At 72.9% G+C, this 55,565-nt stretch carries 50 protein-coding genes and 1 tRNA gene (1 of these 51 running past the window's edge); 30 read left to right on the forward strand and 21 right to left on the reverse strand.

What is annotated here, in order from left to right; translation table 11 throughout:
* Both ABFY07_RS28565 and ABFY07_RS28570 read left to right on the forward strand, forming a co-directional pair.
* On the forward strand, nt 1-945 hold a 945-nt coding region (locus tag ABFY07_RS28565), incomplete at its 5' end, for a class E sortase (RefSeq protein WP_346177264.1).
* A gap of 67 nt (nt 946-1,012) precedes the next feature.
* A complete protein-coding gene (locus ABFY07_RS28570) occupies nt 1,013-1,753 on the forward strand; it encodes a class E sortase (RefSeq protein ID WP_428837021.1) in 741 nt (246 codons plus the stop codon).
* Nucleotides 1,754-1,838: 85 nt separating this feature from the next.
* Here ABFY07_RS28570 and pknB read toward each other — a convergent pair whose 3' ends face one another.
* The 6 genes from pknB to ABFY07_RS28600 all read right to left on the reverse strand — a co-directional run bounded on the left by pknB (nt 1,839) and on the right by ABFY07_RS28600 (nt 10,014).
* Nucleotides 1,839-3,866: a Stk1 family PASTA domain-containing Ser/Thr kinase gene (gene pknB, locus ABFY07_RS28575; protein WP_346177265.1), complete on the reverse strand. Its 2,028-nt coding sequence runs from the start codon at nt 3,864-3,866 to the stop codon at nt 1,839-1,841.
* Nucleotides 3,867-4,034: 168 nt separating this feature from the next.
* Nucleotides 4,035-5,504 carry a penicillin-binding transpeptidase domain-containing protein gene (locus ABFY07_RS28580; RefSeq protein ID WP_346177266.1) on the reverse strand — a complete coding sequence of 490 codons (1,470 nt, stop codon included), beginning with the start codon at nt 5,502-5,504 and terminating at the stop codon, nt 4,035-4,037.
* Nucleotides 5,501-6,925: an FtsW/RodA/SpoVE family cell cycle protein gene (locus ABFY07_RS28585; RefSeq protein WP_346177267.1), complete on the reverse strand. Its 1,425-nt coding sequence runs from the start codon at nt 6,923-6,925 to the stop codon at nt 5,501-5,503. Before ABFY07_RS28585 ends, ABFY07_RS28580 begins: the two co-directional genes overlap by 4 nt.
* A gap of 22 nt (nt 6,926-6,947) precedes the next feature.
* Nucleotides 6,948-8,573, reverse strand: a complete 1,626-nt coding sequence (locus ABFY07_RS28590) for a PP2C family protein-serine/threonine phosphatase (RefSeq protein WP_346177268.1) — start codon at nt 8,571-8,573, stop codon at nt 6,948-6,950.
* Nucleotides 8,574-8,648: 75 nt separating this feature from the next.
* Nucleotides 8,649-9,173 carry an FHA domain-containing protein FhaB/FipA gene (locus ABFY07_RS28595; RefSeq protein WP_346177269.1) on the reverse strand — a complete coding sequence of 175 codons (525 nt, stop codon included), beginning with the start codon at nt 9,171-9,173 and terminating at the stop codon, nt 8,649-8,651.
* A 10-nt stretch (nt 9,174-9,183) separates the two neighbouring features.
* Nucleotides 9,184-10,014 (reverse strand): FhaA domain-containing protein, encoded by an 831-nt coding sequence (locus tag ABFY07_RS28600; protein WP_065962066.1) that lies wholly within the window; start codon nt 10,012-10,014, stop codon nt 9,184-9,186.
* A 319-nt stretch (nt 10,015-10,333) separates the two neighbouring features.
* Between ABFY07_RS28600 and ABFY07_RS28605 the strand changes: the two genes are divergently transcribed.
* A tRNA-Leu gene (locus ABFY07_RS28605) sits at nt 10,334-10,420 on the forward strand.
* A 296-nt stretch (nt 10,421-10,716) separates the two neighbouring features.
* Here the strand turns inward: ABFY07_RS28605 and ABFY07_RS28610 are convergent.
* A complete protein-coding gene (locus ABFY07_RS28610; protein WP_065962129.1) occupies nt 10,717-11,370 on the reverse strand; it encodes an FMN-dependent NADH-azoreductase in 654 nt (217 codons plus the stop codon).
* A 145-nt stretch (nt 11,371-11,515) separates the two neighbouring features.
* On the opposite strand from ABFY07_RS28610, the gene ABFY07_RS28615 reads away from it, so the two are divergent.
* The 4 genes from ABFY07_RS28615 to ABFY07_RS28630 all read left to right on the forward strand — a co-directional run bounded on the left by ABFY07_RS28615 (nt 11,516) and on the right by ABFY07_RS28630 (nt 14,969).
* A complete protein-coding gene (locus tag ABFY07_RS28615) occupies nt 11,516-11,920 on the forward strand; it encodes a winged helix-turn-helix transcriptional regulator (RefSeq protein WP_346177270.1) in 405 nt (134 codons plus the stop codon).
* A 202-nt stretch (nt 11,921-12,122) separates the two neighbouring features.
* Entirely contained in the window at nt 12,123-13,562 is a 1,440-nt protein-coding gene (locus ABFY07_RS28620) for a DUF2252 domain-containing protein (RefSeq protein WP_346177271.1), read from the forward strand.
* Nucleotides 13,563-13,603: 41 nt separating this feature from the next.
* A complete protein-coding gene (locus ABFY07_RS28625; RefSeq protein WP_428837022.1) occupies nt 13,604-14,572 on the forward strand; it encodes a hypothetical protein in 969 nt (322 codons plus the stop codon).
* A 43-nt stretch (nt 14,573-14,615) separates the two neighbouring features.
* The gene (locus ABFY07_RS28630; RefSeq protein WP_346177272.1) at nt 14,616-14,969 is read left to right on the forward strand and encodes a rhodanese-like domain-containing protein; all 354 of its coding nucleotides are present in this window, start codon (nt 14,616-14,618) and stop codon (nt 14,967-14,969) included.
* A gap of 85 nt (nt 14,970-15,054) precedes the next feature.
* Here ABFY07_RS28630 and ABFY07_RS28635 read toward each other — a convergent pair whose 3' ends face one another.
* From ABFY07_RS28635 to paaA, 6 genes are all read right to left on the reverse strand, one after another.
* Nucleotides 15,055-16,230: an acyl-CoA dehydrogenase family protein gene (locus ABFY07_RS28635; protein WP_346177273.1), complete on the reverse strand. Its 1,176-nt coding sequence runs from the start codon at nt 16,228-16,230 to the stop codon at nt 15,055-15,057.
* A gap of 88 nt (nt 16,231-16,318) precedes the next feature.
* A complete protein-coding gene (locus ABFY07_RS28640; protein WP_346177274.1) occupies nt 16,319-17,425 on the reverse strand; it encodes a 2Fe-2S iron-sulfur cluster-binding protein in 1,107 nt (368 codons plus the stop codon).
* The gene (paaD, locus tag ABFY07_RS28645) at nt 17,425-17,928 is read right to left on the reverse strand and encodes a 1,2-phenylacetyl-CoA epoxidase subunit PaaD (RefSeq protein ID WP_346177275.1); all 504 of its coding nucleotides are present in this window, start codon (nt 17,926-17,928) and stop codon (nt 17,425-17,427) included. The genes ABFY07_RS28640 and paaD overlap by 1 nt, the downstream gene beginning before the upstream one ends.
* Nucleotides 17,922-18,623: a 1,2-phenylacetyl-CoA epoxidase subunit PaaC gene (paaC, locus tag ABFY07_RS28650; protein ID WP_346177276.1), complete on the reverse strand. Its 702-nt coding sequence runs from the start codon at nt 18,621-18,623 to the stop codon at nt 17,922-17,924. The genes paaD and paaC overlap by 7 nt, the downstream gene beginning before the upstream one ends.
* Nucleotides 18,620-18,916: a 1,2-phenylacetyl-CoA epoxidase subunit PaaB gene (gene paaB, locus ABFY07_RS28655; protein WP_065962085.1), complete on the reverse strand. Its 297-nt coding sequence runs from the start codon at nt 18,914-18,916 to the stop codon at nt 18,620-18,622. Before paaB ends, paaC begins: the two co-directional genes overlap by 4 nt.
* Nucleotides 18,913-19,863: a 1,2-phenylacetyl-CoA epoxidase subunit PaaA gene (paaA, locus tag ABFY07_RS28660; protein WP_346177277.1), complete on the reverse strand. Its 951-nt coding sequence runs from the start codon at nt 19,861-19,863 to the stop codon at nt 18,913-18,915. The genes paaB and paaA overlap by 4 nt, the downstream gene beginning before the upstream one ends.
* 227 nt (nt 19,864-20,090) lie before the next feature.
* Between paaA and ABFY07_RS28665 the strand changes: the two genes are divergently transcribed.
* The 3 genes from ABFY07_RS28665 to ABFY07_RS28675 are packed head-to-tail and all read left to right on the forward strand — an operon-like array spanning nt 20,091 to nt 22,858.
* Nucleotides 20,091-20,771, forward strand: a complete 681-nt coding sequence (locus tag ABFY07_RS28665; RefSeq protein WP_065962088.1) for a DUF5819 family protein — start codon at nt 20,091-20,093, stop codon at nt 20,769-20,771.
* On the forward strand, nt 20,768-22,075 hold the full coding sequence (locus tag ABFY07_RS28670) for an HTTM domain-containing protein (RefSeq protein ID WP_346177278.1): 1,308 nt from the start codon (nt 20,768-20,770) through the stop codon (nt 22,073-22,075). The genes ABFY07_RS28665 and ABFY07_RS28670 overlap by 4 nt, the downstream gene beginning before the upstream one ends.
* A gap of 9 nt (nt 22,076-22,084) precedes the next feature.
* Nucleotides 22,085-22,858, forward strand: coding sequence for a TrmH family RNA methyltransferase (locus ABFY07_RS28675; RefSeq protein WP_346177279.1), 774 nt, complete (start codon nt 22,085-22,087; stop codon nt 22,856-22,858).
* Between the two features lie 24 nt (nt 22,859-22,882).
* Here the strand turns inward: ABFY07_RS28675 and paaN are convergent, their stop codons facing one another.
* Nucleotides 22,883-24,604, reverse strand: a complete 1,722-nt coding sequence (gene paaN / locus ABFY07_RS28680) for a phenylacetic acid degradation protein PaaN (RefSeq protein WP_346177280.1) — start codon at nt 24,602-24,604, stop codon at nt 22,883-22,885.
* A 134-nt stretch (nt 24,605-24,738) separates the two neighbouring features.
* On the opposite strand from paaN, the gene ABFY07_RS28685 reads away from it, so the two are divergent.
* Nucleotides 24,739-26,274, forward strand: a complete 1,536-nt coding sequence (locus ABFY07_RS28685; RefSeq protein ID WP_346177281.1) for a 3-hydroxyacyl-CoA dehydrogenase — start codon at nt 24,739-24,741, stop codon at nt 26,272-26,274.
* A gap of 2 nt (nt 26,275-26,276) precedes the next feature.
* A complete protein-coding gene (locus ABFY07_RS28690) occupies nt 26,277-26,864 on the forward strand; it encodes a TetR/AcrR family transcriptional regulator (protein ID WP_065962098.1) in 588 nt (195 codons plus the stop codon).
* Nucleotides 26,865-27,026: 162 nt separating this feature from the next.
* Here the strand turns inward: ABFY07_RS28690 and ABFY07_RS28695 are convergent, their stop codons facing one another.
* Nucleotides 27,027-27,515: an Lrp/AsnC family transcriptional regulator gene (locus tag ABFY07_RS28695; RefSeq protein ID WP_065962099.1), complete on the reverse strand. Its 489-nt coding sequence runs from the start codon at nt 27,513-27,515 to the stop codon at nt 27,027-27,029.
* Nucleotides 27,516-27,681: 166 nt separating this feature from the next.
* Here ABFY07_RS28695 and pdhA (ABFY07_RS28700) point away from each other — a divergent pair, with 166 nt between their 5' ends.
* The 9 genes from pdhA (ABFY07_RS28700) (at nt 27,682) to ABFY07_RS28740 (ending at nt 37,278) form a co-directional block, all read left to right on the forward strand.
* On the forward strand, nt 27,682-28,812 hold the full coding sequence (gene pdhA / locus ABFY07_RS28700; protein ID WP_065962101.1) for a pyruvate dehydrogenase (acetyl-transferring) E1 component subunit alpha: 1,131 nt from the start codon (nt 27,682-27,684) through the stop codon (nt 28,810-28,812).
* A complete protein-coding gene (locus ABFY07_RS28705) occupies nt 28,809-29,840 on the forward strand; it encodes an alpha-ketoacid dehydrogenase subunit beta (protein WP_346177282.1) in 1,032 nt (343 codons plus the stop codon). Before pdhA (ABFY07_RS28700) ends, ABFY07_RS28705 begins: the two co-directional genes overlap by 4 nt.
* The gene (locus ABFY07_RS28710; RefSeq protein WP_346177340.1) at nt 29,840-31,375 is read left to right on the forward strand and encodes a dihydrolipoamide acetyltransferase family protein; all 1,536 of its coding nucleotides are present in this window, start codon (nt 29,840-29,842) and stop codon (nt 31,373-31,375) included. The genes ABFY07_RS28705 and ABFY07_RS28710 overlap by 1 nt, the downstream gene beginning before the upstream one ends.
* A 124-nt stretch (nt 31,376-31,499) precedes the next feature.
* Nucleotides 31,500-32,330: an NTP transferase domain-containing protein gene (locus ABFY07_RS28715; RefSeq protein WP_346177283.1), complete on the forward strand. Its 831-nt coding sequence runs from the start codon at nt 31,500-31,502 to the stop codon at nt 32,328-32,330.
* Nucleotides 32,327-33,742 (forward strand): molybdopterin molybdotransferase MoeA, encoded by a 1,416-nt coding sequence (locus ABFY07_RS28720; RefSeq protein WP_346177284.1) that lies wholly within the window; start codon nt 32,327-32,329, stop codon nt 33,740-33,742. The genes ABFY07_RS28715 and ABFY07_RS28720 overlap by 4 nt, the downstream gene beginning before the upstream one ends.
* 10 nt (nt 33,743-33,752) lie before the next feature.
* Nucleotides 33,753-34,730 (forward strand): NAD(P)H-quinone oxidoreductase, encoded by a 978-nt coding sequence (locus ABFY07_RS28725; protein WP_346177285.1) that lies wholly within the window; start codon nt 33,753-33,755, stop codon nt 34,728-34,730.
* A gap of 145 nt (nt 34,731-34,875) precedes the next feature.
* Entirely contained in the window at nt 34,876-35,415 is a 540-nt protein-coding gene (locus tag ABFY07_RS28730; protein ID WP_346177286.1) for a hypothetical protein, read from the forward strand.
* Between the two features lie 178 nt (nt 35,416-35,593).
* Entirely contained in the window at nt 35,594-36,154 is a 561-nt protein-coding gene (locus ABFY07_RS28735) for a bacterial proteasome activator family protein (RefSeq protein ID WP_174589020.1), read from the forward strand.
* Nucleotides 36,155-36,393: 239 nt separating this feature from the next.
* Nucleotides 36,394-37,278 carry an NAD-dependent epimerase/dehydratase family protein gene (locus ABFY07_RS28740; RefSeq protein WP_346177287.1) on the forward strand — a complete coding sequence of 295 codons (885 nt, stop codon included), beginning with the start codon at nt 36,394-36,396 and terminating at the stop codon, nt 37,276-37,278.
* Between the two features lie 85 nt (nt 37,279-37,363).
* On the opposite strand, the gene ABFY07_RS28745 is transcribed toward ABFY07_RS28740, so the two are convergent.
* On the reverse strand, nt 37,364-39,031 hold the full coding sequence (locus ABFY07_RS28745) for a protein kinase domain-containing protein (RefSeq protein ID WP_346177288.1): 1,668 nt from the start codon (nt 39,029-39,031) through the stop codon (nt 37,364-37,366).
* Between the two features lie 310 nt (nt 39,032-39,341).
* Between ABFY07_RS28745 and ABFY07_RS28750 the strand changes: the two genes are divergently transcribed.
* Complete coding sequence (locus ABFY07_RS28750) at nt 39,342-40,922, forward strand: protein kinase domain-containing protein (protein ID WP_346177289.1); 1,581 nt, start codon at nt 39,342-39,344, stop codon at nt 40,920-40,922.
* Between the two features lie 105 nt (nt 40,923-41,027).
* Here the strand turns inward: ABFY07_RS28750 and ABFY07_RS28755 are convergent, their stop codons facing one another.
* Nucleotides 41,028-42,065, reverse strand: a complete 1,038-nt coding sequence (locus ABFY07_RS28755) for a phosphotransferase (RefSeq protein ID WP_065962141.1) — start codon at nt 42,063-42,065, stop codon at nt 41,028-41,030.
* A 90-nt stretch (nt 42,066-42,155) separates the two neighbouring features.
* The gene (locus tag ABFY07_RS28760) at nt 42,156-42,899 is read right to left on the reverse strand and encodes a response regulator transcription factor (protein ID WP_346177290.1); all 744 of its coding nucleotides are present in this window, start codon (nt 42,897-42,899) and stop codon (nt 42,156-42,158) included.
* Nucleotides 42,900-43,242: 343 nt separating this feature from the next.
* On the opposite strand from ABFY07_RS28760, the gene pdhA (ABFY07_RS28765) reads away from it, so the two are divergent.
* The 5 genes from pdhA (ABFY07_RS28765) to ABFY07_RS28785 all read left to right on the forward strand — a co-directional run bounded on the left by pdhA (ABFY07_RS28765) (nt 43,243) and on the right by ABFY07_RS28785 (nt 48,991).
* The gene (gene pdhA, locus ABFY07_RS28765; protein ID WP_346177291.1) at nt 43,243-44,397 is read left to right on the forward strand and encodes a pyruvate dehydrogenase (acetyl-transferring) E1 component subunit alpha; all 1,155 of its coding nucleotides are present in this window, start codon (nt 43,243-43,245) and stop codon (nt 44,395-44,397) included.
* A 1-nt stretch (nt 44,398) separates the two neighbouring features.
* A complete protein-coding gene (locus ABFY07_RS28770; RefSeq protein WP_346177292.1) occupies nt 44,399-45,379 on the forward strand; it encodes an alpha-ketoacid dehydrogenase subunit beta in 981 nt (326 codons plus the stop codon).
* A gap of 23 nt (nt 45,380-45,402) precedes the next feature.
* The gene (locus ABFY07_RS28775; RefSeq protein WP_346177293.1) at nt 45,403-46,866 is read left to right on the forward strand and encodes a dihydrolipoamide acetyltransferase family protein; all 1,464 of its coding nucleotides are present in this window, start codon (nt 45,403-45,405) and stop codon (nt 46,864-46,866) included.
* A 161-nt stretch (nt 46,867-47,027) separates the two neighbouring features.
* Nucleotides 47,028-47,699, forward strand: coding sequence for a GntR family transcriptional regulator (locus tag ABFY07_RS28780; protein WP_346177294.1), 672 nt, complete (start codon nt 47,028-47,030; stop codon nt 47,697-47,699).
* The gene (locus ABFY07_RS28785) at nt 47,696-48,991 is read left to right on the forward strand and encodes an MFS transporter (RefSeq protein ID WP_346177295.1); all 1,296 of its coding nucleotides are present in this window, start codon (nt 47,696-47,698) and stop codon (nt 48,989-48,991) included. Before ABFY07_RS28780 ends, ABFY07_RS28785 begins: the two co-directional genes overlap by 4 nt.
* A gap of 142 nt (nt 48,992-49,133) precedes the next feature.
* Here ABFY07_RS28785 and ABFY07_RS28790 read toward each other — a convergent pair whose 3' ends face one another.
* Complete coding sequence (locus ABFY07_RS28790) at nt 49,134-49,958, reverse strand: maleylpyruvate isomerase family mycothiol-dependent enzyme (protein WP_346177296.1); 825 nt, start codon at nt 49,956-49,958, stop codon at nt 49,134-49,136.
* Between the two features lie 217 nt (nt 49,959-50,175).
* Nucleotides 50,176-51,189 (reverse strand): C40 family peptidase, encoded by a 1,014-nt coding sequence (locus tag ABFY07_RS28795; RefSeq protein WP_346177297.1) that lies wholly within the window; start codon nt 51,187-51,189, stop codon nt 50,176-50,178.
* 490 nt (nt 51,190-51,679) lie between these two features.
* Between ABFY07_RS28795 and ABFY07_RS28800 the strand changes: the two genes are divergently transcribed.
* Nucleotides 51,680-52,873 (forward strand): hypothetical protein, encoded by a 1,194-nt coding sequence (locus tag ABFY07_RS28800; protein WP_346177298.1) that lies wholly within the window; start codon nt 51,680-51,682, stop codon nt 52,871-52,873.
* Between the two features lie 113 nt (nt 52,874-52,986).
* Nucleotides 52,987-54,900 (forward strand): NHL domain-containing thioredoxin family protein, encoded by a 1,914-nt coding sequence (locus ABFY07_RS28805; RefSeq protein ID WP_346177299.1) that lies wholly within the window; start codon nt 52,987-52,989, stop codon nt 54,898-54,900.
* Nucleotides 54,901-54,939: 39 nt separating this feature from the next.
* Here ABFY07_RS28805 and ABFY07_RS28810 read toward each other — a convergent pair whose 3' ends face one another.
* Complete coding sequence (locus tag ABFY07_RS28810) at nt 54,940-55,161, reverse strand: DUF6458 family protein (RefSeq protein ID WP_065962161.1); 222 nt, start codon at nt 55,159-55,161, stop codon at nt 54,940-54,942.
* A gap of 219 nt (nt 55,162-55,380) precedes the next feature.
* Between ABFY07_RS28810 and ABFY07_RS28815 the strand changes: the two genes are divergently transcribed.
* On the forward strand, nt 55,381-55,565 hold the beginning of the coding sequence (locus ABFY07_RS28815; protein ID WP_346177300.1) for an RNA polymerase sigma-70 factor. It continues 760 nt past the right edge of the window; only the first 185 of its 945 coding nucleotides appear in the window; the start codon lies at nt 55,381-55,383; its stop codon lies beyond the right edge, outside the window.

A 55,565-nucleotide genomic window follows, 5' to 3' on the forward strand; every position in this document is an offset into this window, starting at 1 on the left:
GGTACGGACGGGAGAAGGCCGGGGGGGGGGGGGGGGGGGGGGGGGGGGGGGGGCGGCGCGGCCGACCCGCAGGGGCCGCCGACGGGGGGCCGGGCCGCCCGCAGACGCGCCGCGCAGGCGGCGGCCAGACGCGGCGGCAGACGGGCCGCCCGCGGCGGGGCGGACGGCGGTGCGGAAGACGCCACCGCGGCCGGCAGCGGAGCGCGGACGGCCACGGCCGCGCCCCGCACCCGTATGGAGGCCAAGCGCGCCGCCCGGGCGCGCAAGGACAGCCCGGCCGTGATCGTGAGCCGCGTCGTCGGCGAGCTGTTCATCACCGTCGGCGTGCTGATGCTGCTCTTCGTGACCTACCAGCTGTGGTGGACGAACATCCGGGCCCATCAGCAGGCGAACGGCGCCGCCAACAGCCTCCAGAAGAAGTGGGACCGGGACGGCGGGAAGCGCGATCCGGGCACCTTCTCGCCCGGCGAGGGGTTCGCGATCCTTTACATCCCCAAGCTGGACGTCAAGGCCCCGATCGCCGAGGGGGTCAGCAAGCAGGACGTCCTCGACCACGGCATGGTCGGCCACTACGGCAAGGGCAAGCTGAAGACCGCCATGCCCTGGGACAAGAAGGGCAACTTCGCGCTGGCCGGGCACCGGAACACCCATGGTGAGCCGTTCCGGTACATCAATCATCTCGAGCCCGGCGACAAGATCGTCGTGGAGACGCAGAACGCGTTCTTCACGTACGAGATGACCAGCATCCTGCCGCAGACCTCGCCCTCGAACACCGGCGTGATCGGCCCGGTGCCGCCCGGCTCCGGCTTCACGAAGCCGGGCCGCTACATCACCCTGACGACCTGCACCCCAGAGTTCACCAGCAAGTACCGCATGATCGTCTGGGGGAAGATGGTCGACGAGCGTCCGCGGAACGAGGGCAAGCCGGACGCGTTGGTCCAGTGAGCGAGCACGGCCGGGAAGACCGGGCAGACGGAACGACCGGGAAGACCGGGAAAAGAGGGACGACGCGGTGGCACGGACCGACCAAGACGAGCGGCGGGGCGAGCTGACCGACGCGGCCTCGGGGCGGCGCCGCCCCCGCCGGGGGCGGATAGCAGCCGCCGTCGGCATCCTGGGCGAGCTGCTGATCACCGCGGGCGTGATCATGGCCCTCTTCGTCGTCTACTCGCTGTGGTGGACGAACGTGCTGGCCGATCGCGAGGCCAAGAAGCAGGGCGACCGGGTGCGCAGGCAGTGGGCACAGCAGGAGGGGCCCGGCCGGCTCGACACCAAGGACGGCATCGGCTTCCTGCACGTGCCGGCGATGGACAACGGCGAGGTGCTGGTGAAGAAGGGCACCTCGACGGCGACGCTCAACGACGGCGTCGCGGGCTACTACACCAAGCCGGTGAAGTCGGCGATGCCGTGGGACAAGAAGGGCAACGTCACGCTGGCGGCGCACCGGGACGGGCACGGCGCCAAGTTCCACAACATCGACAAGCTGGGCAAGGGCGACGCGATCGTCTTCGAGACCCGGGACACCTGGTACGTCTACAAGGTCTTCGCGGAGCTGCCCGAGACCTCGAAGTTCAACGTGGGGGTGCTCAGCCCGGTCCCGAAGGGGTCGGGGAAGAAGAAGGCGGGCCGCTACATCACGCTTTCGACGTGCACTCCGGTCTACACCTCGCTCCACCGCTACATCGTGTGGGGCGAGCTGGTGCGTACGGAGAAGGTCGACGCGGACCGCACCCCGCCCAAGGAGCTGCGCTGACAGGACAGCTCCGGACACGGGGAAGCCCCGGCCGCCCGATTCCCGGGCGCCGGGGCTTCTCACTGTGTGCTGTGCGGAGCGCGCCTTACGTGGCGGGTCCGCCGGAGGGACCGCCGAACGGGATGCCGCCGCCCCCGTCGCCGCCGCCGTCGCCACCGCCGCCGTTGTTGCCGTGGCCGCTGTCGAAGGTGGTCAGGTTGACGGCCTGGCCCTTGGCCACCTGGCTGCCCTCCTGCGGGTCGGAGAACAGCACGGTGGAGTTCTCGTCCTGGGAGCCGGTGATGGCGCCGACGGTGAGACCGGCTGCCTCGATGGCCTTCCTGGCGTCCTTGAGCTTCTTGCCGCGCAGCTGGGGCACCGCGACGTTGTCCTGCTGGGCGGGGGCCTTGGCGACGGTCAGGGTGACGGTCGAGCCGGGCAGGACCTGCTCGTTGCCCTTGGGGGTCTGGTCGATGACGGTGCCCGCCTCGACGTCGGCGTTCTCCACCTCCGTGCTCTGCACCTTCAGGCCCTTGCCCTGCAGCGTGGCCGTGGCGTCCGCGAGCTTCTGGGTGGTGACGTCCGGAACGGTGACCTTGGACTGCGCCCGGGCGACGGTCAGGGTGATCTCGGTGCCCCGCGGAACCTTCTTGCCGCCCTTGGGGTCCTGGTCGATGACCTTGCCCTCGGTCTGGTCGGACTCCTGGGTCGTCTGGTTGACCGTGAAGCCCTTGGCCTCGAGCTGCTCCTTGGCGCTCTCGTACTGGACGTTGATGACGTCGGGGACCTCGACCTTCTCGGCGGGCTTGGGGCCCTTGGACATGGTCAGCTCGACCGTGCCGCCGCGCTCGATGGCCTCCGAACCCTGCACGCTCTGCTTGCAGACCTGGTCCTTCTTGGCCTCCTCGCAGAAGATGGGGCTGCCGGTCACCTCGACCTTGAAGTTGCCGTTTCTGGCGTAGTCCTTGGCCTCGCTGAGCTTCAGGCCGATCATGCGCGGCACATCGACCCGATCGCCTCCCTTGTCGCCTCCGAAGATCGACTTGCCGATGAAGATCGCCCCGACCAGCACCAGGATGCCGGCCAGGACCAGCAGGATCGTCGAGAGCCTGCTCTTCTTCTCAGGCCCGCGCCTGCGGTCGGGGCGCTCGTCGTAGCCGAAGCCGCCGTCGTCCTCGCGCACCGGGGGCAGCATCGAGGTCGGCGCGCCGACGTCCTGCGACCGCAGCATGGTCGTGGGCTGGTCCTCGCCGCCGTAGCCGACGGCGCCGAGCGCGGCGGTCGCGGCGACCGGCTGGCCCTCGAGGGCGGCCTCGATGTCGGCGCGCATCTCGTCGGCGGACTGGTAGCGGTAGTCCGGGTCCTTGACCAGGGCGCGCAGCACGATCGCGTCCATCTCCGGGGTGATCTCCGGATCGAACGCGCTCGGCGGCTGGGGTTCCTCCCTGACGTGCTGGTAGGCGACGGCCACCGGGGAGTCGCCGATGAACGGCGGGCGCACGGTCAGCAGCTCGTAGAGCAGACAGCCGGTGGAGTAGAGGTCGCTGCGCGCGTCGACGGTCTCGCCCTTGGCCTGCTCCGGGGAGAGGTACTGGGCGGTGCCGATCACGGCGGCGGTCTGGGTCATGGTCATGCCGGCGTCGCCCATGGCCCGGGCGATGCCGAAGTCCATCACCTTGACCTGGCCGGTCCGGGTGAGCATCACGTTGGCCGGCTTGATGTCCCGGTGGACGATGCCGTTGCGGTGCGAGTACTCGAGGGCCTGGAGGATTCCGACGGTCATCTCCAGGGACCGCTCGGGGAGCAGCTTTCTGCCGGAGTGCAGCAGCTCCCGCAGGGTGGATCCGTCGACGTACTCCATCACGATGTACGGGATCGAGACGCCGTCGACGTAGTCCTCGCCGGTGTCGTAGACCGCGACGATCGCGGGATGGTTGAGCGAGGCGGCCGACTGGGCCTCTCGGCGGAACCGGGCCTGGAAGGACGGGTCGCGGGCCAGGTCCACCCGGAGCGTCTTCACGGCGACAGTGCGGCCGAGGCGGGTGTCGTGCGCGAGGTAGACCTCGGCCATGCCACCGCGGCCGAGCACAGAGCCCAGCTCATACCGGCCGCCGAGGCGACGCGGCTCTTCCATAGCTACTCCAGCCCTCTTCCGTCATTCCCGCCCGCACCTGTGGGGGCCCGGCGGTGTGCTGCTCGGGCATACCGTACCCGGGACGCCGCGCCGGACCCGGCCTCGGCCGCCACTTGATACAGGACCGGTACGGCGACGTGCGGGATCGGCGTCAGGACGTGACCGGGGTCACTTCTGGCTGTCGAGCACCGCCTTCATCACGTCCTTGGCGATCGGGGCGGCGAGCCTGCCGCCGGCGATGTCGTCGCGGACGGTGTCGGAACCCTCCACGACGACCGCGACCGCGACCGGCGAGGAGCCGTCCTTGCCCTTGGCGTAGGAGATGAACCACGCGTAGGGCTTGTTGCTGTTGTCCACGCCGTTCTGTGCGGTGCCGGTCTTACCGCCGACCGTGACGCCCGGAATCCGGGCGGCGGTACCGGTGCCCTTCTGGACCACCGTCTCCATGATGTCCTGGAGCTTGCGGGCGTTGTCCGAGGAGAGCGGCTGGCTCATCTCCTCGGGCGAGGTCTGCTCGATGACGTTCAGGTTCGGGGCGCGCAGCTTGTCGACCATGTACGGCTTCATGAGCTTGCCGTCGTTGGCGACCGCGGCGGCGACCATGGCCATCTGGAGCGGGGTGGCGCGGGTGTCGAACTGGCCGATGGCAGACATGGCGTTGGACGACCGCGCCATGTCCTTGGGGTAGACGCTGGCATCCGCGCGGACGGGGGTGAACACCTCGTCGTTGAAGCCGAACTTCTCGGCCTCCTCGCGCATCTTGTCCTCGCGGAGGTCATCACCGATCTTGCCGAAGACGGTGTTGCAGGAGTACTGCAGGGCCTTGCGGAGGCTGGCGTTCTCGCAGGGGATGTTCCCCTCGTTCGGCAGGTCCTGGACGGTGCCCGGCATGATCCACGGCAGCGGCGACTTGGTGGGCTCGTCGACGCTCTTGTACAGGCCGTTCTCCAGCGCCGCGGCCGCGGTGACGACCTTGAAGGTGGAGCCCGGCGGGTAGGTCTGCCGCAGCGCCCGGTTGAGCATCGGGTCGTCGGGGTTGCGCTTCTTGTCGAGCGCCTTCCAGGCGGCCGCGTCCTTGCCGGTCGCCCCCGCGATGGTGGACGGGTCGTAGCTGGGGGTGCTGACGAGCGCGAGGATCTTGCCGGTGCGCGGGTCGATCGCCGCGACGGCGCCCTTCTTGTCGCCCAGGCCCTTGAACGCGGCTTCCTGCGCCTTGGCGTTCAGGGTGGTGATGACGTCGCCGCCCTTCTTCTCCTTACCGGTGAGCATGTCGATGGTCCGGTTGAAGAAGAGGCGGTCGTCGTCGCCGGTGAGGATGGAGTCCTCGAGGTTCTCGAGCTGGTTGGTGCCGTAGACCTGCGAGGCGTATCCGGTGACCGGCGCCCACATCTCGCCGTTCTTGTACGTCCGCTTGTACTTGTAGTCGATGCCGTTGGTCTCTTTGGACCCGGTGATCGCCCGGCCGTCGACGATGATGTTGCCGCGCGGCTGGCTGTAGCGGGCGATGTCGAGACGGTGGTTGTGCTTGTGGTTCTTGAGCGAGTCGGCCTGGACGTACTGGATCCAGTTGTCCCTCAGCAGCAGGGCGAAGACCAGGAGGCCGCAGAAGATCGCGATTCGGCGCAGGGGCTTGTTCACGGTCGGACCACCTGGGTCATCTCGGCGTCGGTGGACGGGGCGGGGGCCGGGGCCGGGCGGCGGGCGGTGTCGCTGATCCGGATGAGGATCGCGATGAGCGCCCAGTTCGCGAGCACGGACGAGCCACCGTAGGCGACGAACGGCATGGTCATACCGGTCAGCGGGATCAGGCCCATCACACCGCCGGCGACGACGAACACCTGGATGGCGAAGGCCGCGGACAGGCCGATGGACAGCAGCTTGCCGAACGGGTCGCGGGCGGCGAGCGCGGTGCGCACGCCGCGCTCCACGATCAGGCCGTACAGCAGCAGGATCGCCATGGTGCCGGCCAGGCCCAGCTCCTCGCCGACGGTGGCGAGGATGAAGTCGGAGTTGGCGGCGAAGCCGATGAGATCGGACGCGCCCTGGCCGAGGCCGGTGCCGAAGACGCCGCCGGAGCCGAAGGACATCAGGGCCTGGGCGATCTGGTCGGTGGTCGCCCAGCTCGGGGGGTTCTTCTCGTAGACGGCGAAGGGGTGCAGCCACGCCATCACACGGACCTTGACGTGCGGTTCGAAGGAGGCGACGCCGACCGCGCCGGCCGCCGACATCAGCAGACCGAAGACGATCCAACTGGTGCGCTCGGTGGCGACGTACAGCATGACGACGAACATGCCGAAGAACAGCAGCGACGTGCCCAGGTCGGTCTCGAAGACGAGGATGAGGATGCTCATCGCCCACACGACGAGGATCGGGCCCAGGTCGCGGCCGCGCGGCAGGTACAGGCCCATGAAGCGGCGGCTGGCCAGGGCCAGCGCGTCCCGCTTGACCATCAGGTAGCCGGAGAAGAACACCGCGATGATGATCTTCGCGAACTCGGCGGGCTGGATGGAGAAGCTGCCGACCCTGACCCAGATCTTGGCGCCGTAGACGGCCGGGAAGAACATGGGGAGGATCAGCAGGATCAGCGCGCCGACCATGGAGATGTAGGTGTAGCGCTGGAGGATCCGGTGGTCCTTGAGGAAGATCAGCACGCCCACGAACAGGGCCACGGCCATCGCCGAGTAGATCAGCTGGTTGGGGGCCGAGGCCGAGAAGACCTGATCGATGTTCTTGGCGCGCTGGGCCAGCCGCCGGGACTGGTCGAGCCGCCAGATGATCACCAGGCCGAGGCCGTTGAGCAGGGTCGCGATCGGCAGCAGCAGCGGGTCGGCGTACGGGGCCCACTTACGCACCACCAGGTGGGCCACCCCGGCGAGCAGGCCGAGGCCCAGGCCGTAGCTGAGCATGCCCGAGGGCAGTTCGTCGCTGAGGGCCAGGCCCGCGTTGGCGTACGCGAAGACCGGGACGATCACCGCGAAGACCAGCAGCGCCAGCTCGGTGTTGCGCCTGCGCGGCGGGCCGATCGTGCTGATGGTGGTCGTATTGCTGGTACTGCTCATGGATCAACAGCCCCCTACGGCTTCACTGTTGGGTGCTGCTGCACTGCGGGACCAACTTCTGCTCTTCCTCGGAGAGGGTGGGGCCGGGCTTGGGCGTGGGCTTGGACGTGGGCGCCTTCGATGTCTTGCCGCCGCTCGGCGTCTGCGGCGACTGGGTCTGCGGCGACTGGGGCTGCGTCTGCCCCGGCGCCGCGGGCGGCGTGGTGGCCTCGCCCGCGCGCGTGCTGATCTGGTCGTCGGTCTGGGCCTTGCCGCCGGAGGCGCCGCCGGACTTGTTCTTGTCCTTGTCCTTGTTGGTCAGGTCCCGCTGCTTCTCCTCGGCCTGACGCTGCTCGTCGGACTTCTTGCAGGCGCTGGCGAGGACGGCCAGGTCCTTGGTCTTGTTCTTGGCCTGGCTGAGGCTGCTGACCGCGATGGTGTCCTCGACCCGGCTGCGCTGGTCCACGGGGAGGTACTTGAGTTCGATCTCGCGGTGGTCCTCATGGACCTTGTTGAGCTTGATCCAGGCGAGGTCCTGGCTGATGCCCTGGTAGATCGCCACATGGTCGCCGTTGGCGCCCACGTAGTACTGCTTCTGCGTCCAGCGGTAGCCCCCGTAGAGGCCGCCGCCGACCACGGCCAGCCCCAGGGCGATGTACAGCGACCGCTTGACCCACTTGCGGCCGCCCTTCTTGCTGAAGTCGCCGTCCGCGTAGGCCCCGTAGCTTCCCTCCGGCGGGCCGCCGAGCGAGGGGTCGCCGCTTCCCGGCGGGCCGAAGCCGCCCTGGGCGTCGCCCTGTGCCGCGCCGCGGTTGCGGCCGAGCTCGGCGGCGCGGCCCGCCGGGGTGTGCGCGGCGCCGCCGTCGCCGAGGGGGGTCTGGTTCTCGGCGACCGCGCCCACGATGACGGGGGTGTCGTTCAGCTGCCCGGCGAGTGTGTCGCCGCCGTCGACGTCGAGCACGTCGGCGACGATGCAGGTGATGTTGTCGGGGCCGCCGCCGCGCAGCGCGAGCTGGATGAGCTCCTGCACGGTCTCGTGCGGGCCGTGGTAGTTGGCGAGAGTGTCCTCGAGCGTCTGGTGGCTGACCACGCCGGACAGGCCGTCGGAGCAGATCAGATAGCGGTCGCCGGCCCGGACCTCGCGGATGGACAGGTCGGGCTCGACGTGGTCGCCGCTGCCCAGGGCGCGCATCAGCAGGGAGCGCTGGGGGTGGGTGCCCGCCTCCTCCTCGGTGATGCGGCCCTCGTCGACGAGGCGCTGCACCCAGGTGTGGTCCTGGGTGATCTGGGTGAGCACGCCGTCCCGCAGCAGGTACGCGCGCGAGTCGCCGACGTGGACGAGGCCGAGCCGCTGGCCGGTCCACAGCAGGGCGGTGAGCGTGGTGCCCATGCCCTCCAGCTGGGGGTCCTCCTCGACCATGAGGCGCAGCTGTTCGTTGGCGCGCTGAACGGCGCTGCCCAGGGAGGTCAGGATGTCCGAGCCGGGGACGTCGTCGTCGAGCTGGACGAGGGTGGAGATCACTTCCGAGCTGGCGACCTCGCCGGCGGCCTGGCCGCCCATGCCGTCGGCGATGGCGAGCAGCCGGGGGCCGGCGTAGCCGGAGTCCTCGTTGCCCTCCCGGATCATGCCTTTGTGCGATCCGGCGGCGAAACGCAGTGACAGACTCATGCGCACCTCGCCCGTCGGCTCCGGGTACAGCCCCTTGCCAACCACGCTGCCCACCCTCCGGTCGTCATGGTCGTACTACTTCCGCAGCTCGATGACGGTCTTGCCGATGCGAATCGGCGCGCCCAGCGGAATCGGTGTCGGTGTGGTCAGTCGGGTCCGGTCGAGATACGTGCCGTTGGTGGACCCGAGGTCCTCGACGATCCACTGGCCGTCGCGGTCCGGGTAGATCCTGGCATGCCGGCTGGAGGCGTAGTCGTCGTCCAGCACGATGGTCGAGTCATGGGCGCGGCCCAGGGTGATGGTCTGCCCCTGGAGGGCGACCGTGGTACCCGCGAGCGTGCCCTCGGAGACCACCAGCTTGGTGGGGGCGCCGCGGCGGCCTCGGCCCGCCGCGCGGCCGGACGGCTGCTGCTGCTGGCGCTGCGGCGGGGGTGCCGCCTGCCGCTGCGGCCGGTCGGGGGCGCCGCGCCGCGCCGAACCGCGCTGGGTCACGCGGGTCCCGAACAGGTCGCTGCGGATGACCTGGACGGCCACGATGACGAACAGCCACAGTACGGCGAGGAAACCCAACCGCATGACCGTGAGGGTCAGCTCTGACATTGCCCCCGCTTCACCCTTCGGCTTGCCGGTAAACGATGGTGGTGCTGCCCACGACGATGCGCGAGCCGTCGCGGAGCGTAGCGCGTGTGGTGTGCTGTCCGTCTACCACGATGCCGTTGGTCGACCCCAGATCCTGGATGGTCGAGGGTGTTCCCACGCGGATCTCGCAGTGCCTGCGCGAGACGCCGGGGTCGTCGATGCGTACGTCGGCGTCGGTGCTGCGGCCCAGGACCAGGGTGGGCCGGGAGATCTGGTGGCGGGTGCCGTTGATCTCGATCCACCGGCGGGTCTGCCCGTAAGGCTGCGCACCGACGGCGGGGCCGCCCGCGCGGGGAGCGGGGCGGGAGCCGGGCGGGGGCGCGGAGGGCATGGGCGGCGCTCCCGCGGGCTGCGGGGGGTAGCCGTAGCCGCCGGGGCGCTGCTGGGGCGCGGCGGCGGGGCCGCGGGCCTGCGGGTTCTGGGACTCGCTGCCCGCCAGGGTGCGGCTGCGCACGCGGTACAGGCCGGTGTCGAGGTCCTCGGCCTTCTGCAGGTTGACCTTGATGGGGCCCATGAAGGTGTAGCGCTGCTGCTTGGCGTAGTCGCGCACCATGCCCGAGAGCTCATCGCCGAGCTGGCCCGAGTACGGGCTGAGCCGCTCGTAGTCGGGCGCGCTCAGTTCGACGATGAAGTCGTTGGGGACGACGGTCCGGTCGCGGTTCCAGATGCTGGCGTTGTTGTCGCACTCGCGCTGGAGCGCGCCCGCGATCTCGACCGGCTGCACCTCGGACTTGAACACCTTGGCGAAGGTGCCGTTCACGAGACCCTCGAGACGCTGCTCGAAGCGCTTCAGTACTCCCACGGGGCACCTCCTTCCTCAATCGTGCTCAGTGTCGTCCTCATACTGCTTACTGATCGTATCCACGCGTCGGGAAATCGGGTGGTTCCCCTTCCTGGCCCTGTGGAGCAGTGTCACCTCTCACAGGATCGTAGAGGTGCCTTCATGACAGTGTCCCGCAACCGGGTCGCTATCCGGTCGGGCGGGGGCGTCGGGAACGCGTGTGAATCCACCCTGGACGGCGTGCTAGTGTTCTGGATGTCGGAAGGCGCACCGCACAGACCGACCGGGCCGGAGTGATCGGCTCGGAGAGGGCGACGGTGATCCGGTCGACAGCACCCATGCGCGGGTGGCGGAATAGGCAGACGCGCTGGATTCAGGTTCCAGTGCCCGAAAGGGCGTGGGGGTTCAACTCCCCCCTCGCGCACCAGTCGGAACGGGCCTCTCCTGTGTGACGAAAGTCGCGCCGGAGGGGCCCGTTTCGCATGCCCGCACTGCTTTACGGGTGGCTGCTGTGTGTGCCGTGGGTCACGGTGCTGCGGGTCGTGGTGGCGCGGGGCGTGGTGTTGCGGGTGGGCCTCCCCCGGGCGCGCGTCGGCGCGGTCTCGCGGTTCTGGTGGTGCTCGCGGTGCGTGCGCGGCGGCGTCAGGTGCGGGGGAGGCCCTTGGGGCCCGCCGGGCCGTGGGTCGGCGGCGGGCGGGTGGCAGGTGGTGGTGGCCGGCCGCGTCAGGCGGCGAAACGGGCGGCGAGCGTCTTGGCCTTGGCGGCCGCTTCCTCGTGGGCCTTGGCCTTGGAGGCGTCGGAGAGCTCGACCAGGTCGGCCATGGCGGGGTTGGTGCGGGCCATGGTCAGCTCCGGCACGACGAACTCCACGTCGAGAGAGAGCGCTTCGGCCAGTGTCTTCTCCAGGTAGTTGATGACGAACTCGAAGCTCTCACGCGGCGTGCCCGGGCCGTAGCCGCCGCCCCGGCTGGCGACGACGACCGTCGGGGTGCCCGCGATGGTGGACGTCTCGGCCAGCGCGGTACGCCCCGCGATGATCACGTGATCCAGCCAGGCCTTGAGGGACGAGGGGATCGTGAAGTTGTACATCGGGGCGCCGATCACGACCGCGTCGGCCCGCTCCAGTTCGGAGGCCAGGGTGTCCCGCAGGGCGAAGGCGGCGTCGAGCTCGGGGGTGCGCTGGTCGGCCGGGGTGAAGCCCGCGGCGGCGGCGAGGGCGTCCAGGTGCGGCAGGGGGTCGGCGGCCAGGTCGCGGTAGATGACCGTGCCTCCCGGGTGCTGGGCCTCCCACTCCTTGCGGAAGGTGGCCGTGACGGCGCGCGAGGCGGAGGCGTCGGCCGGGAAGAGGGAGCTGTCTATGTGCAGAAGCGTGGGCATGGGGACCTTCCGGTAACGGGGCTCGGTGCCGGTCCGCTCGGGGATGAGCCGGGCGCCGGGTCCAAAGAATTCCTACGTAGCTATGAATAGCACAGGAGCTTACTTTTTCGCAGTACGGATCCGTGGTGGCAGTACGCTGTCTTCCATGGCGGCAGGTGGCGGGCGCGTGGAGCACGACCAGAAGGCGTGCATGAAGGTGGACGGGGGGATGACCCGCGTCTTCGAACTGCTCGGGAAGCGGTGGACGGGGCTCATCGTGGCCGTTCTGACCGAGCGTGCCGCGTACTTCGCCGAGCTGCGGCGGGCCATCCCGAAGATCAGCGAGCGGATGCTGACCGACCGGCTCACCGAGCTGGTGGCGGCCGGGCTGGTCCTGCGGGAGGTCGATCCGGGGCCGCCGCTGCGGGTGACCTACCGGCTGACGGAGAGCGGCAGGGCGCTGGAGCCCGCGCTGAACGAGCTGGCCCGGTGGGCGGAGCGGTACATGCCCGAGGACCGGGGGTGCCGGGAGCGGCCGGGGACCGAGCCGCCGGACGCTCTCGCGCTCTGACTGTGGGGACCCGCTGCCTGCTCTGACTGCTGTGGGCCTTCTGCCTGCTCTGGTTGCTCTGACTGCTCTGACTGCTCTGAGCAGGGTGTTCGCGTCGGCCGGCGGAGTTATCCACAGGCCGTGACGGGTTTTCCCTCCGCGCTGTACGGTCACGTCTGCGACATGTCGGTGCGGGTGCCGGCGGGAAGACGGGGGGCGCGTGATGACGGACGTCGAGAGCGGCGAGCGGACGATGCGGCGGCTGCCACACGTTCCGGGGTTCGCCAAGTGGCCGGGGGCCGGCAGGGCCCGGCAGGAGGGGAAGGCGCTGCGGGAGCGGGTGCCCCGCTCGTCGCACGGCGAGCTGCCGCCGGTTGCCGGGCGGCCGGACGCGGTGGAGGCGGTCGAGCGGTCCAACGCCGGGCGGCTGCCCGAACTCACACCGATCCGGGTCGGGCGGATGGCCGCCTCCCCCTTCTCCTTCCTGCGCGGGGCGGCCGGGCTGATGGCCCATGACCTGGCGGCCACCCCGGTGACCGGCGTCGGCGCCCAGATCTGCGGGGACGCGCACGCCGCCAACTTCGGTCTGTACGGGGACGCGCGCGGCGGCCTGGTCATCGACCTCAACGACTTCGACGAGACCATCCACGGCCCGTGGGAGTGGGACGTCAAGCGGCTGGCCGCCTCGCTGGTGCTGGCCGGGCGGGAGGCGGGCGCGGACGAGGACACCTGCCGGGCGGCCGCCCATGACGCGGTGGGCGCCTATCGGCACACGCTGCGGCTGTTGTCGAAGCTGCCCGCCGCCGACGCGTGGAACGCGATCGCGGACGAGGAACTGGTCTCGCACGCGGACGCCAAGGACCTGGCCGGGACGCTGGAGCGGGTCTCGGAGAAGGCCCGGCGGAACACGAGCGCGCGGTTCGCGGCCAGGTCGACCGAGGCCGTGCCGGACGAGCGGAACCCCTCCGGGCGGCCGGTGGCGCGCCGCTTCGTCGACGCGCCGCCGGTGCTGCGGCGGGTGCCGGACGCGGAGGCGGCGGCCGTGGCCACGGCGCTCGGCGGGTATCTGGGCACCCTGCCGGAGGACCGGCTGCCGCTGCTGGCCCGTTACGCGGTGCACGACGTGGCGTTCCGGGTGGTGGGGACCGGCAGCGTGGGGACGCGGTCGTATGTGGTGCTGCTGCTCGACCACCGGGGCGAGCCGCTGGTGCTTCAGGTCAAGGAGGCGCGGCCGTCCGCGCTGCTGCCGCATGTGGAGCGGGCCGGCTTCCCGACGCCCGCCGTGGCGCACGAGGGGCGGCGGGTGGTGCTCGGCCAGAAGCGGATGCAGGTGGTCAGCGACATCCTGCTGGGCTGGGCGACGGTGGAGGAGCGCCCGTATCAGGTGCGGCAGTTCCGCAACCGCAAGGGGAGCGTGGACCCGGTGGCGCTGCCCGCCGACCAGCTGGACGACTACGGGCGGATGACGGGCGCGCTGCTGGCGCGGGCGCATGCGCACAGCGCCGACCCGCGGCTGCTGTCGGGGTACTGCGGAAAGGGGGAGGAGCTCGACGAGGCGGTGGCCGCCTTCGCGGTGGCGTACGCGGACCGCACGGAGGAGGACCACGCGCGGCTTCTGGCCGCCGTGCGGGGCGGGCGGATAGCGGCCGAGTTGGGCGTATGACACCTCCCCGGCCGGGTCGCCGCCGGACGTAGGCTGAGCGGGTGACGAACCCGGAAGCGCAGCGGCAGGCCCGGCAGCCGGTGCCGGACGCCGAGCCCCAGGCCGATCCCCACGCCGAATCCCAGGCCGAACCGCGGGAGCACTCATCCGTGCGGCCCGAGGAGCGATCACAGGCGCCGTCGGAGCCGGCGGAGCCGGTGGACGCGGCGGAGCCGGTGGACGCGGCGGCGAGGGAGGCGCGGGCGGCCGAGCGGCTCGAGCGGGCCGTGCTGGCGGCCGAGCAGGCGCTGATCGAGTTCGAGATCGCGGTGGACACCTTCCGCATCGAGGTGGAGAACTTCTCCCGGCTGCACCACCAGCGGCTGGGTCCGATGTACTCGCGGCTCGACGAGCTGGACGCGCTGATCGCCGAGGCGGTGGCGGCGCGCACGGGAGACCCCGAGGACATCCGCAGGGCGCGGGAGGCGCGGGGGCTGGTGCTGCCCATGCCGAAGGTGGAGGAGCTTTTCCACGGCTGGCTGGACTCCGACGGGCTGTCGCCCGAGGGGGTCGCCATGCTCACCGAGCAGCCGGTGCAGCCGCCGCCGCGGGTGCGGGCGAGCGAGGAGGCGCGCCGGATCTACCGGGAGCTGGCCCGCAAGGCGCACCCGGACCTGGCGGAGGAGGAGGCCGAGCGGGAGCGGCGCGGCGAGTTCATCGTGCGGGTCAACGCGGCGTACGCGGCAGGGGACGAGGAGCGGCTTCGGGCGCTGGCCGAGGAGTGGGCGGCCGGTCCGCCGCCGCCCGAGCGCCGGTGGAGCCGCAGCGAGGAGCTGTACGCCCGGCTGGAGTGGCTGGCCGCCCGCAAGGAGATGCTGGCCGAGGCCGCCGCGGAGCTGGAGTCCAGCGCGATCGGCGCCATGATCAAGATGGCGCCGGAGGACCCCGACGGGCTGCTCGACGAGATCGCCGAGCAGCTGCTGGCCAAGGTCGCGGAGAAGGAGAATGAGCTGGCGGAGCTGGTGCGGTAGTAGGTTTCCCTCAGCTGCCGTTGTGATGTGAGAGGTGTGTGTGATGGGTTTTGCCCCGCTTCCCGAGGTGGAGGCCGCGGCGGTGCCGGCGGATGGGTTCCTGCTGGATGTGCGGGAGGACGACGAGTGGGCCGCGGGGCACGCCGAGGGCGCCCTGCACATCCCCATGGGACAGATCGTGGCCCGGTTCGGCGAGCTGACCGAGGCGCTGGACGACGGCGCGCGGGTGCATGTGGTGTGCCGGGTCGGTGGGCGGTCCGCGCAGGTGACGCAGTATCTGATCGCCCAGGGCGTGGACGCGGTGAATGTGGACGGCGGCATGCTCGCCTGGCAGGCGGCGGGCCGCCCGCTGGTGAGCGGCCAGGGCTCCCCGGCCGACGGGGCCTTCGTGCTCTAGCCGTCCGCCTTCCGAATACTCGTCGTCTGGCCGCCTGTCCTCTGACCGCCCGCCTTTTGGCCGCCCGCCTCTGGCCGTTCGTTCCCTAGCCGAGGGGGTGGGCGGCGAGGAGGTCGCCCAGAGCCTCCTCATGTGCGGCGGCGGGGCCGAGGGACAGCTCGAGCTGTTTGGCCCAGGCGTGGTAGCGGTGCAGGGGGTAGTCGGTCGCGGCGCCGAAGCCGCCGTGCAGATGCTGTGCGGTCTGGACGACGCGGCGCACCCCCTCGGCGGCCCAGATCTTGGCTACGGCGATGTCCCCCGCGACGGGCAGCGCCCCGGGCGCGGCCGGTGCGCCCGCGCCGTCCGTGGCCAGGCGCCAGGCGGCCTGCCAGAGTGTGGCCTCCGTCGCGCGCAGGTCGATATAGCGGTCGGCGGCCTGGACGGCGACCGCCTGGAAGGTGGCGAGGGGGAAGCCGAACTGCTCGCGCTTGCTGGTGTAGGAGCTGGTCAGGGCGAGCACCGCCTCGCCGAGGCCCAGGGCGAGTGCGCAGGTGCCGCAGGTCAGCAGGGAGCGCAGCCACTCCCAGGCGCCGTCCGCGGTGAGGACCGCGGAGGAGGCGAGCCGCACGGCCTCCAGGCGGATCTCGGCGAGCCGCTCGCCGCTGGTGGAGATCTGCGGCGCGAGGGTGACGCCCGGGTGGTCGCGGGGGACGAGCGCGAGGAGGGTCCGGCCCGCGCCGGTGTGGGCGGGGACGAGGACGCGGTCGGCGCTGTGGGCCCAGGGCACGGCGGTCTGAGTGCCCTCCAGGACCCAGGCGCCGCCGTGGCCGCCGTCGTGGCCGTCGCCGTCCTGCCGCGCCTGGACGGCGAGTTCGGCAGCGTCGTGGCCGGTGCGGCCGTGGGGCGCGACGGTCAGCACCAGCTCGCCGCGGCCGGCGGCGGGCAGCACGGCGGCGCGCAGCTCCTCGCCGCCGTACCGCTGGACGGCCAGCGCGGCCGCGGTGGACTCCAGCAGTGGCACCCGGGCCAGGACCCGGCCGGCCTCGCGCAGGACCAGGCACAGGGCGATGGGGTCGAGGCCGGCCCCGCCATAGCGGGGGTCCAGGAGGAGGCCGAGCAGATCGGCGTCGGCTGCCTTGCCCCACAGCCGGCGGTCGAGGTCGTCGGCGACGGCGCCGGGCGTGAGCGCGGGGCTGGGCACCCCGTCGGGTGGGGCGGAGGAGAACACCGCCTTGGCCGCCTCGGCGGCCGCCTGCTGCTCCTCGGTGAAGGTGAAGTCCACTGTCCGTCCTCCCGCGCCATGGCTTGGTCTGACGGCCCGTCAAGATAGAACAGGTTCTACAAGAAGGGAACGCCCACGGGACGGCGGTTCAGCGGTCGAAGTCCAGCTCCACACGCTCGTCGACCGGGTGGGACTGACAGGCCAGCACATAACCGGCCGCCACCTCCTCGGGCTCCAAGGCGAAGTTCCGGTCCATCCGCACCTCGCCCGAGACCAGGAACGCCCGGCATGTGCCGCAGACCCCGCCCTTGCAGGCGTACGGCGCGTCCGGGCGGTTGCGCTCCACCGCGTCCAGCAGCGATTCGCCCTCGCGCACCGACCAGGTGCCCGACCGGCCGTCCAGGGTCGCCGTCACCGTGCCGCGGGAGGGGCCGGCGGGGCCCGGGCCCGATGGGGCGCTCTCGCCCTCCCCGGCGTCCACATGGAAGATCTCCTGATGGACGCGGCCGCGGGCGACCCCGAGCGCGCGCAGCGCCCGCTCGGCGCCGCGCACCATGCCGTAGGGCCCGCACAGGAACCAGCCGTCCACCGACCGCACCGGCAGCAGGGCGGGCAGCAGCCCGGTCAGCCGCTCCTCGTCGAGCCGCCCGGAGAGCGGGCCTGCCTGCCGCTCTTCGCGGGAGAGGACGCTCACCAGCTGGAACCGGCCGGGCCAGCGGTCCTTCAGGTCGGCGACCTCTTCGAGGAACATCGTGGAGGCGGTGGTGCGGTCACCGCGGATCAGACAGAAGCGGGCGTCCGGCTCCCGGGCGAGCAGGGTGGCGGCGATGGACAGGACGGGGGTGATGCCGCTGCCGCCGACCACGGCGGCGAAGTGGCCGGGCCTGGGCTCCAGCACGAACCGGCCGGCCGGGGCCATCACCTCCATGACCTCGCCGACCGCCAGCTCCTTGAGGGCGTAGGTGGAGAACTCGCCGCCCTCGACCAGCCGCACCCCGACCCGCAGGGCCGTGGGCCCCCCGGGCTCCAGGGCTGGGGTGCAGATCGAGTACGTCCGCCGTATCTGGGCGCCGTCGGCGAACCGGCGCACCGCGATGTGCTGCCCCGGTGAGAAGCGGAAGGTCTCGCGCAGCGCGGGCGGGACCCGGAGGGTGACGGCGACCGAGTCGTCGGTGAGCCGGTCGACCGCGATCACCCGCAGGGGATGGAAGGCGCCGTGGCGGGGCACGGGCGCCGCCACGCCTTCGGCGGCCATCACAACTCCTTGAAGTGGTCGAAGGGTTCGCGGCAGGCCTCGCAGCGGCGCAGCGCCTTGCAGGCGGTGGAGGAGAAGCGGCTGAGGAGCTTGGTGTCGGTCGAGCCGCAGTGGGGGCAGCGCACCGCCAGGTCGACGGCGACCGGCCCGCCCGCGCCACGGGGGCCGGGTGGCGCGATGCCGGATTCGGCCAGCTTGCGGCGGCCCTCCGCGCTGATCGCGTCCGTCGTCCAGGGCGGGGAGAGGACGGTACGGACCGTCACGTCCGGGATGCCCTGGTCGTGCAGCACCCGCTCGACGTCCGCGGCCATGGACTCCAGCGCGGGGCAGCCGGTGTAGGTGGGGGTCAGCTCGACCTCGACCCGGCCGGGCGCCATGACCCGCAGCGCGCGGAGCACGCCGAGCTCGGCCAGGGTCACCATGGGCAGCTCCGGGTCCGGCACGGCTCCCGCCAGTTCGCGCAGCCGGGCCTCCAGCGGGGTCGCGGGCGCGGGGGTCACCATGACGCCCCCGGGTGGCTGCGGTGGAGATGCTGCATCTCGGCCAGCATCCGGCCGAACGGCTCGGTGTGGAGGCCCTGCCGACCGGCGCCGGCCGCCCAGGCGCCGCGCCGCGGGCCCTCGGGCACGGTCAGGGTGGCCCGGTGCAGGACGGACGTCACCCGCGCCAGCCACTCCTCGCCCAGGGCGGCCCAGTCCACCTCGCACCCCTCGATCGGCTCGAACAGCTCGCCGGTGTACCCCCACAGCGCCTCCAGGCCGCGCCGCATCCGCTCATGGCTCTCGGGGGTGCCGTCGCCCAGCCGCAGGGTCCAGTGCTCGGCGTGGTCGCGGTGGTAGGCGACCTCCTTGACCGCCTTGGCGGCCAGCGGGGCGAAGGGGCCGTCGCCGCGGGCCAGCCGGTCGTAGAGCAGCTCCTGGTAGGTGGAGAAGTACAGCTGGCGGGCGATGGTGTGCGCGAAGTCACCGTTGGGCTGCTCGACGAGCTGACAATTGCGGAAGGCCCGCTCCTCCCGCAGATAGGCCAGTTCGTCCTCGTCGCCCACCAGCGAGAGCAGCACGCGCGCCTGCCCGAGCAGGTCGAGCGCGATGTTGGCCAGGGCGACTTCTTCCTCCAGCACGGGGGCGTGTCCGGCCCACTCCCCCAGCCGGTGGGAGAGCACCAGGGCGTCGTCGCCGAGGGCGAGCGCGGCGGTCACAGGTGCCGCACCCCCTCCGGGATCTCGTAGAAGGTCGGATGGCGGTAGGGCTTGTCGGCGGCCGGCTCGAAGAACGGGTCCTTCTCGTCGGGCGAGGAGGCGGTGATCCGGTCGGAGGGGACGACCCAGATGGAGACGCCTTCCGACCGGCGGGTGTACAGATCGCGGGCGCTGCGCAGGGCCATTTCGGCGTCCGGCGCGTGGAGGCTGCCGGCGTGGGTGTGGGAGAGGCCGCGCCGGCCGCGGACGAACACCTCCCACAGGGGCCACTCACCGCTCGTGTCACCGCTCATGCCTCGGCCTTTCCGTGCTTGGCCGCATACGCCGCGGCCGCCTCGCGCACCCAGGCGCCTTCCTCATGGGCCCGCCGCCGCTGGGACATGCGCTGGGCGTTGCACGGCCCGTTTCCCCGGAGCACCTCGCGGAACTCCTCCCAGTCGATGGGGCCGAAGTCGTAGTGGCCCCGGTCCTCGTTCCACTTCAGGTCGGGGTCGGGGAGGGTGAGGCCGAGCGCCTCGGCCTGGGGGACGCAGATGTCGACGAAGCGCTGGCGCAGCTCGTCGTTGGAATGGCGCTTGATCTTCCAGGCCATGGACTGGGCGGAGTGTGCGGATGCGTCGTCGGGCGGGCCGAACATCATCAGGGAGGGCCACCACCAGCGGTCCACGGCGTCCTGGGCCATGGCGTGCTGGGCCGGTGTGCCCCGGCTCAGGGTCAGCAGCAGCTCGTATCCCTGGCGCTGGTGGAAGGACTCCTCCTTGCAGATCCGGACCATCGCCCGCGCGTAAGGACCGTAGGAGCAGCGGCACAGCGGCACTTGGTTGGTGATCGCCGCGCCGTCCACCAGCCAGCCGATGGCGCCGACATCGGCCCAGGTCAGGGTGGGGTAGTTGAAGATCGAGGAGTATTTCTGGCGGCCGGAGTGGAGCTTGTCGAGCAGCTCTTCGCGGCTGGTGCCCAGGGTTTCGGCGGCGCTGTAGAGATACAGGCCGTGTCCCGCCTCGTCCTGGACCTTGGCCATGAGGATGGCCTTGCGGCGCAGCGAGGGGGCCCGGGTGATCCAGTTGGCCTCCGGCTGCATGCCGATGATCTCGGAGTGGGCGTGCTGGGCCATCTGCCGGATCAGTGAGGCGCGGTATGCGTCGGGCATCCAGTCGCGGGGCTCGATGCGCTCGTCCGCGGCCAGAGCGGCGTCGAACACCGTCTGATACGCCTCCGGGTCAGCCGCCGTCGTCGTCATACGAAGCCCCTCCGCCGTCCCGCCGGGCCACCCCGGCCCGACCGACCGATCGTTCGGTTCAATGGTGTGCCGGGGGTGTGCGGGGTGTCAAGCCTGTGGATAACTCCGGGGCGCTGGGCCCCGCGCGCGCTCATCGGTACCGTTCCGGGGCGTAAGGGCCGAGAGAAGCGCGGAGAGCGCGCGGCAGCGCGGCGCGCGCGGCCTGGGACCACGGGATCGGGGCGGGGATGGCGGAGACGGAGCGAACCGGGCAGAGGGAGAGGGGGGAGGGGACCGGCAGGCCGCTCTCGCTGCCCTCGCAGCTCGTCGTCGCGGTGGGCCTCGCGGTCACCGTGGCCGCCGTGGCCATCCACCTCGGGATGGCCTTCCTGAACGTCGCTCCGCCCAACACGGTCAGCAAGCAGCACGGCGCGGCGATAGACGACTACATATATCCGGAATTCGAACGGAACTGGAAGCTCTTCGCCCCCAACCCGCTCCAGCAGAACATCGACGTGCAGGCGCGCGCCGAGATCCGCACCCCCGAGGGCGGCACCACGACCACCGGATGGCGCGACCTGTCGGCCCAGGACGGCGCGGCCATCAGGCACAACCCGCTGCCCAGCCACACCCAGCAGAACCAGCTGCGCCGCGCCTGGGACTTCTACGTCCTCTCGCACGACGCCCAGGAGCGGCCGAACGGGCTGCGCGGACAGCTCTCCGGGCAGTACCTGCGACGGCTCGTGATGGACCGCCTGGGCCCGCGGCAGGACGGCGGCACGGTGCAGCGCGTACAGCTGCGCTCGGTCACCCGGCAGCTCGCCGCGCCGTCGTGGAGCGAGGAGAAGACCGACACCAGGCCCGTGCGCCGGGTCCTGCCCTGGTGGACGGTCACCGCGGACGACCTGCCGGAGGCGAAGCGCCGGTGACCATCCCCGCCCTCCCGCCGCACCCGCCCCTGCCCCCGCACCCGCCCCGCCCCACCGGGCCGCCGGCCGCGCCCCGCTCCAAGGCGGCCGCCCGCGTCGAGGCCGCCGTCATCCGGGCCCACGCCCGCGTCACCGGGTCGGCGCTCGGGCCGTACCAGACCGCCGTGGTGCGCATCGGCTTCTCCTTCACCTGGCTGCTGTTCCTGCTGCGTGAATGGCCCCACCGCCGGCGGCTGTACGGGCCCGACGGCCCGTGGAGCTGGCAGATGGCACACCAGCTCATCGAGGGCAACGGCGCCTTCAGCGCGCTGATGTGGTCCGACAGCGCCCTGTGGTTCGAGACCGTCTACGGTCTCGCCCTCCTCTCCAGCGCGCTGCTCCTGCTGGGCTGGCGTACCCGCACCATGTCCGTGCTGTTCATGCTCGGTGTGATCTCGCTTCAGAACCGCAGCATCTTCGTGGGGGACGGCGGCGACAACGTCATCCACCTGATGGCGATGTACCTGACGCTGACCCGGTGCGGACAGGTGTGGTCGCTGGACGCCCGCCGCGCGGCGCGGCGCGGTCCCGGCGCCCCGGCGACGCGCGACACGACCGGGATCGTGCTGTGGGCGCTGACCGGGTCGGCCCTGCTCTGGGCGCAGCTGGGCACCGAGGCCCGGCTCGACTGGTCGGCCTACGGGCCCCTCCCCGGTGTCGGCTGGGCCACGGCCCTGTGGGGGCTGTGGGCGGTCCACGGCGCCTGGTGGCTGGCGCGGCGCCACGCCCCGGGCGAGCCGCGCGCCCTTCTGGACGTCCTCGCCAACATCGTGCACAACGGCGCGCTGGTGGTGATCATGGGTGAGGTCTGTCTGCTGTACGCCTCGGCAGGCTGGTACAAGGTCCAGGGCTCGCGCTGGCAGGACGGCACCGCGCTCTACTACCCGCTGCACCTGGAGTACTTCTCCCCCTGGCCCGCCCTGGCGGAGGCGCTCGCCGGCAGCGGCCTGCTGGTCATGGTGCTCACCTACGGCACGGTCATCGTGCAGGTCGCCTTCCCCTTCACGCTGCTGAACCGGCGGGTCAAGAACGTGATGCTCGTGGTGATGGTGCTGGAGCACCTCGGGATCGCGGTCCTGCTGGGGCTCCCCTTCTTCTCCCTGGCCATGATCGCGGCGGACGCAGTCTTCCTGCCCACCAACTTCCTGCGCTGGGTCGGCGGGCGGGCGGGCCGGATCCGCGCCCGGATCCGCGGCCGCCTTCCCACCCGCTCGGCCCGGCTGCCGGGGCAGCGGGCGGGGGAGGGGGCCGCCGCCCGACCGTAGGCTGTGGGCATGAGTGACGACGAGGCCGCGGTGGCCGTGCGGCAGTGGCGCGAAGAGGCCGCCGACCAGGCCGTGCTGCTGGACGGCTTCCACGCGCTGAAACACGCGCTTCGCTTCGGGGCGCGGGTGCGGATCGCGGTCACCAGCGACAAGGCCGCCGCCCTCGCCCTCGCCGCCGAACTGGCCGAGGACCTGACCGAGGTGATCGAGGAGCGGGTCCTCGAGGTGCCGGCGGAGACGCTGCGGGAGCTTGTGCCGAGGGTCCACCCGACGCGGGTGGCCGCGCTGGCGGACAGGCGAGGGCGGCAGCGGAACCTGGCGGAGCTGGCCGGGCCGGCCAGGCCGGCGCCGGTCGTGGTGCTGGACAACCCGCGCAACCTCGGGAACGTGGGGGCCGTGGTGCGGCTCTCCGCAGGCTTCGGGGCCACGGGGGTGGTCACCACCGGCGACATCGATCCCTGGCACCCGAACGCCGTCCGCTCGGGCGCGGGGCTCCACTACGCCACCGCTGTGGAGCGGCTGGCGAGCGACGACCTTCCGGCGGGGCCGCTGTACGCCCTGGACCCGGAGGGCGAGGACATCCGGTCCCTGGTCATCCCCGATGACGCGCTGCTCGCCTTCGGGTCCGAGCGCCACGGGATCTCGCCCGAGGTGCGGAAGAGGGCCACCAGGCTGGTGGCCCTCCCCATGCGCCCCCGGGTCTCCAGCTACAACCTGGCCACCAGCGTGGCCATGGCGCTGTTCCACTGGGGAGGGCCTGCCCAGGGGCCGGCGAGCGGCTGAGCGGGCGCCGCGTCCGGCAAAGCGCTACGCGGGGCGGCGGACCTCCACCATGCGGAACCGGGAGGCCACGAACGCGCTGTCGCACAGGGTGGCGCTGGCCGAGGGATTGCCCCCGGTGCCGTGGAAGTCGGAGAAGGCCGCGGTCTGGTTGACGTAGACCCCGCCGGTCAGATTCAGCGACAGCTGGGCGCACTCCTCCAGGCAGGCGTCCTCGATCAGCCGCTCCGCGTCCGGGGAGGTGGTGTACGCCCCGACGGTCATCGCGCCCTTGTCCCGGATGGTGCGGCGCAGCAGGTCGACCGCCTCCGCGGTGGAGTCCACGGCCACGGCGAAGGAGACCGGGCCGAAGCACTCCGAGAGATAGGGCGCCTCCGCGTCGGCCGCCTCCCAGAACTTGCGGGCGCCGTCGGCCTTGACGAGCACCGGGGTGCGGACCGTGGCGTCGGGGAACTCGGGGTGGGTGACCGAACGGGAGGCCAGGGCGGTCGCGCCGAGGCCGGGGGCGGCCTCCAGCCGCTCCTTGACACCGGGGTTCACGATCGCGCCGAGCAGGGCGCTCGCCCGCGCGTCGTCGCCCAGCAGACGCTCGACGGCGCCCGCCAGGTCGGCGACGACCTCGTCGTACGACTTGGGGCCGGCGTCCGTGTCGATGCCGTCCCGGGGGATCAGCAGGTTCTGCGGGGTGGTGCACATCTGGCCGCAGTACAGCGACAGGGAGAAGGCCAGATTGTCCAGCATGCCCTTGTAGTCGTCGGTGGAGTCGATCACCACCGTGTTGACCCCCGCCTTCTCGGTGAAGACCTGGGCCTGGCGGGCGTGGGTCTCCAGCCAGTCGCCGAAGGCGGTGGAGCCCGTGTAGTCGATGACGCGGATCTCGGGGCGCACGGCGAGGACCTTGGCCAGGCCCTCGTCCGGCCGCTCGGCGGCCAGCGCCACCAGATTCGGGTCGAAGCCGGCCTCGCGCAGCACCTCGCGCGCCACCTTGACGGTCATGGCCAGCGGCAGCACGGCCCGCGGGTGGGGCTTGACCAGGACGGCGTTTCCCGTGGCGAGGGAGGCGAACAGGCCCGGGTAGCCATTCCACGTCGGGAAGGTGTTGCAGCCGATGACCAGGGCGATGCCGCGGGGCACGGGCGTGAAGGTCTTGCGCAGCCGCAGCGGGTCGCGCTTGCCCTGCGGCTTGGTCCACTCGGCATCGGCGGGGGTGCGGGTCTGCTCCGCGAAGGCATAGGCCACCGCCTCCAGGCCGCGGTCCTGCGCATGCGGTCCGCCGGCCTGGAACGCCATGAGATACGCCTGGCCGCTGGTGTGCATGACGGCATGGGCGAACTCATGCGACCGGGCGCTGACCCGGGCCAGGATCTCCAGGCAGACCATGGCGCGCGCCTCGGGGCCCGCGTCCCGCCAGGCGGGCATCCCGGCGCGCATCGCCGGGAGCAGCACCTCGATGTCCGGGTGCGGATACTCCACACCGAGCTCGATGCCGTACGGCGAGGTCTCGGTGGCCGTCCAGCCGTCCGCGCCGGGCTGGTCCAGCTCGAAGCGCTCGCCGCGGAGCGCGTCGAAGGCCGCCTTGCCGTCGGCCGGGCTCAGGGTGGGCCGACCGCTCGCGTCGGGCTCTCCGTAAGCCTTCGGATGCTCGGGGTGCGGCGACCAGTACGCGCGGGTACGGATGGCCTCCAGGGCCTGGTCGAGGGTGGGGCGGTGCTGCTCGGTCAACTGCGCTGTGGTGAGTCCGGCGGTCACGACTGACCAACTCCTCGTCGAGCTGGGATTGAGCTGAGCTGGGAACGACGACAGAGTTAGAGTAACCGAACGATCGGTCGGGACAAGAGGGCCTGGCGCACCTGTGGATAACTTCGTCCGAGAGGATCAGCGGCATGAGCGCGATCGACCGGGGGATCGACCCCGCCGGCACCGTCGCCGTGATCGGCACCGGCACCATGGGCCAGGGAATCGCGCAGGTCGCGCTGGTCGCCGGGCATCCCGTACGGCTCTATGACGCAGCCCCCGGCCGCGCCGCGCAGGCCGTCGACGGCATCGCCGCGCGCCTGGACAGGCTGGTCGACAAGGGCCGGCTCGAACCCGCCGCCCGGGACGCCGCCCTCGGCCGGCTCACCCCGGTCGCCGGGCTCGCCGGGCTGGCGGACGCCGAGCTGGCGATCGAGGCCATCCTGGAGGACCTGGGGGCCAAGCAGCAGCTCTTCACCGCCCTCGAATCGGTCGTCTCCGACAGCTGTCTGCTCGCCACCAACACCTCCTCCCTGTCCGTCACCGCCGTCGCCGGCGCCCTGCGGCGCCCCGGCCGCCTGCTGGGCCTGCACTTCTTCAACCCCGCGCCGCTGCTGCCGCTGGTCGAGGTGGTCCGCGGCTTCGCCACCGAGGAGGCCGCCGCCGACCGGGCGTACGCCACCGTCGCGGCCTGGGGGAAGACCCCCGTGCGCTGCGCCGACACCCCCGGATTCATCGTCAACCGGATCGCCCGCCCCTTCTACGCCGAGGCCCTCCGCGTCCACGAGGAAGGCGCCGCCGACCCGGCCACCATCGACGCCGTGCTGCGCGAGTGCGGCGGATTCGCGATGGGCCCCTTCGAACTGACCGACCTGATCGGCCAGGACGTCAACGAGGCCGTCACCCGGTCCGTGTGGGAGGCGATGTACCACGACCCGAAGTTCACCCCCTCCCTCGCCCAGCGGCGGCTCGTCGACGCCGGCCTGCACGGCCGCAAGTCGGGCCGCGGCTGGTACGACTACGCCGAGGGCGCGGCGCGCCCGGAGCCGCACACCGCCGAGCCCTGCCCGCCCCCCGGGAAGGTCGCGGTCCACGCGCGGCCGGGCCCGGCGGGGGAGCTGCCGCGGCTGATCGAGGAGGCGGGCATCACGGTCACCCGGGAGGATCCGGCCGCCGACGCCCCGCCCGGGGGCTGCATCGCCCTGCCCGACGGCACCCGCCTGACCCTCACCGACGGCTCGCCGGCCACCACCGGCTCCCCGGCCCCCGGTATCCGGTTCGACCTCGCGCTTGACTACCGCACCGCCACCCGGATCGCCCTCGCCCCGGCCGACGGCGTCTCCCCCGAGGCCCTGGCCTCCGCGATCGGGCTCTTCCAGGCGCTCGGGAAGAAGGTCAGCGTCATCCAGGACGTGCCCGGCATGATCGTGGCCCGCACGGTCGCGATGCTCGCCGACTTCGCCATGGATGCCGCCGCCCGCCGGGTGGCGAGCCCGCAGGACATCGACACCGCGATGCGGCTGGGCGTCAACTACCCGCGCGGCCCCCTGCGCTGGGCGGACGACCTCGGCGCCCGCTGGGTGCGCGATGTCCTCCTCGGTCTCCACCAGGCCTATCCCACCGGCCGCTACGCCCCCTCGCAGCCGCTGATGCGGCGTGCGGCCGCCGAAGAAAAGCTGCTCTAATCATGACCATGGCCAAGCGCGACACCTATACGCCCGAATCGCTGCTCGCGGTTGCCGTCGAGGTGTTCAACGAGCGCGGTTATGACGGCACCTCCATGGAGCACCTCTCGCGCGCCGCCGGGATCTCCAAGTCCTCGATCTACCACCACGTCAAGGGCAAGGAAGAGCTACTGCGGCTGGCCATAAGCCGCGCCCTGGACGGGCTGTTCGGCATCCTCCGCGAGCCGGCCGCGCGGCAGGGGCGGGCGGTCGAGCGGCTGGAGCACGTGGTCCGGCGCACCGCCGAGGTGCTGATGGCGGAGCTGCCGTATGTCACCTTGCTGCTGCGCGTGCGGGGGAACACGGACACCGAGCGATGGGCCATGGCCCGGCGGCGGGAGTTCGACCACGAGGTCGCCGAGTTGCTCAAGCAGGCCGTGGCGGACGGGGACCTGCGGCCGGACGTGGACGCCCGGCTGGCGACCCGGCTGCTCTTCGGGATGATCAACTCGATCGTGGAGTGGTACCGGCCGGGCCGGGGCGGGGCCGCGACCTCGGACGAGGTGGCCGACGCCGTGGTCCGCACGGCCTTCGCGGGCCTGCGCACCTGACATTCACGGCTCGGGACCCCTCCACGGCCCGGGACCCCTCCACGGCCCGGGACCCCTCCACGGCCCGGGACCCCTTTACGGCCCGGGACCCCTTTACGGCCCGAGCCCCTTTACGGCTCGGGGTCCCTCCCGGCTCGGGTTTCCTCCCGGTGCGGGGTCCCTTCACAGCTCCGAGTCGAGGTCGGTCTCCTCGAAGACCAGCAGCGTCCGGGTGCTCAGCACCTCCGGTATGGCCTGGATGCGGGTGAGGACCAGCTCGCGCAGGGAGCGGTTGTCCTCGGTGTGGACCAGCAGCAGCACGTCGAAGTCCCCGCTGACCAGGGCGATGTGGGCGGCGCCCGGAAGCTGCCTGAGCTGCTCGCGGACCGTGCGCCACGAGTTCTGCACGATCTTCAAGGTGATGTACGCCGACGCGCCCTGCCCGGCCCGCTCCTGGTCCACCCGGGCGCTGAAGCCGCGGATCACCCCGTCGTCGATGAGCCGGTTGATACGGGCGTAGGCATTGGCCCGCGACACGTGCACCCGCTCGGCCACGGAGCGTATCGAGGCGCGTCCGTCCGCCCGGAGCATGCGCAGGATGTCCCGGTCTATCGGGTCCAGGGGCCGCGCGGGGGGCCTGTCGCCCGGATTGGCCATCTGTTCGCCCCGCATACCGCCCCGCCTCCCCTTCATGGACGTCCTGGCGACATCCCATGCTCTGCTGAACCGTTTGTCCACAGGCTGAGGGCGCCTGTAGCCAAAATGCGTCAACGACCGAACAATCGGTAGGGAGGGGTGCGCCCGCCCCACCAGCTCTCTGCCCGCAGGAGGTCGTGCCATGACGGTCCTTGAGCAGCCCGGTGCCTATCGGCCCACTCCCCCGCCCGCCTGGCAGCCCCGCGTCGACGCCGCGCCGCTGCTGCCCGACGCGGAGCCGTACCGCCTGCTGGGCACCGACGCCGCGGCCGACATCGACCCCGCCCTGCTGACCCGGCTCTACGGCGAGCTGGTCCGCGGCCGCCGGTACAACGCGCAGGCCACCGCCCTGACCCGGCAGGGCAGGCTCGCCGTCTACCCCTCGTCCACCGGCCAGGAGGCCTGCCAGGTCGCCGCCGGGCTGGTCCTGCGCGAGCAGGACTGGCTCTTCCCCAGCTACCGCGACACCCTGGCCGCCGTCGTCCGCGGGATCGACCCGGTGGAGGCCCTCACCCTGCTGCGCGGCGACTGGCACTCCGGCTACGACCCGCGCGAGCACCGGGTGGCCCCGCTGTGCACCCCCCTGGCCACCCAGCTGCCGCATGCGGTCGGCCTGGCGCACGCCGCCCGCCTCAAGGGCGACGACGTGGTGGCGCTCGCCCTGGTCGGCGACGGCGGCACCAGCGAGGGCGACTTCCACGAGGCGCTCAACTTCGCGGCGGTCTGGCGGGCCCCCGTCGTCTTCCTCATCCAGAACAACGGCTTCGCGATCTCCGTCCCGCTCGCCAAGCAGACCGCCGCCCCCTCCCTCGCCCACAAGGCGGTCGGCTACGGCATGCCCGGCCGGCTGGTCGACGGCAATGACGCCGCGGCCGTGCACCAGGTTCTGGGCGAGGCCGTCCGCCGGGCCCGCGGGGGCGGCGGCCCCACCCTCGTCGAAGCCGTCACCTACCGCGTCGACGCCCACACCAACGCCGACGACGCCGGCCGCTACCGCTCGGACGCCGAGGTGGAGGCCTGGCGCGCGCACGACCCCATCACCCTGCTGGAGGAGGCGATGCGCGACCGCGGCCTGCTCGACGACCAGGTCGTGCGGACCGCGCGGGAGGCCGCCGAGCGGCTGGCCGCCGATCTGCGCGAGCGGATGCACCAGGACCCGGCCCTGGACCCGATGGACCTCTTCGCGCAGGTCTACGCCGAGCGGACCGGCCAGCTGCGCGAGCAGGCGGACTTCCTGCGCGCGGAGCTCGCCGCGGAGGAGGGCGAGCGATGACGACGACCGCGGTCAAGCCCGCCACCATGGCCCAGGCCCTGGGCCGCGCGTTGCGCGACGCGATGGCCGCCGACCCGGCCGTGCACGTCCTCGGCGAGGACGTGGGAACCCTGGGCGGCGTCTTCAGGATCACCGACGGACTCGCCAAGGAGTTCGGCGACGCCCGCTGTACGGACACGCCGCTCGCGGAGGCGGGCATCCTCGGCACCGCCGTCGGCATGGCCATGTACGGGCTGCGGCCCGTCGTCGAGATGCAGTTCGACGCGTTCGCCTACCCGTCCTTCGAGCAGCTCGTCAGCCATGTCTCCCGGATGCGCAACCGCACCCGCGGCGCCCTGCCGATGCCCATCACCGTGCGGGTGCCCTACGGCGGCGGCATCGGCGGGGTGGAGCACCACAGCGACTCCTCCGAGGCCTACTACATGGCGACGCCCGGCCTCCATGTGGTCGCCCCGGCCACCGTCGCCGACGCGTACGGGCTGCTGCGCGCCGCCATCGCCTCCGACGACCCCGTCGTCTTCCTCGAACCCAAGCGGCTCTACTGGTCGAAGGCCGAATGGTCCCCCGACCACCCCGAGGAGGTCGCCCCCATCGGCCGCGCCGTGGTGCGGCGCCCGGCCACCGGCGGGCGGTCCGCCACCCTGATCTCGTACGGGCCCTCGGTGCCCGTCTGTCTGGAGGCCGCCGAGGCGGCCACGGCCGAGGGCTGGGACCTGGAGGTCATCGACCTGCGGTCGCTGGTGCCCTTCGACGACGAGACGGTCTGCGCCTCCGTCCGCCGGACCGGGCGAGCCGTGATCGTCCACGAGTCGACGGGCTTCGGCGGCCCCGGCGGGGAGATCGCCGCCCGGATCACCGAGCGCTGCTTCCACCACCTGGAGGCGCCGGTGCTGCGCGTCGCCGGATTCGACATCCCCTACCCGCCGCCCATGCTGGAGCGCCACCACCTGCCCGGAGTGGACCGGGTGCTGGACGCGGTGGCCCGGCTGCAGTGGGAGTCGGAGTGGACCGAGGGGAGGGCGGTGTGATGGCCGAGGTGCGCGAGTTCACCCTGCCCGACCTGGGCGAGGGGCTGACCGGGGCGGAGATCGTGCGCTGGCTGGTGGAGGTCGGCGACGTCGTCGCGGTCGACCAGCCGGTCGTGGAGGTCGAGACGGCCAAGGCGATGGTGGACGTGCCCTGCCCGTACGGCGGGGTGGTGACCGCGCGCTTCGGTGAGGAGGGCACCGAACTGCCGGTCGGGGCGCCGCTGCTGACGGTCGCCGTCCCGGCCGCGGAGGGCGCGGCCCCGCTTGTCGACGGGGACGGGGCCTCGGCAGCCGGGGGCGGGTCTCCCGCTGCCGGGGGCGGGTCCGCCGCGGTGGACGGCGGGTCCGGCAATGTGCTGGTCGGTTACGGCACCTCGGCCCCGGCCGCCCGGCGCCGCCGGGTGCGGCCGGTGCCGCCGACCCCGGCCTCCGGCTCGGGGCAGGGTCTTGCCGACGGCATTGCCGGGGGCTCGGCCGGGGGCGCGCCGACGTCGGCGCGAGGCCCGGTCACCGCGAGCGCTCCGGTCACAGCCAGCGGTCCGGTCGCCGGGAGCAGCTCGAACGACGCGAACGATGCGAACAACGCGGTGGCCGGGCGCAGCCTGACCGGCACGCGCCCCGTGCTCCCCGCGACGGCGTCCGCGGCCGGCCCGGTCGCCGTGATCTCGCCGCTCGTCCGGAGGCTGGCCCGCGAGCACGGGCTGGACCTGCGCGAGCTGCGGGGCTCCGGGCCCGACGGGCTGATCCTGCGCGCGGACGTCGAAGAGGCCGCGCGGGCCGCGCGGGCCGCACAGGCCGTAGAGCCTGCGCGGCCCTCGCGGGGCGCCGCTGGTGCCGGGCGTGTGGACGCGCGGCCGGCCGACGGGCAGCGCGTGGTGGTGCGCGGGGTGCGCGGCGCCGAGAAGCTGGCCCGCAGCAGGCGCGAGATCCCCGACGCGACCTGCTGGGTGGACGCCGACGCCACCGAGCTGCTGGCCGCCCGGGCGGCCATGAACACGGCCGGGCCCAAGATCTCCCTGCTCGCGATCCTGGCCCGTATCTGCACGGCGGCCCTCGCGCGCCACCCGGAGCTGAACGCCACCGTCAGCGAGGGCGAGATCACCCGCTGCTCCGACATCCACCTCGGCTTCGCCGCCCAGACCGACCGCGGCCTGGTGGTCCCCGTGGTGCGCGACGCGCACGCCCGGGACACGGCCGGGCTGTCCGCCGAGATGACCCGCCTGACCGAGGCCGCCCGCTCCGGCGCCCTCACCCCCGCCGAGCTGACCGGGGGCACCTTCACGCTCAACAACTACGGCGTCTTCGGGGTGGACGGCTCGACGCCGATCATCAACCACCCCGAGGCCGCGATGCTCGGCGTCGGCCGGATAGCGGCCAAACCGTGGGTGCACCAGGACCAACTGGCCATACGGCGGGTGGTGCAGCTCTCGCTCACCTTCGACCACCGGGTCTGCGACGGCGGCACCGCGGGCGGCTTCCTGCGTTATGTGGCCGACTGCGTGGAGCACCCGGCGGTCCTGCTGCGGTCGTTGTAGGCCGCGGTGGGTCGGTGGGCCGCCGCGGCGGAATCCTTACCCGGAGGTCGTACGCGCCCACCGCGCCCACCGCGCCCACCGCGCCCACCGCGCCCGGCGGTCACGGGGCCATACTCATCAGGTGATGACGTATGACGCTGTGATCCTGGCCGGTGGCGCCGCCCGGCGGCTGGGCGGCGCCGACAAGCCGGCGCTGCGGGTGGGCGCCCGGCCGCTGCTGGACCGGGTGCTCGGCGCCTGCCGGGGCGCCGAGCGGACCGTCGTCGTAGGCCCGCGCAGACCGACCGCCCGTGCGGTGCGCTGGACCCGCGAGGAGCCCCCGGGCGGCGGACCGGTCGCGGCCGTCGACGCCGGGGTGCGCCACACCACGGCGCCCGTCGTCCTGGTGCTCTCCGCGGATCTGCCGTTCCTCACGGACCGGACCGTGGGGGCGCTCGTCCAGGGACTCCGGGAAGCCGAAGGGGTGCTGCTGACCGACTCCGACGGCCGGGAGCAGCCCCTGGTCGCGGCGTACCGGGCCGAGCCGCTGCGCCGGGAGCTCGCCCTGCTCGCGGCCGAGCACGGCGGCCTGGCCGGGCTGCCCCTGCGGCTGCTCACCGCCGAGCTGAAGCTCGGCCGCCTGCACCACCCCACCGCCTCCTTCGACTGCGACACCTGGGAGGACATCACCACCGCACGCGCACGGATCAGGGAGCATGGACACGTGCTGGACGAATGGATCGCCGCAGTCAAGGCGGAGCTGGGCATCGACCTCGATGTCGACACCGCCGCCCTCCTCGACCTCGCCCGGGACGCCGCGCACGGCGTCGCCAGGCCCGCCGCGCCGCTGACCACCTTCCTCGTGGGCTACGCCGCCGCCCAGCAGGGAGGCGGTCCCGAGGCGCTGGCCGCCGCGACGGGCAAGGCGGCGGCGCTGGCGGCCCGGTGGGCCGAAGAGGCCGAGTCGGCGGGATGACGAACCGGGACCCTCGCGGGGGCGACGCGCTGGACCGCGAGTTCGACGAGGCGCTGGCGCTGGCCAAGGACCCGGCATCGCAGGGCCGGACGGCCCAGGATTCCGCGTCGCAGGATCCGGCCCAGCGGCCTGGGCGGTCCTCCGGTGCCTCCGGTGCCCCCGGCCCGCGCGGGCCCCACCGCCACCGCCCCGCCACCCCCTGGCCCGACGCCCGCGCGATCGCGGCCCGCGCCCCCCGCACATCCCGCCCGTCGCCCACCACCCTCGACGGAACCCCCGTCGCACGGCCGCTCCCCGAGGCCCTCGGTCATGTGCTGGCCGCCCCCCTCACCGCCCTCACCGACCTGCCGTCCTTCGACACCTCCGCCATGGACGGCTGGGCCCTCGCCGGCCCCGGCCCCTGGCGGCTCCCAGCCGCCGACCAGTCCGTGCTGGCCGGCCACGCCGAGGCCGACCCGCTTCCCGACGGCCACGCGATCCGCATCGCCACCGGCGCCCGCGTCCCGCCCGGCGCCACCGCCGTGCTGCGCACCGAGCACGGCGCGGCCACCGGCGGCTGGCTGTACGCCGCCCCCGCCCATCCGGTCAGCCCCGGCCAGGACATCCGGCCCCGCGGCCAGGAGTGCCGCAGCGGCGATCTGCTGCTCCCGGCGGGCGCCGTGATCACCCCCGTGATACTGGGTCTGGCCGCCGCCGCCGGGTACGACGAGCTGCCGACCATGGCGCGGCCGCGCGTCGAGATCCTGGTCCTCGGCGACGAGCTGCTGCGGCAGGGGCTTCCCCACGACGGCCGCATCCGCGACGCGCTCGGCCCGATGCTCGCCCCCTGGCTGCGGGCGCTCGGCGCCGAGCCGCTGGCGACCCGCCGCCTGGCCGACGACGCCGAGGCGCTGTACGCGGCCGTGGCCGAGTCCCCCGCCGATGTCGTCCTGACCACCGGCGGCACGGCGGCCGGCCCGGTGGACCACGTCCATCCCACGCTGCGCCGGCTGGACGCCGAGCTGCTGGTCGACGGGGTGGCGGTGCGCCCCGGCCACCCGATGCTGCTGGCCCGACTGGCCCCCCACAAGCACCTGGTGGGCCTGCCGGGCAATCCGCTGGCCGCAGTCTCCGGCCTGCTGACCCTCGCCGAGCCGCTGCTGCGTACGCTGACGGGCCGGCCGGCGCCCGCGCCCTGCCCGGCCCCGCTGGCCGCCGCCGTCCACGGCCATCCGCGCGACACCCGCCTGGTCCCGGTGGTCTTCCGGGAGGACGAGGCGTTTCCGCTGCGCTTCAACGGCCCGGCCATGCTGCGCGGCGTCGCCGTCGCGGACGGCCTGGCCGTCATCCCGCCCGGCGGCGCGGAGCGGGGGACCGAGGTGGAGATGCTGGATCTGCCGTGGTCCACGGCCTGGCCCGGACCCCAGGAGTAGCCTCGCCGCCATGTATGCGATCACCATCCCCGAACCCGGCGGCCCCGACGCCCTCGTGTGGGCGGAGGTCCCCGATCCCGTCCCCGGCGAGGGCGAGGTCCTGGTCGAGGTCGTGGCCGGCGGCGTGAACCGTGCCGATCTGCTGCAGCGCCAGGGCCACTACCCCCCGCCTCCGGGCGCTTCCGACTACCCCGGCCTGGAGTGCTCGGGCCGCATCGCGGCGCTGGGCCCCGGCGTCAGCGGCTGGACGGTGGGCGACGAGGTGTGCGCGCTGCTCGCGGGCGGCGGATACGCCGAGAAGGTGGTGGTGCCCGCGGGGCAGCTGCTGCCCGTGCCGTCCGGCGTCGACCTGGTCACCGCGGCCGCCCTCCCCGAGGTGACCGCGACCGTGTGGTCGAACGTCTTCATGATCGCCCACCTCCGGCCGGGCGAGACCCTGCTGGCGCACGGCGGCTCAAGCGGCATCGGCACGATGGCGATCCAGCTTGCGAAGGCGGTCGGCGCGCGGGTCGCGGTCACGGCGGGCAGCGCGGAGAAGCTGGCGGCCTGCCGCGAGCTGGGCGCCGACACCCTGATCGACTACCACGAGCAGGACTTCGTCGAGGAGGTCCGCCGGGCCACCGACGGCGCGGGAGCGGATGTGATCCTGGACATCGTCGGCGCGAAGTACCTCGCCAGGAACGTGTCGGCGCTCGCCACCAACGGACGGCTGGCGATCATCGGCCTGCAGGGCGGGGCGAAGGCCGAGCTGAACCTCGGCGCGCTGCTGGCCAAGCGCGGCGCCGTGATGGCCACCAGCCTGCGCTCCCGCCCCCTCGCGGAGAAGGCGTCGATCGTCGCGGCGGTGCGCGAGCACGTCTGGCCCCTCGTCGAGAGCGGCCGGGTGCGTCCCATCGTGGACCGTACGGTTCCGATGTCCCAGGCCGCCGAGGCGCACCGCCTGCTCGAGGAGAGCGGACACGTCGGCAAGGTGCTGCTGACGGTCTGAGGCCGGACGGCCGGACGGCCGGGTGGCTCGGGTGGATGCCTGAGGCCGGATGGCGCAAGCCTCGGGCGGTCCCGGGTGCCGTGCCCATGCCGTCGTGTGACGCTGAATCCGTCACGCGACGGCTCGGCACGGGAGGGTGACGACCGTGAGACCCGCTCTTCGTACGCTGCGCACGCTGCCGGCGGTGCTGACGCTGACCGGTGTGGCGCTGCTGGCCGCGCCGGTGGCGCGCGCCGACGACGACGATCTGGCGGGGACCCGCGCCGGGGAGGGCCGGCCCCACCCCGGTCGCACCGAGGAGCCGGAGGTCGCACCGCCTCCGGGGTCCCTCCCGCCCGCGCCGTCGCGGCCGGGCGACGAGGACCCGGGGGAGCGGCAGGAGGAGCGGCAGGAGGAGCGGCGCGAGCGGGACCAGCGGCTTCCCGAGGCCGACCGCCCGCCGGGCGGCAGCGCCCAGCCGCAGCGGCCCGACCGCCCGTCGGCGCGGACGCCCGGCGAGACGCCGTCCGCGCAGCGCTCCCGGGACACCGGCGACGCGTACGACGACGACGCGCTGGACGCCGCGAGGACCGAGGCGGCGCCCGGCGGGCGGGCGCTGCGCGTGCTGCCGCTGGGCACCGGTCTGGCCCTGATGGGGCTCGGCCTCGGGCTGGCGTTCTTCGGCCTGCGGCTGCGCCGCCGCTGAGGGCCTGCGGCTATGTGAGCGTTGCGGGCCCGCGGCCGCGGGTGCGTTGCAAGCGACCGCGGCTGGGTCGCCGTTGACGGCTCGCGGCTGCCGGGCGGCGGCAGCGGCCGGGCGGCGGGTCGGGTGCTCTGGCCACCCTGCCCCTCCGTACGGGCGCTTGTGCGGAAGAATGGGGGGCATGAACCAGCCGATGAACGAACGATCGCAGGAGAGCCCGCACGTCCTGGTCGTCGGTCCGGACGGCATGGCCCTCGGCAGCGCCACCGCCGGTGACGGCGGCGGTGACGACGAGTCTCGCGAGGTTCCCGTGACGGACATGGTCGAACAGCCGGCCAAGGTCATGCGCATCGGCAGCATGATCAAGCAGCTTCTGGAGGAAGTCCGCGCGGCGCCTCTCGACGAGGCCAGCCGGGTCCGGCTCAAAGAGATCCACTCCAGCTCGGTGAAGGAGCTGGAGGACGGTCTCGCGCCCGAGCTGATCGGCGAGCTCGAGCGTCTCTCCCTCCCCTTCACCGACGAGGCGGTCCCGACCGAGGCGGAGCTGCGGATCGCCCAGGCGCAGCTGGTCGGCTGGCTCGAAGGCTTGTTCCACGGCATTCAGACGACGCTGTTCGCCCAGCAGATGGCGGCCCGCGCGCAGCTCGAGCAGATGCGCAGGGCCCTGCCGCCGGGCCTCGGCGGCGAGGACGGGGAGGGCGGGCCGAAGCACGGCGGCGCCCGGTCCGGCCCGTACCTCTGAGCCCCTGAGCCGTCCCATCCATCCGTTCGGCCCCGGCGGGCCGTCCCCCGGACTCGGGAAATCGACGAGTCCCGCGGGGACGGCCCGCCGCCCTCTTGCCCTGCCCCATGTGCCCCACGAGTGGCCCATCCTCTCGCCCCCGGATTGTCCCCTGACAGTGATCCGGTCGCTTTCTAGCCTGGCCTGAGGGTCCCGGGCAGTCACCCGGGACCGGAACGGAAAGGAAGAGGTCAGCCATCATGCGCATCTTCGTCGCGGGAGCCACGGGCGCCGTCGGCCGCCGTCTCGTCCCGCTGCTCGTCGCGGCGGGACACGAGGTCACCGGCGGCACGCGCACCCGGGAGGGGGCGGAGCGGCTGCGCGCGCAGGGGGCGTCGGCCGTGCGCGTCGACGTCTTCGACGCCGACAGCGTGCACCGGGCGGTCGCGGACGCCGCCCCCGAGGCGGTCATCCACCAGCTGACCGCGCTGACGAACGGCGACCGCGCCGAGAACGGGCGGATCCGCAGGGAGGGCACCCGCCATCTGGTGGACGCCGCCAAGCGCGCCGGGGTCTCGCGCATCGTCGCCCAGTCCATCTCCTGGGCCTACGGGCCCGGCGACACCCCGGCCGACGAGTCCACCCCGCTGGACGGGGCGGCGGAGCGGGCCGGGCTGGTCGGCAGCCTGCGGGCGCTGGAGGAGGCGGCCGCCGAGATCGAGACGCATGTGGTGCTGCGCTACGGGACCTTCTACGGCCCCGGGACCTGGTACGCGCGGGGCGGGCCGGTCGAGGCCGCGCTGCGCGGCGAGCAGACGGCGGGCGATCCGGTGGCGGCGCTGCTCGGCCCGGTGGTGGCGGGGGACGCGGTGAGCTCGTTCGTCCACGTCGAGGACGCCGCCCGGGCCGCGGTGGCCGCTCTGGAGTGGCCGAGCGGCACGGTCAACATCGTCGACGACGAACCGGCGCCGGCCCGCGCCTGGCTGCCGGAGTTCGCGGCGGCGATGGGCGCGCCGGCGCCCGCCCCCGCCGCGAGCGGCGGCCGGGAGGGCTGGGAGCGGGGGGCCGACAACACCCTCGCCCGCCGCCGGCTCGGCTGGCGGCCGCTCCACCCGACCTGGCGGACGGGTTTCAGGACGCTGTGACGAAGGTGCCCCAGTGACGCGGCAGGGCCCGGCAGCCGCCGGGCCCTGCTTTACGAAAGTCGGGAGTCGGGGAAGACCGCCTCGCTCAGCCCGGCATCCCCGTGGAGACCGTCAGCTCGATGGTGTCGGTCTTCGGGTCGTACGGCTCGTAGTTGCGGTACGTGTAGTTGAGGACGGTGCCCTTGCCCCAGAGGTTCTCGTCCTCGGTGGTCACGCGGTACTTCCACCCGGCGGCCCGGATGCACTTCTTCACGGAGTCGATGTAGAGGTTCTGGAAGTCGGGCACGTTGTACGCGCCCTTCTGGCTGTAGGACTCCGTGGCGTCGGTGCACTTCTCCGGGTCGATGACCTTGGTCTTGTCGCCCATGCGGAACCCGGACGGGGTCGCGGGCGCCGACGTGGTCTTGCTCTCCTTGGTGTCGTCGGCCGCCTGCTCGTCCTTGGAGTCGCCACCGCTGAGGGCGATCACCAGGACGACGGCGACGACCGCGATCGCCGCGACGACCGCCGAGCCGATGATCACGCGCTTGTTGCCGTTGTCGCCGCCCTGGCCGCCGCCCGAGGCCGGGGCCGGGGCGGGCGAGACGGTGTACGGCGGCGGGGTGTGGGCGCCGCCCTGCGCGTACGGCGCGGGGGTCGGGGCCGGGGTGTTGAAGCCCTGCTGGGCCACCGGCTGGGCGGGCGGCGGCGGGGTGGAGGGGCCGAAGCCGCCGAACCCGCCCGAGGACTGCGGCTGGTACGGGGTCTGGACGCCGCCGATGCCCGGGCCGGGGGTCTGCTGGCTGACCGGCGGGAAGACGGCCGAGCCCACGCCGGAGCCGCTGGGGCGGGCGGGCGGGCCGCCGCTGATGATGATCGGCGAGGCGCCGGTCTGACCGGTGCGCGAGACGCGGTCGCACTCGTCGCGCATGGCCTCGGCGGTGGGGAACCGCTCGTTCGGGTTCTTCTTCAGCGCGCGGGCGACCAGCGCGTCCACCGCGGGGGGAATGGACTGGTTGATCGTGGAGGGAGCGACCGGCTCCTCCTGGACGTGCGCGTACGCGATGGCGAGCGGCGAGTCCGCGTCGAACGGCAGCCGGCCCGTCAGCAGTTCGAAGAGCATGATGCCGACGGAGTACAGGTCGCTGCGGGCGTCCACGCCGCGGCCGAGGGCCTGCTCGGGGGAGAGGTACTGCGGGGTGCCGACGACCATGCCGGTCTGGGTCATGGAGGTGACGCCCGACTGCATGGCGCGGGCGATGCCGAAGTCCATGACTTTGACCACATTACGCTTGGTCATCATCACGTTACCGGGCTTGATGTCGCGGTGGACCAGCCCCATCTCGTGGCTGATTTCCAGCGCGGCCAGCACGTCGGCTGTGATTTTCAGCGCCTTTTCCGTGGGCATCGCGCCGTACTGCCGGACATCGGCGTCGAGGACGGCGCGCAGCGGCTGGCCCTCGACGTATTCCATGACGATGTACGGCATCACCGCGCCGTCGATCGTGTCCTCGCCGGTGTCGAAGACCGAGACGATGTTGGTGTGGGTCAGCTTGGCGACCGACTGGGCCTCGCGGCGGAAGCGCTCGCGAAAGGACTGCTCACGGCCCAGTTCGGTGTGCAGGGTCTTGATCGCGACCTGACGGTCCAGGACGCTGTCGTACGCCAGGTGGACGGAGGCCATACCGCCCTCGCCGAGCAGGTCCCGCAGTTGGTACCGGCCGCCCGCGAGCGACTTCCCCTCGTACCGGCCCGGTGCGCCCTGCTGGCTCATTTCTTACTTCCCCCTCGGCGCACTCACTATCCTGACGTGCACGTTCAGACCCATTGATCTTTTTGTACTCGATATCCTGGCCCAGTCTGCCCCAGGCCACGGACACGTCAAGCGGCGTGCCCGTTCCGTGACCGGATGCGCAAGAACCCGTCACGTGATGTGCACGGCCTCACCTACAACAGGTTGGATGGCCGGTCCATCGCGAACCGGTGCGCGGCACGAACCCTGTAGCGTGCTCTACCAGCAAACCGTACCGCCCGCGAGCGGGGCGATCACGAAGACCCCCACCGAGATCAGACGGCGAGGACCGATGGCACAGACCCAGAGCGGCGCCCAGGGGCCCTCCGAACCTGACGCCACCGGGGCCGGGATGCCGGACTCCCCCGAGGCGTGGGGCAACGGCGGCCTGGTCGGCGACGGCCGCTATCGGCTCACCAGCCGGCTCGGCCGCGGCGGCATGGCCGAGGTGTTCGCCGCCGAGGACGTCCGGCTCGGCCGTACGGTCGCGGTGAAGCTGCTCCGCCCCGACCTGGCGGAGGACCCGGTCTCCAAGGCCCGCTTCACCCGCGAGGCCCAGTCGGTCGCCGGGCTCAACCACCACGCCGTCGTCGCCGTCTACGACTCCGGCGAGGACGTCGTCAGCCAGGGCGGGTCCGGCAAGAGCGTGGTGCCGTACATCGTCATGGAGCTGGTCGAGGGCCGTACGATCCGCGATCTGCTGCTCAACGCCGAGGCGCCGCCGCCGGAGCAGGCGCTGATCATCGTCTCGGGGGTGCTGGAGGCGCTGGCCTACAGCCACCAGCACGGCATCGTCCACCGCGACATCAAGCCCGCGAACGTGATCATCACCAACAGCGGCGCCGTCAAGGTGATGGACTTCGGCATCGCCCGCGCCCTGCACGGGGCCGCCTCCACCATGACCCAGACCGGCATGGTCATGGGCACGCCCCAGTACCTGTCGCCCGAGCAGGCCCTCGGCAAGGCCGTCGACCACCGCTCCGACCTGTACGCCACAGGCTGTCTCCTCTATGAGCTGCTGGCGCTCCGCCCGCCGTTCGTCGGCGAGACCCCGCTGTCGGTGGTCTACCAGCACGTCCAGGACATGCCGGTGCCGCCGTCGGAGGTCTCCGACGGCGCGGTGCCGCCCGAGCTCGACGGGCTCGTGATGCGCTCGCTGGCCAAGGACCCGGACGACCGGTTCCAGAGCGCCGAGGAGATGCGCGGGCTGGTGCAGTACGCCCTGCAGATGCTGACCGACGCGGGCGGCCACACCGGCACCTGGAACACCGGCCCGGTGACCCAGCACCTGGGCGCCTCCACCGGCGCCATGGGCATGGCCGGCACCGCCGCCCTGCCGCACCCCGGGCACGGCGACACCACCCAGCAGCCGATCCTCCAGGGCCGGCGGGACGACGACGGCGGCTACGACGGGGGCTACGACAACGGGTCCGGCGGCCGTGGCGGCCGCGGCAAGGTGTGGCTGCTCGCCGTGCTCGCGGTGATCGCCATAGCGGCCGGCGTGGCCTTCGCGCTGAACGTCGGCGGCGACGACGGCAAGAAGCAGCCGAGCAAGCACCAGACGTCGACCAGCCAGCCGCACACCAAGAAGCCGACCGAGAAGCCGTCGGACGACCAGACGGAGCCGACCGCGCCCAGCGAGCCCTCCGGCGGAACGGGCGACTACACCGGGTCGACCGAGCCCTCGTCGCCCTCGTACAGCGAGCCCACGACCACGCCCCCGACGGACACCGAGACCGACCCGCCCACCGGGGAGCCGACGAACGAGGAGACCACGCCGGGTGGTGAGGAGACCACCCCGCCGACGACTCCCCCGACGACGCCCCCGACCACCGACCCGACCGATCCGACCGGCGGGCTGGACGGCGGCTGACCGGCCGAGCGGCTGATCGGCCGAGTGGGGTTTTTCCCGACGGGGCGCGCCTGCGTGAAGGCGCGCCCCGCCGCGTTATGCCCCGTCGCGTTATGCCCCGTCGTGTCAGCCGCAGAAGGCGTCGCGGACCGCCTCGTACTCCCGCGTCCACCACACCGCCAGGGCCGCCGCCGCGGGGAAGAGGGGATCGGCGCGGCGGTCGCCGTCCTGGTAGCGCCAGCGCAGCATCCAGAAGTCGTTGAGCCGCTCCCACCACACCCGGTGCACGGCCGCCGCCATCTCGGCGGCCCCGGCGCCCGTCGCGCAGCGGTAGGCCCGCGCGTACGGCCGCACCTTGTCCAGCTCCAGCGGGCCGCCCGGCCGTACGAAGAAAATCGCGGCGGCGCGGACCGCCTCCTCGGCTCGGGGCTGCACGCCGAGCCGGTCCCAGTCGACGATCGCGGCCGGTTCCGTGTCGCGGTAGAGGAGGTTCAGCGGGTGGAAGTCGCCGTGGACCCAGCCGGTGGCCGGGACGGCGTCGGCCTCCGGGCGGCGGTGGGCGTGCCGCTCCAGCAGCGCCCGCCGCTCGACCAGCCGGTGCTCGGCGAGTTCGTCGAAGGTGTCGCGACGGCGGCGGCCGCGGGCGAGGGTGAGCAGCCGGTCGATGAGCGCGAAGGTGTAGTCGGGGTCGGCGGAGGCCTCGGGGGGCTGCCGGTCGGCCGCGCGGGCCTCCACGACCCGCTCCAGGCAGGTGTGGACGCGCCCGAGCAGCCCGCCGAGCCGCCATGACTGGGCGGCGGTCAGCTCCCGGCCGACGCGGTGCCGTCCCTCGACCCAGGGGTGGAGGGCGTAGCAGCGGCCGCCGATGACCACGACGGTGCGCCCGTCGGCGTCGGGGACGGGCGGGGCGACGGGCACCCCGAGCGTCTCCAGCCGCTGGGTCACCCGGTGCTGGCGGGCGATGGTGGCGCGGTCCCCGTCCAGGTGGTGCTTGAGGAAGAACCGGCCGCGGGTGGTGGCCAGCCGGTAGCCGCGGTTGAGCAGGCCCTCCGCGACGCGCTCGCAGGAGACCGCCTCGCCGGTGCCGTCGTAGCGGCGCAACAGCGCGCTCAGGGTTTCCCCGTCGGGAGCGGTCTCGGCGGAGGTGACATGTGAGCGCGGCACTCGTCAGATGTTAGATCAACGAGCCCGGGCGGCACGGTGCGAGTTGACGCGGGCGGCCGGTCAGTGCTTGTGCCCGGGCCCTCGTGATCCCTAGTGGTTCTGGGGCTGGGTCTTCCGGTCCCCGGCCGGGGAGTCGGCGGAGGGCCGGGCCGGTGAGGGGGCCGGGGAGTGGGCCTGGGCCTGGAGCCGGGCCACGTACGCGGCGGCCTGCGAGCGGCGCTCCATGCCGAGCTTGGCCAGCAGCCCGGAGACATAGTTCTTGATCGTCTTCTCGGCGAGGTGCAGTCGCTGGCCGATCGCGCGATTGGTGAGCCCCTCCCCGATCAGCACGAGGATCCGCCGCTCCTGCTCGGTCAGCCCGGCGCTCAGGTCGTCGCCGAGCCCGCCCGCGCCGACGCCCGCGCCCACCTCCGTGCCGACGCCCGCCCCCGCACCGACGCCCGCGCCCACCTCCGCCCCCGCGGCCACCTCCCGTACCGCCGCGAGCAGTTCGCCGCTGCCGACGTCCTTGTGGACATAGCCGGAGGCGCCCGCCGCGATCGCGTCGACGAGGGCCGCGTCGCCGGCGAAGGAGGTGAGCATCAGGCAGCGGACGTCCGGATGGTGGACATGGAGTTCGCGGCAGACCTCGACGCCGCTGCCGTCCGGCAGCCGCAGGTCCAGCAGGGCCACATCGGGGCGCGCGCCGGGGAGCCGGGCCAGCGCCTCGGCCACGGTGCCCGCCTCGCCGACCACCGCCATGTCCGGCTCGCCCGAGAGGAGCTCATGGATACCGCGTCGTAGGATTTCATGGTCGTCGAGGAGGAAAATCCGGATTTTTCCCTCTCCGCGCACGAATCCAGTCTCACACACCGAGTCTTCAGACGTCTCACGATGTCTTTCCGCGCCATTGTCCGGGGGGATAACGTGCCGTTGTTCCGGCGGGCTGCGGGGCTGTGACCAGTGCTTGTTCCACTTCTGCGTGATTTACTTGGAAATCCAAGCAAAATTGCAGGTCAGAAGGGGTTTCGCAGAGATGCGACGTTCTGGGTAACGTGCCCTTTGCAGGGCCAGCCGCCGGGATACCTGTCACGCCCGGTCGGTCTTCGGCGCACCCACCCCGTGCGCTGTCGCCGAGCGAGCGAGCCGCAACTGGCCGCCGGCGGATCCCGGGGGCCGGACAGACGGAGGAGCACACGTGACCGTGGAGAGCACTGCAGCGCGCAAACCGCGCCGTAGCGGAGCCAAGCGCACCAGCGGGAAGCGGCGGACGACCGACCAGCCCGAGCTCGTCCAGCTGCTGACCCCCGAGGGCGAGCGGGTCGAGCACCCCGAGTACTCCCTGGACCCCACCCCCGACGAGCTGCGCGCCATGTACCGCGACATGGTGCTGACCCGTCGCTTCGACGGCGAGGCCACCACGCTGCAGCGCCAGGGCGAGCTGGGTCTGTGGGCCTCGCTGCTGGGCCAGGAGGCCGCGCAGATCGGCTCCGGCCGGGCGCTGCGGGACGAGGACTACGTCTTCCCCACCTACCGCGAGCACGGCGTCGCCTGGTGCCGCGGTGTGGACCCGGTGAACCTGCTGGGGATGTTCCGCGGGGTGAACCACGGCGGCTGGGACCCCAACAGCAACAACTTCCACCTCTACACCATCGTCATCGGCTCGCAGGCGCTCCACGCGACCGGCTACGCGATGGGCGTGGCCAAGGACGGCGCGGACGCCGCGGTCCTGGCCTACTTCGGGGACGGCGCCTCCAGCCAGGGCGACGTCGCCGAGGCATTCACCTTCGCCGCGGTCTACAACGCCCCGGTGGTCTTCTTCTGCCAGAACAACCAGTGGGCCATCTCCGAGCCCACCGAGCGGCAGACCCGCGTCCCGCTCTACCAGCGCGCCCAGGGCTACGGCTTCCCCGGCGTCCGGGTCGACGGCAACGACGTGCTGGCCTGCCTCGCGGTCACCAAGGCCGCGCTGGAGCGGGCCCGCACCGGCCAGGGCCCCATGCTGATCGAGGCGTTCACCTACCGCATGGGCGCCCACACCACCTCCGACGACCCGACCCGCTACCGCCGGGCCGAGGAGCGGGAGCTGTGGGAGACCAAGGACCCGATCCTGCGGCTGCGCACCCACCTCACCGCCCAGGGCCTGGCGGACGACGCCTTCTTCGCCGAGCTGGAGGAGGAGAGCGACGCGCTCGCCAAGCGGGTGCGCGACGCGGTACGGGCCATGCCCGACCCCGACGACATGGCGCTCTTCGAGCACATCTACGCCGACGGGCACCCGCTCGTCGACGAGGAGCGGGCTCAGTTCGCCGAGTACCAGGCTTCGTTCGCTTCCGCCGAGGAGGGCAACTGACATGGCCGCCCAGAAGATGTCGCTCTCCAAGGCGATCAACGCCTCGCTGCGCAAGGCGCTGGAGAACGACCCCAAGGTCTTGATCATGGGTGAGGACGTCGGCAAGCTCGGCGGGGTCTTCCGCATCACCGACGGCCTTCAGAAGGACTTCGGCGAGGAGCGGGTCATCGACACCCCGCTCGCCGAGTCCGGCATCGTCGGCACCGCGATCGGGCTGGCGCTGCGCGGCTACCGCCCGGTGGCGGAGATCCAGTTCGACGGGTTCGTCTTCCCCGCGTACGACCAGATCGTCACCCAGCTCGCCAAGATGCACGCGCGGTCGCTGGGCAAGGTCAAGCTGCCGGTCGTCATCCGGATCCCCTACGGCGGCGGCATCGGCGCGGTCGAGCACCACAGCGAGTCGCCCGAGGCGCTGTTCGCGCACGTCGCCGGGTTGAAGGTGGTCTCCCCCTCCAACGCCTCCGACGCCTACTGGATGCTCCAGCAGGCCATCGACAGCGACGACCCGGTGATCTACTTCGAGCCGAAGCGCCGCTACCACGACAAGTCCGAGGTCGACACCGCCGCGATCCCCGACCCGCTGCACGCCGCCCGGGTCGCCAGGCCCGGCACGGACCTGACGCTCGCGGCGTACGGCCCCATGGTCAAGGTCGCGCTCGACGCCGCCGGCGCGGCGGCCGAGGAGGGCAAGTCGCTGGAGGTCGTGGACCTGCGGTCGATGTCGCCCATCGACTTCGACACCCTCCAGCGGTCCGTCGAGAAGACCGGCCGCCTGGTCGTCGTCCACGAGGCACCCGTCTTTTTGGGCACTGGCGCGGAGATCGCCGCACGGATCACCGAGAGGTGCTTCTATCACCTTGAGGCCCCGGTGCTGCGGGTCGGCGGTTTCCACGCCCCGTACCCGCCGTCGCGGCTGGAGGACGAATACCTCCCGGGCCTCGACCGGGTGCTCGACGCCGTAGACCGCGCGTTGGCGTACTGAAGGGCTTGAGGAGAGTCGTGACCATGGCTGCAACCGATCAGCGCTTCCGTGAGTTCAAGATGCCCGACGTGGGCGAGGGGCTGACCGAGGCGGAGATCCTCAAGTGGTACGTGGCGCCCGGTGACAGGGTCGCCGACGGCCAGGTGGTGTGCGAGGTGGAGACCGCGAAGGCGGCGGTCGAGCTGCCCATCCCGTTCGACGGCGTGGTGCACGAGCTGCGCTTCGGCGAGGGCACGACGGTGGACGTGGGCACCGCGATCATCTCGGTGGACACCCAGCCGGGCGCGGGGGACGCGCCCGCGCCCGCCGCCGCCCCTGCCGAGCCGGCGGAGCCCGCCGCCCCGGCCGAGCCCGCGGGGGCCGCGGAGCCCGCCGAGGCCGCCGAGAACGGGGGCCGCCAGGCCAACCTGGTCGGCTACGGCGTCGCCCCCTCGTCCACCAAGCGCCGCCCGCGCAAGCCGCGCCCCGGCGCCCCGGCCGCGCCTGCCCGGGGCGTCCCGGCCCAGCCGCTCCCCGCTGCCGCCGCTCCGGCCCCGGCCCCCGCGCCGCCGCGGCCGGAGCTGAACGGCCACGGCAAGGCCGCGCGCCCGCTGGCCAAGCCCCCGGTCCGCAAGCTCGCCAAGGACCTGGGGATCGACCTCGCGACCGTCACCCCGACCGGTCCCGACGGCACCATCACCCGCGAGGACGTCCACGCGGCCGCGGCCCCCGCGCCCGCCGCCGTGGCCGAGCCCGTCGCGCAGCCGGCAGTGGCCGAGGCGGAGGCGGCCCCTGCCCCCGCCGTCGGCCGCGAGCGCCGGGTGCCGGTCAAGGGCGTGCGCAAGGCCACCGCCCAGGCGATGGTCAACAGCGCCTTCACGGCCCCGCACGTGACCGAGTTCATCACCGTCGACGTCACGCGCACCATGAAGCTCGTCGCCGACCTCAAGCAGGACCCGGACATGGCCGGGCTGCGGGTCAACCCGCTGCTGCTGGTCGCCAAGGCGTTCCTGGTGGCCATCCGGCGCAACCCGGAGATCAACGCGGCCTGGGACGAGGGCGCGCAGGAGATCGTCTACAAGGACTACGTCAACCTGGGCATCGCGGCCGCCACGCCCCGGGGCCTGATCGTCCCCAACATCAAGGACGCGGGCTCGCTGACCCTGCCCGAACTGGCGTCCGCCCTTGGTGAGCTTGTCTCCACCGCCCGCGAGGGCAGGACCAGCCCGGCGGCGATGTCCGGCGGCACGGTCACCATCACCAACGTCGGGGTCTTCGGCGTCGACACCGGCACCCCGATCCTGAACCCCGGCGAGTCCGCGATCCTCGCCTTCGGCGCGGTCAAGCTCCAGCCGTGGGTCCACAAGGGCAAGGTCAAGCCGCGCCAGGTGACCACCCTGGCGCTGTCCTTCGACCACCGCCTGGTCGACGGGGAGCTGGGCTCCAAGGTGCTCGCGGACATCGCGGCCATCCTGGAGCAGCCCAAGCGGCTGATCACCTGGGCCTGAGCGCAGGTCCGCACCTGGGCCTGAGCAGGTCCGCCTCCGGGGCGCCCCCGTGGCCGCCCCGGAGGCGGACCGCCCATCGGGCGCATCCCACGACACCCCGCGACATCCCATATCCCGGACCGTGCCGCGTCACGCATACCTGTTGTATCTATGATGTGCGCATGTCTCCCGGTCCCGTCCCCACCGCCCCGACCGCCAAACAGCCACCCGCCGCCGAGCGCGTCTACGCGCACGTCAAGCAAGCCGTACTCGACCGCCGCTACGAGGGCGGCACCCTGCTGACCGAGGGGGACCTCGCCGAGGCCGTCGGCGTCTCGCGCACCCCCGTACGCGAGGCCCTGCTCCGGCTCGAGGTCGAGGGGCTGCTCAAGCTCTACCCGAAGAAGGGCGCCCTGGTGCTGCCCGTGTCCGCGCAGGAGATCGCGGACGTCGTCGAGACCCGGCTGCTGGTCGAGCGGCACGCCGTCGCCAAGGTCGTCCCGGCCGGGCCGCAGCTCATCGCCCGGCTGGAGGAGCTGCTCGAGGAGCAGAGGGGGCACGCGGCGGCCGGGGACCTGGGCGCCTTCGCGGTCGCCGACCGGTGCTTCCACGCCGAGATCGTGCGGGCCGCGGGCAACCGCATCCTGGCGCAGCTGTACGACCAGCTGAGGGACCGCCAGCTGCGGATGGGCGTGGCCACCATGCACGCCGAGCCCGGCCGCATCGCCAAGAACATCGCCGAGCACACGGAGATCCTGACCGCCCTGCGCTCCGGCGACGCCGCGGCCGCGGACGGCTTCGTCGAGCGCCACATCAGCTGGGTCAACATCCTGGCGCGGGGTGAGGAGCGGTGAGCCCACACCGACTGCCCGGCGATCCGCCCGGCGGACGGCGTGCCGTCGCCGTCTGGGGCCTCGGGGTCGCCGTCTACTTCATGGCCATCACCTACCGCACCAGCCTGGGCGTGGCCGGCCTGGACGCCGCCGAGCGGTTCCACATCAACGCCTCGGCGCTGTCGACGTTCTCCATCCTGCAAGTGCTCGTCTACGCGGGCATGCAGATACCCGTGGGTCTGATGGTCGACCGGCTGGGCACCAAGAAGGTGCTCTCGCTCGGCGTGGTGCTGTTCACCGGCGGCCAGTTCGGGTTCGCGCTCTCCCACTCGTACGGCCTCGCGCTGGCCTCCCGCGCGCTGCTCGGCTGCGGCGACGCCATGACCTTCATCAGCGTGCTGCGGCTGGGCTCGCGCTGGTTCCCGGCCCGCCGGGGGCCGCTGATCGCCCAGGTCGCCGCGCTGTTCGGGATGGCGGGCAACCTGGTCTCGACGCTGGTGATCGCGCAGGCCTTGCACAGCTTCGGCTGGACCCCGACCTTCGCGGGCAGCGCGATCGGCGGGGCGGTCGTCCTGGTCCTGACGCTGGCGTTCCTGAAGGACCACCCGGAGGGGTACGAGCCCGTCCCGGCCACCCACTCCGGCGCCGGCTTCGTCCGCCGGCAGATCGCGGCGGCCTGGCGCGAGCCCGGCACCCGCCTGGGCATGTGGGTGCACTTCACCACGCAGTTCCCCGCGATGGTCTTCCTGCTGCTGTGGGGGCTGCCGTTCCTGGTGGAGGCGGAGGGGCTCTCCCGCGCGTCCGCCGGTGAGCTGCTGACCCTGGTCGTGCTCTCCAACATGGCGGTCGGCCTGGTCTACGGGCAGGTCATCGCCCGGCACCACGCGGCCCGCGCGCCGCTGGCCCTCGGCACGGTCGCGGCCACGGCGCTGCTGTGGGGCGCCGTGCTGGCCTGGCCCGGCGACCACGCGCCCCTGTGGCTGCTGATCGCGCTGTGCGCCGTGCTCGGCGCCTGCGGCCCCGCCTCGATGATCGGCTTCGACTTCGCCCGGCCCGCGAACCCGCCCGAGCGGCTCGGCACCGCCTCCGGGATCGTCAACATGGGCGGCTTCACCGCCTCGATGACCACCCTGCTGGCCATCGGCGTGCTGCTCGACGCGACCGGGGGCAACTACCGGATCGCCTTCTCCTCGGTGTTCGTCCTCCAGGCTCTCGGCGTGACGCAGGTACTGCGGCTGCGCGGCCGGGCGCACCGCCGGGAGCGCGAGCGCGTCGTCGCGAGCCGCGTCGAGGCGGTGCACGTACCGGCGTGACGCGGGCGCGTCCCTGGGCGCGTCCTTTGCCCGCCCCCTGCCCGCCCCTCGCCCGTTGCCCTTCCCGGTGGGTGTCGGGTCAGGGGCCCCGGGGCGGGCGCTCGGGGGCCGCTCCCGGGCGCTTCAGGACCGTGGGCGCGCGTCAGGCCGTGACCGCGAAGTGGGCCAGGATCGCCTCGGCCAGCTGCTGGTCGCCCTCGATCTTCAGCTTGTCGGCGACCGCCTCCGCCCGCACCCGTCCGCACGCCAGGCGCAGATACGTCTCCCAGTCCGTGGTCAGCGTGACCGTCGGCCCGAGCGAGACGCTGCCGTCGATGGTGCCCCGGCCCTCGGCGTCGACCCGTACCGTCCGCATGAACTCCAGCGGGCCGTTCACATCGAAGACCACCGCCGAGCCGGGCGCCGCGCCCGCGTCGTCGACGACCACCTTCGGGAGCGCGGCCAGCAGCCGGTCCCGGGCGATGGACGCACCGGCGGAGTCGAGATTGCCCGGCTGGCCGAGCGCCCGCCGCAGGTCCTGCTCGTGCACCCACACGTCGAACGCCCGCCTCTGAAGGGCCTCCTCCAAGCTCACCTCGCCGCCGCCGGGCCAGCGCACCATGGCGTCCGGCTGGCGCTTCTCGTTCCGCAGCTGGCGGGAGCGGCGGATGATCGTGTACTCCAGCTCGGAGGTCATCTCGGGCGCGGTGTGGCACCGCCGCACATCGACCTGGACCTCCATGTAGCGGGCGTGCTCGCTGGTGACGTGGAACAGGTCGCGCGGCAGCGAGTGGATCGGGCGCGGGTCGCCGAGCATCTCGCACTCGAGGCCGATGACATGCGAGACCACATCGCGCACCGACCACCCCGGGCACTCGGTGGCCCGGTTCCACTCCCCTTCGACGAGCGGATTCACCAACTCGGATATCGCTTCGACGGAATGGGTCCAGGCGTCGATGGAGGTCTGAAGGCTGGGATGGACGGTCACGGGACCCCTCGGGCGGTTGGTACGCGGGCTGGGTGCTTGTGTGTGCGTTTAAGTTACGCTGCGCACGAGCACCCCGGGAGTGCTTTCGGGTCTGATCGTAGGCCCGGATCGGCGGCTCGACCGCTGAGAGCGGTGGTAAGGTGCGCGCCTTCCCGCCGGAGACCGGGGCGAACCCGGATGGATCGGACGGACCGGTCGAATCCCGTCGGACGGTTCCTCAGTCGGCGATGTGGCGATACCCGGTGGTCCGCGAGGGCGGCGGTAGCGGCGCGACGGTGACGGTGCGGCCGCGGCCGGGGGCGTGGATCACCTTGCCGCCTCCGATGTAGAGGGCGACGTGGCCGTCCCCGTAGGCCAGGACCAGATCGCCGGGGCGGAGTCCGGCGCGGGTGGTGGCCTTCCCGGCGTACCGCTGGGACCAGGTGGTGCGGGGGAGCCTGACCCCGGCGGCCTGCCAGGCCCGCATCGTCAGGCCCGAGCAGTCGAAGCCGCGGGGGCCGGTGCCGCCCCAGATGTAGGGCTTGCCGAGCTGGCCGCGGGCGAAGGCGATGGCCCGCGCGGCCCGGCCGTTGGGCCCGGGGTGCTTCCTGGGGTGCTTCTTGGCGGGCTTCTTGGAGTGCTTCTCGGTGCCCTTCTTGCCGGTGTCGTCGTCGGCGCCGGCGCTGTCGTCGGTGGTGCGCTCGGGGGCGGACGGGCCGGTCTCGCCGCCCGCCGGCTCCCGTTCCTCGACGTCGTCCGCGGCCACCGTGCCGGGCAGCTTCAGGGTGTCCCCGGCGTAGATGAGGGTCGAGCCGCCCAACTCGTTCAGCTCCTGCAGCGCCTTGACGGTGGTGTGGTGCTCCTGGGCCAGGCCGTACAGCGTGTCGCCGTGGACCAGCACCACCGTCGTCGTCCGCGCGGGCGGGACGGCGCCGGGCCGGGTGTCGGCGTCGCCGCCGTCGTCCTTCTGCTTCGGCTGGGCGGCCGGGGTCCTCGCGTCGGCCGGCGGGGCCAGGTTGACCTTCCGCGAGGGAGCGGGTGACTGGGCGGAGGCGCGGTCGCCCGCCGGGCCGTGGACGGCCAGCAGCGCACCCGCCAGGACCGCGAGGACGGCCAGCACCGCCACGGCGCCCGTACGCACCGCAGTCCGGCCCACGGTGGCCACCAGCTTCCGCCATCCGGCGGCCGGCTTGGCGTGGGACGCCGACGACGTCTGGGTGCGGCGCCGGGCGGCCCGTATGTGCTCTCCCATCACAACCTCCTTCGCGGTCGCCCCTGGGACGGGGCGTGAGAGGGAGGCTGCTGGGGCGCGAGGGTGTCCGGCAACGCCTGGGCCGTCCGGGACAGTCCGGCCCTGTCTGTGCAGGTCAGGGCCCCGCCGGGTCGGCATGGCCCCGCCGGCCCGGCACGGGCGGGCGGAACGGCCACACCTGCTCCGGGGTCTGTCACGCCTCGACGGCGCACGTCCGGACACCCGCGCTGACCTGCGTAGACGATCCCGGACGGGCCCGGACGCCCAGACCCGTTGCCGAGCCCGCCGGACACCCCGAGGCTTCTGCCCACCGCCCCGCACCCGCCGGGCGGCGCCCCCGTCGAAGGCGCCGCTCCGCGTGCTGCCGGGGCCGCCCTGCCGCTCACCGGTGTCGACGGCCGCAGGCAGGCGCGACAGGAGCCGGGATCGCTCGCGAGAAGGCCCCCGGTTCCCCGGAACCCACCCACTCCTTCCACCCAGGAGCATCAGCATGCGCATCACACGAACCCGGCGGACCCGCAACCTGGTGGTCGCGGCCCTCGCCGGCAGCCTGCTCGCCGGCAGCGCGGCGGTCGTCGCCGGCGACGACCTCTTCACCACCGACACCTCCGCGAAGCCCGCCGACGCCTCCGCCGAGCCCGCCGACACCATCGCCAACGCGGCGGCGTCCGTGAGCGGGGGCCTGCCCGCCGTGCGAGGGCTGAAGTTCAGCCTGGGCGACCGGTCGGTGAAGCTGTCCTGGAAGAAGGTGACCGGCGCGGACGACTATCGCGTCTACGCCGACTACTCCTGCGACAACATGCCCCGCAGCGCCAGCACCTACCAGCTCGTCAAGGACCGGCTGGGCAAGCAGACCGAGTGGACCCACCAGAACATCACGGCCAACTGCGTCAACTACGCGGTGGCCGCGGTACGCGACGGCAAGCAGGGCGCGCTGCCCCCGATCGGCAAGCGGGTGGTGGTCTCGATGACCAACCGCGACCACACCACGGCCGCCCAGCGCTACTTCGCCGCCGCCCCCGACGCCGGCGACGTCATCGCCCGGACCCGGGTCGCCCCCGGCCAGGACCGCGGGATCGTGCTCGCCCGCGCCTACATCCGGAACAAGGACACCTTCACCGAGGCCATCGGCGACCACCGTGGCTGGACCGCCGACCCCAGGGCGTCCTCCAAGGTCACGGTCGCCTGGAACACCGGCACCGGGGAGATCGCCGTTTACGTCCACAAGTCCTGTGCCGCCGGCACCTCACTGCCCAACGGCGAATCGGTGCAGGCGGGGTGCAAGGACGCGCTGCCCGCCGCGTTCGTCCCCAACGCGGCCTCCGTGGGTGACTCCTCCTCGGACCGGCGCAACCTGATCAGCGTTTCGCGCACCGGCTCGGGTGGCCTGTCCGTCGGTGTGTCCGCGGTCAACTCCATCGCGAGCACCCTCGGCCGGATCAACGGACAAGTGACCCTGACCCCGTACCAGGACACCTTCCGGGTCACCCTCACGGCCGACGAATTCCCGTCGTGGGAGTTCATCCGCTACCCCCACTTCGTCCAGGGCGCACCGGTCGGGGAATCCAGGGTGATCGCCACCCGCGATCAGACCAGCATCTCCGCCCTCACCAGCGGGCACCAGTCGACCTGCGTCAGCCCGGCGGCCGAGACCCTGCACGCCCAGAACCCCATGTCCTGCTGAGCGGCACGGGACACACCCGGCACCAGGCGTCAGGCAACCCGTCGGGGGAGCCGACCGGGCAACCCGGCCGGCTCCCCCGACGCTGTTCCGTGAGGAGATGGCAAGCTTGAAGCATGAACGATGCCGCCCCGGCGCCCACCCCAGCGCCCCGACGTGCCCGTGTCCGCGCTCCTGAGCTGGTCGGGAAGGGGGGCTGGCTCAACACCGGCGGCAAGGAACTGTCCCTCGCGGACTTCCGGGGCCACATCGTGATCCTGGACTTCTGGACGTTCTGTTGCGTGAACTGCCTTCACGTCCTGGACGAGCTGCGCGAGCTGGAGGAGAAGCACCGCGACACCGTGGTGATCGTCGGGGTGCACTCGCCGAAGTTCGTCCACGAGGCCGAGCACCAGGCGGTCGTCGACGCCGTCGAGCGCTATGAGGTGCACCACCCCGTGCTCGACGACCCCGAGCTGGCCACCTGGAAGCAGTACGCGGTACGGGCCTGGCCGACGCTGGTGGTCATCGACCCCGAGGGGTACGTGGTCGCCCAGCACGCGGGCGAGGGGCACGCCCACGCGCTGGAGACGCTGGTCGCCGAGCTGGAGGCCGAGCACGGCGCGAAGGGCACGCTGCGGCGCGGCGACGGGCCGTACGTGCCGCCGGAGCCGGTCGCCACCGAGCTGCGCTTCCCGGGCAAGGCGCTGCCGCTGCCCGGCGGCACCTTCCTGGTCTCGGACACCACCCGCCACCAGCTCGTGGAACTCGCGGCGGACGGCGAGAGCGTGCTGCGGCGGATCGGGGCGGGCGAGCGGGGGCTGGTCGACGGGCCCGCCGACCGGGCACGGTTCAGCGAGCCGCAGGGGCTCGCGCTGCTGCCGGACGGCACGGTGATCGTCGCCGACACGGTCAACCACGCGCTGCGCGCCCTGGACCCGGCCACCGGCGAGGTGCGGACCGTCGCCGGCACCGGGCGCCAGTGGTGGCAGGGGTCCCCGGCCGCCGGGCCCGCCCGCGAGGTCGATCTGTCCTCGCCGTGGGACGTGGCGTGGTTCGCCGACCGGCTGTGGATCGCCATGGCGGGCGTCCACCAGCTGTGGACCTACGACCCGGCGGACGGCACCGTACGCGCCGCCGCCGGCACGACCAACGAGGGCCTGGTCGACGGACCGGCCGAACAGGCCTGGTTCGCCCAACCGTCCGGGCTCGCCGCGGCCGGGGACCGCCTGTGGGTCGCGGACTCCGAGACCTCGGCGGTGCGCTACGTGGAGCGGGACGACGAGGGCACGGGGGAGGATGGCGCGGGCGGCTTCGTGGTCCGTACGGCCGTGGGCACCGGGCTGTTCGACTTCGGCCACCGCGACGGCCCGGCCGACCAGGCGCTCCTCCAGCACCCGCTCGGCGTGACCGCGCTGCCCGACGGCTCGGTCGCGGTCTGTGACACCTACAACCACGCGCTGCGCCGCTTCGACCCGGCCTCAGGCGAGGTCAGCACCCTCGCGACCGACCTGCGGGAGCCCTCCGACGCGGTGCTGGTCGACGGCGACATCCTCGTCGTCGAGTCCGCGCGGCACCGGCTGACCCGGCTGCGGCTGCCCGAGGAGGCGGTACGGGTGGAGGCGGTGGCGCACCGCACGCAGCGGGCCGCCACCGACATCGCCCCGGGCACGCTCCGGCTCGACGTCGTCTTCCACGCGCCCGCCGGCCAGAAGCTCGACACCCGCTACGGCCCCTCCACCCGCCTGCTGGTCAGCTCCACCCCGCCCGGCCTGCTGGCCGAGGGCGAGGGGGCCGGCACCGACCTGGCCCGCGAGCTGGTGCTGGCGGAGGGGGTGACCGAAGGTGTGCTGCACGTCTCGGCGATGGCCGCCTCCTGCGACGACACAGAGTCCAACAGCGACTCCGCCGCGGGTGCCAACGAATACCCGGCCTGCCATGTGCACCAGCAGGACTGGGGTGTTCCGGTGCGGGTCGTCGAGGGCGGCGCGACCAGGCTGCCGTTGGTGCTCGCGGGGATGGACGCGGACGAGGCGCCCCAGACGTCCTAGGAGCCCTGGTGACTAGGCGGCCCAGGTGCCCTGGGCCGCCTAGTCGTAGTACCGCTGCTCCTCCACGACCGGCGCGGCCGGGGCCGGGGCCCGGGTGCGCCGGCGCTTGAGGACGCTGACGTAGGCCGCCATGCCGATGAAACCGACGGCCATCAGGATCAGTCCGATGAGGTGGAGGTGGAGGCCGTCGGTCTTCACGTCCACAGCGAAGGTGAGGATGGCCCCCACCGCGATCATTCCTATGCAACCGCCCAGGCCCATGAGTGGTGCCTCCGAACTGGATTGACTGTCTATCCGGGCTGGTTTTGATCGGGTACCCGGGTCGGCGAGGGCCAATCCGCCTCGCGGGCCCCGGGCCTGTCGGGCCGACCTCCGCCGGGCCGGCGCGGGCCGGGGCAGAGGCGGGGCAGGCCAGGTCAGGGGCGGCTCAGGATCAGGAGTGGATGGACGCGGCCAGGGCCCATGGCGGACCATGGGGCGATGTCGCTCAGTACGCATGACGCCGACCTGTTCGAGGCTGCCCGGGGCCGCCTGGAGGCGATCGCCTACCGGCTGCTGGGCTCGGCCGGCGACGCCGAGGACGCGGTGCAGGACGCGTATCTGCGGTGGCATGCGGCGGACCGGGAGCGGATCGAGACGCCCGAGGCATGGCTGACGAAGGTGCT

Source organism: Streptomyces sparsogenes subsp. cuspidosporus (assembly GCF_039532705.1).
GTDB classification, from domain to species: Bacteria; Actinomycetota; Actinomycetes; order Streptomycetales; family Streptomycetaceae; genus Streptomyces; species Streptomyces sparsogenes.

Excerpts from the sequence above, each read along its gene's own strand:
- pknB (WP_346177265.1), bottom strand. The coding sequence starts at position 3,866 with ATGGAAGAGCCGCGTCGCCTCGGCGGCCGGTATGAGCTGGGCTCTGTG.
- ABFY07_RS28585 (WP_346177267.1), bottom strand. The coding sequence starts at position 6,925 with ATGAGCAGTACCAGCAATACGACCACCATCAGCACGATCGGCCCGCCG.
- ABFY07_RS28590 (WP_346177268.1), bottom strand. The coding sequence starts at position 8,573 with ATGAGTCTGTCACTGCGTTTCGCCGCCGGATCGCACAAAGGCATGATC.
- ABFY07_RS28595 (WP_346177269.1), bottom strand. The coding sequence starts at position 9,173 with ATGTCAGAGCTGACCCTCACGGTCATGCGGTTGGGTTTCCTCGCCGTA.
- ABFY07_RS28610 (WP_065962129.1), bottom strand. The coding sequence starts at position 11,370 with ATGCCCACGCTTCTGCACATAGACAGCTCCCTCTTCCCGGCCGACGCC.
- ABFY07_RS28615 (WP_346177270.1), top strand. The coding sequence starts at position 11,516 with ATGGCGGCAGGTGGCGGGCGCGTGGAGCACGACCAGAAGGCGTGCATG.
- ABFY07_RS28620 (WP_346177271.1), top strand. The coding sequence starts at position 12,123 with ATGACGGACGTCGAGAGCGGCGAGCGGACGATGCGGCGGCTGCCACAC.
- ABFY07_RS28630 (WP_346177272.1), top strand. The coding sequence starts at position 14,616 with ATGGGTTTTGCCCCGCTTCCCGAGGTGGAGGCCGCGGCGGTGCCGGCG.
- ABFY07_RS28640 (WP_346177274.1), bottom strand. The coding sequence starts at position 17,425 with ATGGCCGCCGAAGGCGTGGCGGCGCCCGTGCCCCGCCACGGCGCCTTC.
- paaD (WP_346177275.1), bottom strand. The coding sequence starts at position 17,928 with ATGGTGACCCCCGCGCCCGCGACCCCGCTGGAGGCCCGGCTGCGCGAA.
- paaB (WP_065962085.1), bottom strand. The coding sequence starts at position 18,916 with ATGAGCGGTGACACGAGCGGTGAGTGGCCCCTGTGGGAGGTGTTCGTC.
- paaA (WP_346177277.1), bottom strand. The coding sequence starts at position 19,863 with ATGACGACGACGGCGGCTGACCCGGAGGCGTATCAGACGGTGTTCGAC.
- ABFY07_RS28665 (WP_065962088.1), top strand. The coding sequence starts at position 20,091 with ATGGCGGAGACGGAGCGAACCGGGCAGAGGGAGAGGGGGGAGGGGACC.
- ABFY07_RS28675 (WP_346177279.1), top strand. The coding sequence starts at position 22,085 with ATGAGTGACGACGAGGCCGCGGTGGCCGTGCGGCAGTGGCGCGAAGAG.
- ABFY07_RS28685 (WP_346177281.1), top strand. The coding sequence starts at position 24,739 with ATGAGCGCGATCGACCGGGGGATCGACCCCGCCGGCACCGTCGCCGTG.
- ABFY07_RS28690 (WP_065962098.1), top strand. The coding sequence starts at position 26,277 with ATGACCATGGCCAAGCGCGACACCTATACGCCCGAATCGCTGCTCGCG.
- ABFY07_RS28695 (WP_065962099.1), bottom strand. The coding sequence starts at position 27,515 with ATGCGGGGCGAACAGATGGCCAATCCGGGCGACAGGCCCCCCGCGCGG.
- pdhA (WP_065962101.1), top strand. The coding sequence starts at position 27,682 with ATGACGGTCCTTGAGCAGCCCGGTGCCTATCGGCCCACTCCCCCGCCC.
- ABFY07_RS28705 (WP_346177282.1), top strand. The coding sequence starts at position 28,809 with ATGACGACGACCGCGGTCAAGCCCGCCACCATGGCCCAGGCCCTGGGC.
- ABFY07_RS28710 (WP_346177340.1), top strand. The coding sequence starts at position 29,840 with ATGGCCGAGGTGCGCGAGTTCACCCTGCCCGACCTGGGCGAGGGGCTG.
- ABFY07_RS28715 (WP_346177283.1), top strand. The coding sequence starts at position 31,500 with ATGACGTATGACGCTGTGATCCTGGCCGGTGGCGCCGCCCGGCGGCTG.
- ABFY07_RS28720 (WP_346177284.1), top strand. The coding sequence starts at position 32,327 with ATGACGAACCGGGACCCTCGCGGGGGCGACGCGCTGGACCGCGAGTTC.
- ABFY07_RS28725 (WP_346177285.1), top strand. The coding sequence starts at position 33,753 with ATGTATGCGATCACCATCCCCGAACCCGGCGGCCCCGACGCCCTCGTG.
- ABFY07_RS28735 (WP_174589020.1), top strand. The coding sequence starts at position 35,594 with ATGAACCAGCCGATGAACGAACGATCGCAGGAGAGCCCGCACGTCCTG.
- ABFY07_RS28740 (WP_346177287.1), top strand. The coding sequence starts at position 36,394 with ATGCGCATCTTCGTCGCGGGAGCCACGGGCGCCGTCGGCCGCCGTCTC.
- ABFY07_RS28745 (WP_346177288.1), bottom strand. The coding sequence starts at position 39,031 with ATGAGCCAGCAGGGCGCACCGGGCCGGTACGAGGGGAAGTCGCTCGCG.
- ABFY07_RS28750 (WP_346177289.1), top strand. The coding sequence starts at position 39,342 with ATGGCACAGACCCAGAGCGGCGCCCAGGGGCCCTCCGAACCTGACGCC.
- ABFY07_RS28770 (WP_346177292.1), top strand. The coding sequence starts at position 44,399 with ATGGCCGCCCAGAAGATGTCGCTCTCCAAGGCGATCAACGCCTCGCTG.
- ABFY07_RS28775 (WP_346177293.1), top strand. The coding sequence starts at position 45,403 with ATGGCTGCAACCGATCAGCGCTTCCGTGAGTTCAAGATGCCCGACGTG.
- ABFY07_RS28780 (WP_346177294.1), top strand. The coding sequence starts at position 47,028 with ATGTCTCCCGGTCCCGTCCCCACCGCCCCGACCGCCAAACAGCCACCC.
- ABFY07_RS28795 (WP_346177297.1), bottom strand. The coding sequence starts at position 51,189 with ATGGGAGAGCACATACGGGCCGCCCGGCGCCGCACCCAGACGTCGTCG.
- ABFY07_RS28800 (WP_346177298.1), top strand. The coding sequence starts at position 51,680 with ATGCGCATCACACGAACCCGGCGGACCCGCAACCTGGTGGTCGCGGCC.
- ABFY07_RS28805 (WP_346177299.1), top strand. The coding sequence starts at position 52,987 with ATGAACGATGCCGCCCCGGCGCCCACCCCAGCGCCCCGACGTGCCCGT.
- ABFY07_RS28810 (WP_065962161.1), bottom strand. The coding sequence starts at position 55,161 with ATGGGCCTGGGCGGTTGCATAGGAATGATCGCGGTGGGGGCCATCCTC.